This window comes from Mycobacterium sp. (assembly GCF_965229105.1).
GTDB lineage: Bacteria > Actinomycetota > Actinomycetes > Mycobacteriales > Mycobacteriaceae > Mycobacterium.
In genome coordinates, this window is record NZ_OZ245858.1 from 741763 (window position 1) to 799057 (window position 57295).

Annotated in this window: 56 protein-coding genes (1 of these 56 cut by a window edge); 37 read left to right on the top strand and 19 right to left on the bottom strand. The window is 65.8% G+C overall.

The window, feature by feature from the left end; all coding sequences use genetic code 11:
* Positions 1 to 172: 172 nt before the first annotated feature.
* Both ADBZ9O_RS03485 and ADBZ9O_RS03490 read right to left on the bottom strand, forming a co-directional pair.
* Complete coding sequence (locus ADBZ9O_RS03485) at positions 173 to 1012, bottom strand: SDR family oxidoreductase (protein ID WP_526528436.1); 840 nt, start codon at positions 1010 to 1012, stop codon at positions 173 to 175.
* A complete protein-coding gene (locus ADBZ9O_RS03490; protein WP_526528438.1) occupies positions 1009 to 1365 on the bottom strand; it encodes a nuclear transport factor 2-like protein in 357 nt (118 codons plus the stop codon). Before ADBZ9O_RS03490 ends, ADBZ9O_RS03485 begins: the two co-directional genes overlap by 4 nt.
* Before the next feature lie 140 nt (positions 1366 to 1505).
* On the opposite strand from ADBZ9O_RS03490, the gene ADBZ9O_RS03495 reads away from it, so the two are divergent.
* Both ADBZ9O_RS03495 and ADBZ9O_RS03500 read left to right on the top strand, forming a co-directional pair.
* Positions 1506 to 2333 (top strand): MerR family transcriptional regulator, encoded by an 828-nt coding sequence (locus ADBZ9O_RS03495; protein WP_526528440.1) that lies wholly within the window; start codon positions 1506 to 1508, stop codon positions 2331 to 2333.
* Positions 2330 to 3196: a TIGR03620 family F420-dependent LLM class oxidoreductase gene (locus ADBZ9O_RS03500; protein ID WP_526528442.1), complete on the top strand. Its 867-nt coding sequence runs from the start codon at positions 2330 to 2332 to the stop codon at positions 3194 to 3196. The genes ADBZ9O_RS03495 and ADBZ9O_RS03500 overlap by 4 nt, the downstream gene beginning before the upstream one ends.
* 100 nt (positions 3197 to 3296) lie before the next feature.
* Here ADBZ9O_RS03500 and ADBZ9O_RS03505 read toward each other — a convergent pair whose 3' ends face one another.
* Entirely contained in the window at positions 3297 to 3773 is a 477-nt protein-coding gene (locus ADBZ9O_RS03505; RefSeq protein ID WP_526528444.1) for a GNAT family N-acetyltransferase, read from the bottom strand.
* Positions 3774 to 3882: 109 nt separating this feature from the next.
* Between ADBZ9O_RS03505 and ADBZ9O_RS03510 the strand changes: the two genes are divergently transcribed.
* From ADBZ9O_RS03510 to ADBZ9O_RS03535, 6 genes are all read left to right on the top strand, one after another.
* Positions 3883 to 4431, top strand: a complete 549-nt coding sequence (locus ADBZ9O_RS03510) for an AAA family ATPase (protein ID WP_526528446.1) — start codon at positions 3883 to 3885, stop codon at positions 4429 to 4431.
* Entirely contained in the window at positions 4428 to 5018 is a 591-nt protein-coding gene (locus ADBZ9O_RS03515; RefSeq protein WP_526528448.1) for an AAA family ATPase, read from the top strand. Before ADBZ9O_RS03510 ends, ADBZ9O_RS03515 begins: the two co-directional genes overlap by 4 nt.
* Positions 5019 to 5241: 223 nt before the next feature.
* Complete coding sequence (locus ADBZ9O_RS03520; protein WP_526528450.1) at positions 5242 to 5616, top strand: DUF4226 domain-containing protein; 375 nt, start codon at positions 5242 to 5244, stop codon at positions 5614 to 5616.
* 64 nt (positions 5617 to 5680) lie between these two features.
* Positions 5681 to 7213, top strand: a complete 1533-nt coding sequence (locus ADBZ9O_RS03525; RefSeq protein WP_526528452.1) for a DUF4226 domain-containing protein — start codon at positions 5681 to 5683, stop codon at positions 7211 to 7213.
* A gap of 9 nt (positions 7214 to 7222) precedes the next feature.
* Positions 7223 to 7540, top strand: a complete 318-nt coding sequence (locus ADBZ9O_RS03530) for a type VII secretion target (protein WP_526528453.1) — start codon at positions 7223 to 7225, stop codon at positions 7538 to 7540.
* A gap of 7 nt (positions 7541 to 7547) precedes the next feature.
* Complete coding sequence (locus ADBZ9O_RS03535; RefSeq protein ID WP_526528455.1) at positions 7548 to 7859, top strand: DUF2694 family protein; 312 nt, start codon at positions 7548 to 7550, stop codon at positions 7857 to 7859.
* Positions 7860 to 7879: 20 nt separating this feature from the next.
* Here ADBZ9O_RS03535 and ADBZ9O_RS03540 read toward each other — a convergent pair whose 3' ends face one another.
* Positions 7880 to 10801, bottom strand: coding sequence for a C39 family peptidase (locus tag ADBZ9O_RS03540; RefSeq protein ID WP_526528457.1), 2922 nt, complete (start codon positions 10799 to 10801; stop codon positions 7880 to 7882).
* Between the two features lie 970 nt (positions 10802 to 11771).
* Entirely contained in the window at positions 11772 to 11915 is a 144-nt protein-coding gene (locus tag ADBZ9O_RS03545) for a hypothetical protein (protein ID WP_526528459.1), read from the bottom strand.
* Between ADBZ9O_RS03545 and ADBZ9O_RS03550 the strand changes: the two genes are divergently transcribed.
* From ADBZ9O_RS03550 to eccA, 15 genes are all read left to right on the top strand, one after another.
* Entirely contained in the window at positions 11914 to 12042 is a 129-nt protein-coding gene (locus ADBZ9O_RS03550; RefSeq protein ID WP_526528461.1) for a hypothetical protein, read from the top strand. The two genes, ADBZ9O_RS03545 and ADBZ9O_RS03550, sit on opposite strands and share 2 nt — an antisense overlap.
* Positions 12043 to 12046: 4 nt before the next feature.
* Positions 12047 to 13378 carry a DUF5631 domain-containing protein gene (locus ADBZ9O_RS03555; protein ID WP_526528463.1) on the top strand — a complete coding sequence of 444 codons (1332 nt, stop codon included), beginning with the start codon at positions 12047 to 12049 and terminating at the stop codon, positions 13376 to 13378.
* Positions 13379 to 13431: 53 nt separating this feature from the next.
* Positions 13432 to 13755, top strand: a complete 324-nt coding sequence (locus ADBZ9O_RS03560; protein WP_526528465.1) for a DUF2710 family protein — start codon at positions 13432 to 13434, stop codon at positions 13753 to 13755.
* A gap of 187 nt (positions 13756 to 13942) precedes the next feature.
* On the top strand, positions 13943 to 15445 hold the full coding sequence (eccB, locus tag ADBZ9O_RS03565) for a type VII secretion protein EccB (RefSeq protein WP_526528467.1): 1503 nt from the start codon (positions 13943 to 13945) through the stop codon (positions 15443 to 15445).
* 1 nt (position 15446) lies between these two features.
* Positions 15447 to 19526 carry a type VII secretion protein EccCa gene (eccCa, locus tag ADBZ9O_RS03570; protein ID WP_526528469.1) on the top strand — a complete coding sequence of 1360 codons (4080 nt, stop codon included), beginning with the start codon at positions 15447 to 15449 and terminating at the stop codon, positions 19524 to 19526.
* Positions 19527 to 19645: 119 nt separating this feature from the next.
* Positions 19646 to 19942, top strand: a complete 297-nt coding sequence (locus tag ADBZ9O_RS03575) for a PE domain-containing protein (RefSeq protein ID WP_526528471.1) — start codon at positions 19646 to 19648, stop codon at positions 19940 to 19942.
* A gap of 37 nt (positions 19943 to 19979) precedes the next feature.
* Positions 19980 to 21215 carry a PPE domain-containing protein gene (locus ADBZ9O_RS03580; protein ID WP_526528473.1) on the top strand — a complete coding sequence of 412 codons (1236 nt, stop codon included), beginning with the start codon at positions 19980 to 19982 and terminating at the stop codon, positions 21213 to 21215.
* A gap of 154 nt (positions 21216 to 21369) precedes the next feature.
* Complete coding sequence (locus ADBZ9O_RS03585) at positions 21370 to 21675, top strand: WXG100 family type VII secretion target (protein WP_526528475.1); 306 nt, start codon at positions 21370 to 21372, stop codon at positions 21673 to 21675.
* 56 nt (positions 21676 to 21731) lie between these two features.
* The gene (locus ADBZ9O_RS03590) at positions 21732 to 22025 is read left to right on the top strand and encodes a WXG100 family type VII secretion target (protein ID WP_526528477.1); all 294 of its coding nucleotides are present in this window, start codon (positions 21732 to 21734) and stop codon (positions 22023 to 22025) included.
* A gap of 87 nt (positions 22026 to 22112) precedes the next feature.
* Positions 22113 to 22952 carry an ESX secretion-associated protein EspG gene (locus tag ADBZ9O_RS03595; protein WP_526528479.1) on the top strand — a complete coding sequence of 280 codons (840 nt, stop codon included), beginning with the start codon at positions 22113 to 22115 and terminating at the stop codon, positions 22950 to 22952.
* A gap of 24 nt (positions 22953 to 22976) precedes the next feature.
* On the top strand, positions 22977 to 24005 hold the full coding sequence (locus tag ADBZ9O_RS03600) for a MinD/ParA family ATP-binding protein (RefSeq protein ID WP_526528481.1): 1029 nt from the start codon (positions 22977 to 22979) through the stop codon (positions 24003 to 24005).
* Entirely contained in the window at positions 24005 to 25498 is a 1494-nt protein-coding gene (gene eccD / locus ADBZ9O_RS03605) for a type VII secretion integral membrane protein EccD (RefSeq protein WP_526528483.1), read from the top strand. The genes ADBZ9O_RS03600 and eccD overlap by 1 nt, the downstream gene beginning before the upstream one ends.
* Complete coding sequence (gene mycP / locus ADBZ9O_RS03610) at positions 25495 to 27150, top strand: type VII secretion-associated serine protease mycosin (protein WP_526528485.1); 1656 nt, start codon at positions 25495 to 25497, stop codon at positions 27148 to 27150. The genes eccD and mycP overlap by 4 nt, the downstream gene beginning before the upstream one ends.
* The gene (eccE, locus tag ADBZ9O_RS03615; RefSeq protein ID WP_526528487.1) at positions 27147 to 28685 is read left to right on the top strand and encodes a type VII secretion protein EccE; all 1539 of its coding nucleotides are present in this window, start codon (positions 27147 to 27149) and stop codon (positions 28683 to 28685) included. The genes mycP and eccE overlap by 4 nt, the downstream gene beginning before the upstream one ends.
* Before the next feature lie 24 nt (positions 28686 to 28709).
* Positions 28710 to 30566, top strand: a complete 1857-nt coding sequence (eccA, locus tag ADBZ9O_RS03620; protein ID WP_526528489.1) for a type VII secretion AAA-ATPase EccA — start codon at positions 28710 to 28712, stop codon at positions 30564 to 30566.
* A 10-nt stretch (positions 30567 to 30576) separates the two neighbouring features.
* Here eccA and ADBZ9O_RS03625 read toward each other — a convergent pair whose 3' ends face one another.
* Positions 30577 to 31758: a MinD/ParA family ATP-binding protein gene (locus ADBZ9O_RS03625; RefSeq protein WP_526528491.1), complete on the bottom strand. Its 1182-nt coding sequence runs from the start codon at positions 31756 to 31758 to the stop codon at positions 30577 to 30579.
* A gap of 98 nt (positions 31759 to 31856) precedes the next feature.
* Here ADBZ9O_RS03625 and ADBZ9O_RS03630 point away from each other — a divergent pair, with 98 nt between their 5' ends.
* The 4 genes from ADBZ9O_RS03630 to ADBZ9O_RS03645 all read left to right on the top strand — a co-directional run bounded on the left by ADBZ9O_RS03630 (position 31857) and on the right by ADBZ9O_RS03645 (position 39171).
* Positions 31857 to 32177 carry a WhiB family transcriptional regulator gene (locus ADBZ9O_RS03630; RefSeq protein WP_526528493.1) on the top strand — a complete coding sequence of 107 codons (321 nt, stop codon included), beginning with the start codon at positions 31857 to 31859 and terminating at the stop codon, positions 32175 to 32177.
* A 689-nt stretch (positions 32178 to 32866) separates the two neighbouring features.
* Positions 32867 to 37396, top strand: a complete 4530-nt coding sequence (gene gltB / locus ADBZ9O_RS03635) for a glutamate synthase large subunit (protein ID WP_526532789.1) — start codon at positions 32867 to 32869, stop codon at positions 37394 to 37396.
* The gene (gene gltD, locus ADBZ9O_RS03640; protein ID WP_526528495.1) at positions 37389 to 38855 is read left to right on the top strand and encodes a glutamate synthase small subunit; all 1467 of its coding nucleotides are present in this window, start codon (positions 37389 to 37391) and stop codon (positions 38853 to 38855) included. Before gltB ends, gltD begins: the two co-directional genes overlap by 8 nt.
* A gap of 175 nt (positions 38856 to 39030) precedes the next feature.
* Positions 39031 to 39171 carry a hypothetical protein gene (locus ADBZ9O_RS03645; RefSeq protein WP_526528497.1) on the top strand — a complete coding sequence of 47 codons (141 nt, stop codon included), beginning with the start codon at positions 39031 to 39033 and terminating at the stop codon, positions 39169 to 39171.
* Between the two features lie 109 nt (positions 39172 to 39280).
* Here the strand turns inward: ADBZ9O_RS03645 and ADBZ9O_RS03650 are convergent, their stop codons facing one another.
* Positions 39281 to 40132, bottom strand: a complete 852-nt coding sequence (locus ADBZ9O_RS03650; protein WP_526528499.1) for an LLM class F420-dependent oxidoreductase — start codon at positions 40130 to 40132, stop codon at positions 39281 to 39283.
* A gap of 71 nt (positions 40133 to 40203) precedes the next feature.
* Here ADBZ9O_RS03650 and ADBZ9O_RS03655 point away from each other — a divergent pair, with 71 nt between their 5' ends.
* Together ADBZ9O_RS03655 and ADBZ9O_RS03660 are read left to right on the top strand one after the other, a co-directional pair.
* Complete coding sequence (locus ADBZ9O_RS03655) at positions 40204 to 40782, top strand: TIGR03086 family metal-binding protein (protein ID WP_526528501.1); 579 nt, start codon at positions 40204 to 40206, stop codon at positions 40780 to 40782.
* Between the two features lie 23 nt (positions 40783 to 40805).
* Positions 40806 to 41807, top strand: a complete 1002-nt coding sequence (locus tag ADBZ9O_RS03660) for a PHP domain-containing protein (protein WP_526532791.1) — start codon at positions 40806 to 40808, stop codon at positions 41805 to 41807.
* A 16-nt stretch (positions 41808 to 41823) separates the two neighbouring features.
* Here the strand turns inward: ADBZ9O_RS03660 and dinB are convergent, their stop codons facing one another.
* Both dinB and ADBZ9O_RS03670 read right to left on the bottom strand, forming a co-directional pair.
* On the bottom strand, positions 41824 to 43041 hold the full coding sequence (gene dinB / locus ADBZ9O_RS03665; RefSeq protein WP_526528504.1) for a DNA polymerase IV: 1218 nt from the start codon (positions 43039 to 43041) through the stop codon (positions 41824 to 41826).
* A gap of 25 nt (positions 43042 to 43066) precedes the next feature.
* Complete coding sequence (locus ADBZ9O_RS03670; protein ID WP_526528506.1) at positions 43067 to 43693, bottom strand: TetR/AcrR family transcriptional regulator; 627 nt, start codon at positions 43691 to 43693, stop codon at positions 43067 to 43069.
* Positions 43694 to 43769: 76 nt separating this feature from the next.
* Here ADBZ9O_RS03670 and ADBZ9O_RS03675 point away from each other — a divergent pair, with 76 nt between their 5' ends.
* Positions 43770 to 45245, top strand: a complete 1476-nt coding sequence (locus ADBZ9O_RS03675; protein ID WP_526528508.1) for a flavin-containing monooxygenase — start codon at positions 43770 to 43772, stop codon at positions 45243 to 45245.
* A 4-nt stretch (positions 45246 to 45249) separates the two neighbouring features.
* Here ADBZ9O_RS03675 and rraA read toward each other — a convergent pair whose 3' ends face one another.
* From rraA to ADBZ9O_RS03710, 7 genes are all read right to left on the bottom strand, one after another.
* Complete coding sequence (gene rraA, locus ADBZ9O_RS03680) at positions 45250 to 45729, bottom strand: ribonuclease E activity regulator RraA (protein WP_526528510.1); 480 nt, start codon at positions 45727 to 45729, stop codon at positions 45250 to 45252.
* The gene (locus ADBZ9O_RS03685) at positions 45726 to 46250 is read right to left on the bottom strand and encodes a hypothetical protein (protein ID WP_526528512.1); all 525 of its coding nucleotides are present in this window, start codon (positions 46248 to 46250) and stop codon (positions 45726 to 45728) included. The genes rraA and ADBZ9O_RS03685 overlap by 4 nt, the downstream gene beginning before the upstream one ends.
* Positions 46251 to 46337: 87 nt before the next feature.
* Complete coding sequence (locus tag ADBZ9O_RS03690; protein ID WP_526532793.1) at positions 46338 to 47264, bottom strand: CopD family protein; 927 nt, start codon at positions 47262 to 47264, stop codon at positions 46338 to 46340.
* On the bottom strand, positions 47264 to 47728 hold the full coding sequence (locus ADBZ9O_RS03695; RefSeq protein WP_526532795.1) for a copper resistance CopC family protein: 465 nt from the start codon (positions 47726 to 47728) through the stop codon (positions 47264 to 47266). The genes ADBZ9O_RS03690 and ADBZ9O_RS03695 overlap by 1 nt, the downstream gene beginning before the upstream one ends.
* Positions 47729 to 47772: 44 nt before the next feature.
* On the bottom strand, positions 47773 to 48489 hold the full coding sequence (locus tag ADBZ9O_RS03700; RefSeq protein WP_526528514.1) for a YcnI family protein: 717 nt from the start codon (positions 48487 to 48489) through the stop codon (positions 47773 to 47775).
* Positions 48490 to 48532: 43 nt separating this feature from the next.
* Positions 48533 to 49054, bottom strand: coding sequence for a hypothetical protein (locus ADBZ9O_RS03705; protein ID WP_526528516.1), 522 nt, complete (start codon positions 49052 to 49054; stop codon positions 48533 to 48535).
* Between the two features lie 22 nt (positions 49055 to 49076).
* A complete protein-coding gene (locus ADBZ9O_RS03710; protein ID WP_526532797.1) occupies positions 49077 to 49733 on the bottom strand; it encodes a DUF6474 family protein in 657 nt (218 codons plus the stop codon).
* 191 nt (positions 49734 to 49924) lie between these two features.
* Here ADBZ9O_RS03710 and ADBZ9O_RS03715 point away from each other — a divergent pair, with 191 nt between their 5' ends.
* From ADBZ9O_RS03715 to ADBZ9O_RS03725, 3 genes are read left to right on the top strand one after another with little or no spacing between them, the layout of a single operon-like run.
* Positions 49925 to 50902 (top strand): hypothetical protein, encoded by a 978-nt coding sequence (locus ADBZ9O_RS03715; protein WP_526528518.1) that lies wholly within the window; start codon positions 49925 to 49927, stop codon positions 50900 to 50902.
* A gap of 30 nt (positions 50903 to 50932) precedes the next feature.
* Positions 50933 to 51424: an ImmA/IrrE family metallo-endopeptidase gene (locus ADBZ9O_RS03720; RefSeq protein WP_526528520.1), complete on the top strand. Its 492-nt coding sequence runs from the start codon at positions 50933 to 50935 to the stop codon at positions 51422 to 51424.
* Positions 51421 to 52548: a hypothetical protein gene (locus tag ADBZ9O_RS03725; protein ID WP_526528522.1), complete on the top strand. Its 1128-nt coding sequence runs from the start codon at positions 51421 to 51423 to the stop codon at positions 52546 to 52548. The genes ADBZ9O_RS03720 and ADBZ9O_RS03725 overlap by 4 nt, the downstream gene beginning before the upstream one ends.
* Positions 52549 to 52610: 62 nt before the next feature.
* On the opposite strand, the gene ADBZ9O_RS03730 is transcribed toward ADBZ9O_RS03725, so the two are convergent.
* From ADBZ9O_RS03730 to sodN, 3 genes are all read right to left on the bottom strand, one after another.
* Entirely contained in the window at positions 52611 to 53009 is a 399-nt protein-coding gene (locus ADBZ9O_RS03730; RefSeq protein WP_526528524.1) for a transcriptional regulator, read from the bottom strand.
* A 463-nt stretch (positions 53010 to 53472) separates the two neighbouring features.
* Positions 53473 to 54006, bottom strand: a complete 534-nt coding sequence (locus ADBZ9O_RS03735) for a peptidase (RefSeq protein ID WP_526528526.1) — start codon at positions 54004 to 54006, stop codon at positions 53473 to 53475.
* Between the two features lie 179 nt (positions 54007 to 54185).
* A complete protein-coding gene (gene sodN / locus ADBZ9O_RS03740) occupies positions 54186 to 54608 on the bottom strand; it encodes a superoxide dismutase, Ni (RefSeq protein ID WP_526528528.1) in 423 nt (140 codons plus the stop codon).
* Between the two features lie 154 nt (positions 54609 to 54762).
* Between sodN and ADBZ9O_RS03745 the strand changes: the two genes are divergently transcribed.
* The 4 genes from ADBZ9O_RS03745 to ADBZ9O_RS03760 all read left to right on the top strand — a co-directional run.
* Positions 54763 to 55032 (top strand): S26 family signal peptidase, encoded by a 270-nt coding sequence (locus tag ADBZ9O_RS03745; RefSeq protein WP_526532799.1) that lies wholly within the window; start codon positions 54763 to 54765, stop codon positions 55030 to 55032.
* Between the two features lie 691 nt (positions 55033 to 55723).
* Positions 55724 to 56065: a rhodanese-like domain-containing protein gene (locus ADBZ9O_RS03750; RefSeq protein WP_526528530.1), complete on the top strand. Its 342-nt coding sequence runs from the start codon at positions 55724 to 55726 to the stop codon at positions 56063 to 56065.
* 35 nt (positions 56066 to 56100) lie between these two features.
* On the top strand, positions 56101 to 57162 hold the full coding sequence (locus ADBZ9O_RS03755; RefSeq protein ID WP_526528532.1) for a DUF4328 domain-containing protein: 1062 nt from the start codon (positions 56101 to 56103) through the stop codon (positions 57160 to 57162).
* Between the two features lie 4 nt (positions 57163 to 57166).
* Positions 57167 to 57295: the 5' end (the start) of a glycerophosphodiester phosphodiesterase gene (locus tag ADBZ9O_RS03760; protein WP_526528534.1), read on the top strand. 693 nt of this gene lie beyond the right edge of the window; 129 of the gene's 822 nt are visible here — the first part of the coding sequence; its start codon is at positions 57167 to 57169; the stop codon falls past the right edge of the window.

The following is a 57295-nucleotide window of genomic DNA, read 5'->3' on the forward strand; positions in this document are numbered from 1 at the left end:
AATCTTCAGCGTGTGAGACAAGAAACGAGACAGACTCCCGTTACGCGTTGATCCGCGTCGTCGAGGTGCTTCGAGGTGAACTGTCGGCTACGGGGCATCCCAGGGCTTCACTGCGGCATCGACGTCACCCCAAGCTCAGATGGACGGCCGATCGGGACCTACGGTCGGCCTCTCAGGTGGGGAAATCGGCGCTGCGAGAGAGCGTTTCGTTCGCCCGGATGTTGGCCAGATTCTTCTCCAGCGTATCGATCACGGCGTCGTATCCGCTGTTGCCCAGAACCAGCCGACGGGGCGGCGGATCTTGAGCCATCGCCGCGATCACCGCACGGGCACCGCGGCGCGGATCGCCGGGTTGCGTCCCGTCCATCTCGACGAAGGCGGCGCGGACCTGCTCCAGCATGTCGTGATACTCCGCAATCGGCTCCTCGATGGGCTCGTTCGCGAAGCCGGCGTAGGCATTCGTGCGGAACGCCCCCGGTTCGACGGTCAACACGGAGATGCCCTGAGCAGCCACCTCGTCGCGCAGCGCATCGGTGACGGCTTCGATGGCGTACTTCGTCGCGCTGTAGTAACCGAATCCGGGCGCCGCCACGAGCCCGGCCACCGACGACACGTTGACGATCCACCCGTTCCCGCGGGCACGCATCCCCGGCAGCACCGCACGCGTCACGGACAGCACGGCGAAGAAGTTCAGCTCGAACATCGCCCGCAACGAGGACTCGGCCATCCCTTCGATCGATCCGTACCAACCGCGGCCGGCGTTGTTGACCAGCACGTCGATGCCGCCGAAGTGCTCCTCTGCGGCGCGTACCGCACGCTGCACTTGGGCGGCGTCGGTGAGTTCCAGTGGCACCACGAGAACGCGGTCGCCGTATTGCTCGGCCCATGTCGCCAGCTCCTGCGAGCGCCGGGAGGTGAGTGCCACGCGGTCGCCAGCCTCGAGTGCGGCCTCGGCGAACGCCATCCCAAGGTTGCCGGGGGTGCCTCCGGTGATGAACCAGCGCCGCGTCATGGCTCGATCACCACCCGGCTGATGACAGTGCCGTCGAGGGTGAAGCGGTAGTGCAGGTCGGCGACTCCGCCCGGGAAGTTGCCCTCCAGGTGTTGCCCGACGTCGACAGTCGTACCGGTCTGCCGTTCGAGCACTGTCGCGCCGGTGAATGCGGTGGTGTAGGTGTACTCAGCGGCCGCGGTGGCCACCCAGGCGCCGATCTCGTCATGTCCCTTGTAGTCGTGGCCTTCGTCGGTCACCACGGCATCGGTGCTGAGTGTGGTCAGCGCGTGGTCTACCTCACGGGCATCGAGCGCGGTCATGAACGCTCTGACAGGTTTTGGGAGTGCATCCCAGTCTGTGGTGTTGGTCATGACCCCACGATGAGGGTTGCCCTTAGGGGAAGGTCAACCCCCGGATCGACTCGCGCCGTGATGTTGACCTTGCCCCAGGGGGAGGCTTGAGGATGGCCGTGTCCCATCACGTGGGCGATGCAAACGCAGAGGAGGACGCCATGGGCGCACAGGTCTCGATCGGAGACTTCGCAGTGATGACCAGTCTGAGTAGGAAGGCTCTACGCCACTATCACGACATCGGCATTCTCGAACCCGCCCACATCGACCCCTATACCGGCTACCGCTTCTACGACACCAGCCAGGTCGATCACGCCCACATCATCCGCCGGTTCCGATCGCTGGGCATGTCCATTCCCGACATCAAGGCGCTACTGAGCACCGAGGACGCCGGGGCCCGTACCGACATCATCACCACTCATCTCGAACAGATGGAGGCTCAGCTCCAGCAGACCCGCGACACCGTGGGTGCGCTGCGCGAACTGCTCTCCCCCGTGCGTACTCCCACCGACGTCACATCGCGCCACGAACCGGCGCTCGCCGTGTGGTCCGTCAGCGCCACCATCGATACCTCCGGGATAGACGAGTGGTTTACGGCGTCACTGCGGACACTGCACCGGGCCGTCGCCATGGCAGCAGGCGCGCCGACTGCGGTGGTGCCGGGCGGCCTCTACGACCGCGCGCTGTTTCTCGAACAGCGCGGCAGCGCAACCATGTTCGTCGCAGCACCACCATCGGCAGATCCCCCCGAGGGTATCCGCGCCGAGGTCTTACCCAGGGCCGAATTCGCGGTGCTCACCCACCCGGGCGGTCACGACGGCATCGACCGCAGTTACGCGGCCCTGGGCATCTACGTCAACGAGCATCTGATCAGCAGCCAGGGGCCCATCCGAGAGCATTACCTCGGCGGCACTCCCACAGATCCGGCCCGGTTCACCGCAACCGAGATCTGCTGGCCGATCTTCAGCACCACCGCGCCGCTGCGATGAACGACACACACGAGCGGTTCGGCACATACGGAGCATGGCTCAATCCCGCACTGGGTGATGCGCCCCGTATCGTCTACGCCTCTGAACTCGAGGACTTGGGCTATCAGACGATCTGGGTGGGAATTGGCGCAGACCCCGTCGGTGACATGGACCTGCTCGAGCAGATGATTGCCGCGACCCAGAACGCGATCATCGCGACGGCAATCATCAATATGTGGCAAGACGACGCACGCAGCATTGCCCACCACTACCACCGGATCGTCGACCGCTACGGGCCTCGCCTGCTGTTGGGCATCGGTCTCGGTCATCCTGAAAAACGAGACACCTACGAAAAGCCCTACGAGCGGATGGTCCACTACGTCGCCGCGCTCCTCGAGAGCAAGGTGCCGGCCGAAGCGATCGTGATCGGCGCCCTGGGACCCAACACGCTCAAACTGGCCGGCGAGAAAACACTGGGGGCACACCCCTATCTCACCGTGCCCGCGCACACGCGATACGCACGAGAGGCTTTGGGCAGCAACGCTTTCCTGGCTCCCGAGCACAAGGTTGTGCTGAGCCAGGACGTTGAACAAGCGCGAAGAATCGGCCGAACCGCGGTGCAGCATCCCTACCTGGGCCTGCGTAACTACACCAACAACCTGCAGCGGCACGGGTTCACCGAAGCCGATATCGCCGGAGCAGGTAGCGACGCACTCATCGACGCCCTGGTCGCGCACGGTCCCCCGGAGACCATCTACACCCAGATCGATGAGCACCTCTCGGCCGGCGCCAACCATGTCGGCATCCAGGTTCTCGCCGAGGATCCCACCGCCTCACCGGTACAGGCCTTCCGCACCCTGGCCGAACACCGACCCGCGTACTGAGACGCACCCGAAACGACTCCCTGCGACGGGCAGTGGCCCTTCTCCGAATCGGGAATGACCTGCTAAGTGACGCACGCAGGACGAAATCGGTTGCGCCACTTCATCGAAGGTCTTTGACCATTGCGAGGCCTAGCGGACCGTTGCCTTGGCCAATGATGCGAAACCCCTTGCGCTCGTAAAGGCGCTTGGCGGGATTTCGGACGTGGACGTTGGTGACCATCGTGGCGTGGCCCTTCGCTAGATCGGCGAAGAGCGCCTCCAGGAGCATGCCGCCGATGCCGGCACCGCGGCACCCTGGCGCAATAGCGATGCACAGTTCGGGCAGCGGCACACCGGCCGCATCACAGCGCAATGGCGGACTGCCGCGATAAGTCCACACCGCACCGACGGGTGTGCCGCTGTGGTCCTCGGCAATGATCGGCACCACCCCGGCAGCCGGAAGCATCTCAAGCACTTCGTCGTCGTCGGGGTCGGGGAGAGGCCAATCTTCGATGACGCAGGCGTGACGTGCCATCTCGACGACGAAGGAATCATCATCAGGCGTCGCCGCACGAAGGACGATGCGCTGCGATGTCATCGCCGGATTGTGGCAGACGCCTTGGGCTACACGCACCTCGTTTCCCAGACCGCGCAGCCCGGCCAGTATCGGACACCGAGTGGTCGACAACGGGTCCTACAGTCGGGTTGTGATTGTGTGGATTAACGGCACCCACGGCTCCGGCAAGACGACCACCAGCGCCCTGGTGCAAACGTTGCTGCCGAACTCACGGATATTCGACGCGGAGAAGGTCGGCGAGACCCTCATGGACATCACGCCGGGCCTTCCCGAAACCGACAACTTCCAGCACTGGCCACCCTGGCGCCCACTCGTCGTAGAAACCGCTCGCCGCGTCCTCGAATACGCCGGAGGAACCCTGGTCATGCCCATGACAGTGCTCGTCGAGCAGTACTGGCGAGAAATCCACTCAGGACTCACCCGCTACGGAATTCCAATACGGCACTTCGTCCTTCACGCCCAGCAGGAAACGCTCCGCAGACGCATCGAGGGCGACACCAACATGGGCCCCTCGTCGTTTCGTCTAGTCCACTTACCGCTGTACGCCGAGGCGGCCCGGACCTGGCTACATGTCGAGGCCGACGTCATCGACACCGAAGACATCACCGCCGAGCAGGCCGCCCGAAAAATCGCAGACGCTGTCACGACGGCGCACCACGAAGGTCAGTCGAATCAATGACCGTGCTGCTCGGCCCAGCGGACCCGCTTCCGCCCACGACTCGACGCATCCTCGTCACCGGGCCCTCGGGTGCGGGCAAGAGCACGCTGCGAGAGACCATCAGCACTACCCTTCACCTGCCCACCGTGGAGATCGACTCGCTTCACCACGGACCCCACTGGACGCCCCGACCCACCTTCGCCGCCGACGTCGACCACTTCACCACCGGGCCCAGCTGGGTCGTCGAATGGCAGTACGCCCAAGTGCGGGCTCTACTGCTCGACCGCGCCGACACTCTCATCTGGCTGGACCACAACCGATGGACGGTCACCCACCGGGTCGTGCGCCGTACGCTGCGACGGCGCATTCACCACGTCGAACTGTGGAATGGAAATGTCGAGCCGCCACTACGCACGATCTTCACCGACCGCGATCACATCATCCGATGGTCGTGGCGTACCCACGGCAAACGACAGCGCGAAGCACGCGAGGTAGCCCACCGAACCGTCGGCCCCCTCGTCGTGCGCCTCACCGGACAAAACCAAGTCGACACCTGGGTACAGGGGCCTCTACGAAAGCTGGCCAATCGTGACTCGAACGCAGACTGATGGGCTAGCTAAGTGGCGGTCAGTCTGCCGAGCCAACGGTGCTGAGGGATTTCCTCGCGCAGTGACTGAGTGAGCCACGTGCGACTGTCTTCGTCGAGCTTTGGCAGGCAGCGCTGCAGGTCGACAGCGTCGTTGGAACCGGGCGTGCCCGCGTTATCCGTAATGCTCGATCCGTCCCTCGAAGTGAATTGTTGGCGCAGATCAACCGCGGTACCTTGGTCGAATGGTGGACCAGCAGGGACATTCGGCGACCGCCATCGCGGCTTCGTCGTCGGCTCTGGCGATTCACCACGCCGGCGTCGCGGAGGCTGATCGCGCGCTGTCCGAAGCGTTGCTCGCCGCGCACGCTGCCACCGTTGAGGGCCTTCGGCGCCTCGACGCGATCGAGACCGATATCGAATCAGCGGTGGCACAGCAGGACACGCTGGCGTTGGACACCGCTGCCGGGGCGCTCCAGCTGCAGAGGTTCCTGCTTGCCAAACATCGCGAGATCATCGATATCGTCGAGCAGACCGCCGCGGACGCCGAGGCGAAAAGAGCTGTGCTGCAGGGGTTGTTGAGCCGGTATCCGGTCTCGCCGTCGGAATCCACAGCCTGACCGAAGGTGAATTGTCGCCACTGTGCCCCGTCGGTACAGTCCGCCTCATGCAGGGTCTTCGCCGGTGACTCAGATACGCGAGGTGCGTGATGCGATCGCCCATATCAACGACTGGACCGGCGATCCGAATGCCTGGCGCCACGGGCTGACACCGGCTGATATGGCGGTGCTGTTGCCGGCCGTCGTGATCGACGACGGCCCGCTGGCCGGTTTGCTGACCAAGATCCGCGCCAACCATCCGGCTCTGTTCGACCCGGCTACTGGCGCACCGATCACCCCTAAAGCCCCGTCCCCATCGCCCGCGCCACCAGATCAAGACCAGGGGCAGCGGGGCGAAGCCGCCGATGCCATGAAAAAGGCCGAACATGATCTGGCACAGCAGAATTCGACGGCGGCACGGCTCGATCTGCATGTCATCACGGCAATCTTGACTGCTCATGCCACCACGGTGGAAGGCGGCGACGATCTGCAGCGATTGCAGCACGATGTGGAGAATGCGGTCCGTCACCGCACCGACCTCGACACCCCCGCCGGGGCACGGGACTTCCAGCGGTACCTGATCGACAAGCTGCGCCAGATCGGTGCAGTGGTGGAAACTGCTCACCTCGATGACATGTCGAAGGCGGCGATGGCCGGCGCCTGGACGGCGCTCTACGAGTCGGCCGCCGCAGGCCCAACATCCACACCCGTACCCGCCGCGGAGAGCGCCGCCGAGGTGAGTTCGGCACCTGAGGCGGGCCTTCCGGCGTACGGCGCTGATAGCAGCTCGGCGAGTGCAGACCCGCTCCTCGATCAGCTGCTCGGCGACGACCTCGAGGCGCAGATGGCTCTGCCACCGGACGTCGGTGCGGTACCGGATGCACCACCACCGCCGGCTGCCCCGATGCCGATGATGTCTGGCCTGCCCAGTCCCGGCGGTGGAGCGCCACCGTCACCGGGCGGCGGACTCGGTGGCCTGCCCACTGCGCTCGGCGGCCCACGGATGGACGAAGGAACCTCCGACTCATCACCCACCCGGCCATCTGGCGTGACGTCGCTTGACGACCTGTTGCGGGAGGAGGGGCTGCTTGATGAACCCGAAACCGACACCGCTGACCGCACTTCCGGAGAAGGCGACGTACCCGCTGAACCGTCCCCGGACGATCCGGCGCCTGGCGAACCGACGGTACCGGCAGGACCGACCGAAGTACGCCTGCCCAATGGCGACACTGTGACCGTGTCGAATCCGAAGATCGCCAAGGTGATCGAGGCCGCGATCGGCGGCACACCGATAGGCGATGCGTTCCATCAGCAAGGAATTACCGTTCCGCCCGCGGGTACGGCCGTGGCCCACCCACTTGACCCCGGCCGGCTCGGTTCGGGCGATATCGGCATGTTCACCGACCGTCAGGCGCTCGCGCTCGACCGTGAGCGGGCACTGTTCGACGGGCAGATCCAGCCGGTCGCCAGCGTCAGCGGGCCAAGCTTCCTAGGCTGGATGCATCCGCCCGGCCAGGGCACCACACCGTCGGCGGCAGCGCCGAGCACAGCACCGGAGAGCGCAGGCTCCCCGCAACCAACCCGGCCGGCGGCGACCTCGGCCGGGCCGACAGGATAGGAGACAGCAGTGGCAGACATCATCCGCGTCGATCCGGGCAACCTGCGGGATGCCGCAGTTCACCACGGCGAGGCCGCCGACTTCTTGCAGACCGTTCCCGCGACGCATCAGGCCATCCAGGACAGCCTCGATTCGCTGGGGCCCATCTTCGGCGGGCTGCGCGAGGCCGGCCGGGAACTTCTGGAACAGCGGCGACTGTGCTACGAACAGCAGTCCCTCGACCACGCCGCCATGGCCGATAACCTCAAACGCTCCGCGGACTACTGGGAAGAGCACGAGGCGCAGGCGGCCACCGCGCTGCGCGCCGTATACGACGAAGGCCCATGATCAGACCATGACGGAAATATCGACGACGGAACCCAACCCGGAGTTCGATGCCGTCCACCCCAGTGGGCACGTCTTGTTCCGCAGTTGTCGTGGCGGCTACCTGCACAGTGTGGCGTTGAGCGAGGCGGCGATGTCCACCGACGCGAGCACCCTGGCCGAAGCGATCAAACTCACCGCCGACGTGTCGTATCTGAAAGCACTGATGGAGGTACGCGGCGAGATTCTTGCCGCGGGTCACACCCCGTCCGCCGATGTACCCACCAGCTCGGATTTCGACGCCGCAGTAGCAGCGCTCCGCGACCACCGGTTGGAACCGTAAGGCGCCCAACCTGAAAGGGATCAGGCCGCGCTGGATGCGGTCTCGTCGGACTGGGCGATCGCTGAGATGACGTTCTGGCTGTAGTCGCTGGTTTGCCAGGCCTTCATGAAGGCGCTCAGCGAGTACACTTCGCCGCCGCCCGCGCGGGCGCTGTCGTTGACCCACACCTGCCCGTTGGCGGTGTCGACCTTGATCACCTGAATGGCGTGATTGGACGTGGTGAAATCCGGATTTGCTGACGATGCCTGCCATCCCGGCAATGACGAATACAGGGAGAGGTTGTTGATGCTGACCGTGACGGCTTTACCTTGCGCCAGAGCGGCAGCCATGTCGTTGACGGCGCGCTGCCCGTCCCGGGCTGTCGCCGCCACGTAGTTTCCGTTGGCGTCGAGGGTTGAGTACGTCTTGTTGTAGGCCGTGACCGCAAAGTGCTTCTCCACCAGCACCACGTTGTCGCCGGCGTAGGTGCCTATCTCGATGTTCTCGCTGAGATACATTTTCCGGCCCGGAATGACGACGCTGTCGAGTTCCTTGGCCCATTGCACCATCGTGTTCTCGTCCACCGGTTCTGTGCCGGTGACCTGGGCTACTGCCATCGCCGACGCCACCAGTGCGCAGTTGAAGTAGCTCTGCTTCTGCCACAGTTGCTTGTTGATGTCGACATCGCCGCCGTATTGGCCGTTTCCCGTGACGGTGACTGTTATCTGCCGATCGATGGTGTCGGGCTTCGCGATTCCCAAGGCAATGGCGAAGTTGTGCGCCAGTCCCTGCATGAAGCCCGCGATTCCCGGCAACGCAGCGGAGACTCCGTTGTCCACGGTGATGGTGAAGGTATCGGTAATTCCCGGCCCGACGAACACGGAATCAGGGGTGTAGGTGTAGATCCCGGTCTTCTCGTTGAGCGCGACGGTTCCGTACTTCGGCGCCGTCTTCACCGAGTACGTCACGGGGAACCCGTTGTTGCTGTGCGCGTTGAGGTCGACGTTGATCGTCTTATTCGGCCCCCACTGACCCCACACGCTCGGTGCCACACTTGGCGCCTGGTTGAAGAAAATGTAGGACAGCCGATAGGCCAACTCGCTCCACAGCGACTGGAGTGTCACCGGGGACTCGACAGCACCTGCCGCTGCGCTTTCGCTCACCGCCGTCAGCGCCGACGCGGTGTCCACGCTGCTGGCACTGCCTGGGGTACCGCGGTTGCCGACCACTCCGTATTTGCCGCCGTCGCCGGGCGTGCCGCGTTTGCTGATCCCGCCCGTGCCGTAGCCGCCGCCGTCGCCGCCGCCTCCGCCGTCGCTGGCGAGCGGACCGCCCCCCTCGCCGCCGTTTCCGCCGTTTCCGCCGTTTCCGCCATCGCCGCCGTCACCACTGACGCCGGACACGCCCTGCCCGCCTTGGCCGCCGGATCCTCCTGGACCGCCGGTGCCGCCGTCGCCGGCAGTCCGGCCCTCGGTTCCGTTGCCGCCGTTCCCGCCATGACCGCCGTCGCCGCCTCGGCCCCCTGTGCCGCCGGTGCCGCCCCACCCGGCCTGACCGCCGACTCCGCCCCAGCCGCCCCTACCGCCGTCGGCGTTCTCGCCGCCGTCACCGCCTACGCCGCCCGCTCCGGCCCGGCCGCCGTTGCCGCCACGCCCATCCTTGTCTCTGGTGAGGCCGCCCCCGCCGCCGTTGCCGCCTTTCCCGCCCTGGCCCCCGGTGCCGCTGAAGCCAGTTCTACCGGCTGCTGAGATCACGAAGAGATAAGCGCCCGTACCAGCGGTTCCACCGCGTGCACCGCCGGGTCCGCCGTCGCCGCCGGTACCACCGGCACCACCGTTGGGGGCGTTGCCCTCCGTGACTACGTCTGCCTCTGCCCAGAAGCTGTAGCCGCGGCCGCCTTCACCGCCCCAGCCGCCCTTGCCGCCGTCGCCACCGTCGCCGCCGCTGCCGAACAGCATGCTGCCGTTGCCGCCGTTTCCGCCGCTGCCGCCCTTGCCGCCGGCGAAGCCTTCCAGGCCGTTGGGTGCGGTCGCGGATCCGACCTCGCCGGGGCGGCCCTGCTGACCGATTCCGCCGGCACCGCCGTTGCCGCCGCGACCGACCAACGACAGCAGCCCGACGTTGCCGCCGTTGCCGCCGTCACCGCCGCCATAACCGCCGACCCCTCCGGTGCCGCCGTTGCCCATCCATAGTCCGCCGGATCCGCCGGTGCCACCGTCGCCGCCGTGGTCGCCTTCATTACCTTCGGTCGGGCTGATTCCGCCCGCGCCGCCGTTGCCGCCCGTCGAGAACAAGGACATGGCGCCGCCGTTGCCGCCGTTGCCGCCCTTACCGCCGTCGCCGCCTCTGCCGCCTGCTCCACCGTTTCCGGCGATCCCGCCCAGCGACAGCATTCCGGCGTCACCGCCGCTTCCGCCGGAACCCGCGGTGCCGAAATGTTCGATCGCGTTACCGCCGACCCCGCCGTTGCCGCCGTTGCCGCTGAACGCACCGCCCCGCCCGCCGTTGCCCCCGTTCGCGCCGACGAGACCCAAAGTGACGCCGCCGTTTCCGCCATTTCCGCCGTTGCCGAACAGACCGGCCGAGCCGCCGTGGCCTCCTTCGGCACCCTCCTGAGTCTGGGCGCCGTTGGCACCCACTCCACCGTTGCCGGCGATCAGGCCGCCGTTACCGCCGTCACCGCCATGGCCTGAGTTGGTCCCGGCCAGACCGGTGGCGCCGTTTCCGCCATTCCCGAACCAGCCGGCGCCGCCGCCGTTGCCGCCGTTGAATCCGCCTCCGCCGTTACCGAAAAGCCCGCCGTTGCCGCCGTCGCACAAGGATGCGCCCGTGCACGTCTCGACGGTGTAGGTGAAGCCGTTACCGATGATGATGCCGGCGTCGGGGTGTGCAGCGGTTCCGTTGCTGAAGAAGAGGCCGATGACGTCTTCCGGTGTGGCGGTGAAAACGACTGGTTGTGACACGTTCGGGGCCGCGGTCGTGCTCGCCGCTGTGGGTTGCGGCGCAGCGGCGCTGCGAACGGCCGTAGCGGTGTTTTTGGCCGCGGCGCCCTGGCGGGTTGATGCTGCTGCGAATCCGCCCGATGATGAAGCCTCGCTTGAGGATCGGACCTGCTTGCCGGACCGCGACGGGGCTGGGTGGGTCGACTTGGATGGGCCGGCGGGCGAGGAACTGTTAGAGGCGGATGGCCCCTTCGACCCGTGCGCGCCGGTCGTGTCGGCAGCAGCCACCGCCGGCAGCGCGGCGATAGCAGCGCCAACACCCAAGGCCACCGCCGATGCGCCCACCCAGGTCAGGACGCCGGAATGGCCTAACGCGGCAAGCCCGAATTCGACCCGATTCAACCGTAATCCGCCGCTGTTGGCACGATGGCGGCCAGCAGTTTTGGAGGAGCGCCCACGATCGTGAGCGGTTGCGGCCACGGCAGTATTCATCGTAATTCCCCCTGTTTGAGATTTTGGGCACGGCAGACACGCTCCAGCGGTCGCGACCCGGCTACCCCGCAGCAAAAAAAGCGTAAAGCTAATTGACGCTGATGTCTATATTCGAGGGCAAATACTTCCGCGGGGCCCATCCGTCAACGCGGCCATCGAGAGACAAGTGCGTGGAGTGGGTGAATGCGGAGTTGCGCAAAGATTAAGCGGAGATAGCTGCGAGCGAGCCAGCAAGCCCGGCGGCGGGTAGCGGAGCCGTAAGCCGGCGCTTGATGGCGTCCGCCTGCAATTTTCCTTTGAACTGTTCCGTTAATTTGCGCCAGTCTTGCAGAGCGCTGTTAGGGCGGCGGATCCCAGACCCTGGTTCGGGATACAGGACTCGCACCGGCTTCCGGTCGTCGGCGCCCAACGCGATCTGCTCCGTGGCGGCGGTGCACTTCATTGGGCGGAAATCAGGCAGAGAAGATAAGGGAGACAGGGTATTTGCGATTCGGCGGCGTCAGCGCACCCAGTGCTGCACGGTGTCTTCCGGTGGGACGATATCGGCCGGCGGAGCTACCGGGTTCGCGCCGAACAATTCCCGGGCCCGCGCCAGGGCCGCACGCACATCATCCAGCTGCTGTTGAAGCAGCGAATCTGACATGTCCGCGACGGTACTCACCCCCGCAGCGGTGCACAATTCACCCCACCTGAGCCCGCTTCTCGCCGCCATCGGTCGTGAAGCCGCCATCGGTCGTGAATATGCGAACCCGGTCCGGCCGGTAGGCTGAGCCGGTGGCGATCTTTGGTCGAGGGACCGCGCGTCAGCGCATGAAGAGGGCCACCCAACAGGCCCTCTCCGTTCCGACCTTTCGCACGCCCAAGGACTGCACACCGGAGGTCCTCGGCGGCCTCTGGCCAGCCGAACTGCAGCACGTGACCCACGAAAATGCCAGTGTCGCAGAGCATCTCAACAGAGACCTGCAGCGCATCGCGGGATCTGCCAACGAGAAACTGCGGGCCATCAGCGAGGCCGGTCTGCCCGCGCCGGTCCGTGAAGCCGAAGAGGCCCGGGTCATCAACGTGGCCAGGGCATTTGCGGTGTTGCGGGTGGAATCGACGGTTCGCCAACTTCGCAGGGAACCGTTGGGATTCTCACCGGAATATCTCAGTCTGGGGATGGCCGCCAATGCGCCTACCCGAGCGGCGTCGCCCGCGGAAACCACCCAGGTCGTCCCACGATACGAGGACCCGCCGCCTCGCACGCCCGAGGTCGCTCATGATGGGGACGAAATCCCCTTGCGCGCTGCGCAATCCGGACCGGGTAGGCACAGTGCGAGTGGCGAACCCGACGAACGCCCCGACATCCACGCCCCCGAGGACGAGGAGCCGGAGGTCATCGCGGTGGATGCGCCCCGTCCGGCCGCCAAGCCCGAACCGGTTCTCATCGAGTCCGTCAGCGAGGTCGTGGTGCCCCAGCCGCCACGGGAGTCCGACGAACAGCGGCTTCGTCGGTTGGCCCTCTATGTCGCCAGGCAGGAACCGGGACTCAAGTGGGCGGTGGGGCAGCGCGAGGACCGCACCACTGTGCTTGTCACCGACCTCGCCCACGGGTGGATCCCGCCGGGAATCGAGCTGCCGGCCGGTCTGACCCTGCTGGAGCCGGGCCGGCGACGCGGTAATGCGTTGGCGCTGCTCGGTCCGACCGCGTTGTCGACCACCTACACCCCCGGTGATCCCTTCGGTTTCGCGTCGCAGTTCAACACGACGACATCCAACGCCGTGCGCCGCACCGAGCCCGTCGATGACCTCGGGTGGCAGCTCACCGAAGCGACGCACTGGCGCGACGGATTGCCCAGGATGGCGCACACCATGGCCAAAGCGGGTGCGGCCGGGACCGGTGTCCTGGAAGCCGAACTCGATGTTCTTCGGGTCCACCTGGACACCGCTCGCTACCAACTACTGGCCCGCTACCCCGATGCGGAATCCGCGGTATTGCTGAACTGCCTGCTCCTGGCCGCTACCGAGGCTATTGCGCGTGCTGACCAGACGTCGGCCAATTACCACTTCGCCTGGTTCAAGGCACTGAGCGCACCCCCGCCCAGCGGGTGGACCCCCGCGCCCTGATGCGATGTTGCTGACCGAATGAATTGACGCTCGCAGAAGAGGGTCGACATACTGTGGTGGTGTCGGGGGGTGCCGTTGACGAGGGGCGCAGTGATAGGGCCCTTGTGGACGACATTCTGCGCGAATTACGAGACGCCGCCAACAAATGGGAAGAGCTGGTCGCGCAGGCCGAGCGAATTACCTACAGCGTCGATCTCGGGGATATTCACGCGACCGCTAATTCCGACGGTAAATTGGTCGAATTGGTACTGGATCCGCGGGTGATGTCGCATTACACCCACGGTGAGCTCGCCGACCGGCTCAATATGGCGTTCGGTGCGCTGCGGCAGGAGGCCGAGACCGATAACGCGGTCCGGTACGGAGGACCCCTGCACTGATGGCCGCTGAACTGGACTTTCGCCATAACGGAGCAGGCCGTGACGCCTGTGGCACGTGGGTCTGCAGTGACCACCGGTCCGCCTCACAGGGGACGGCCGACAAACTTCTGTCACCGGGTGCCGCAGCCGCCCCTTATCGTGGATATACCGATGCCCCCGGATATTGTCCGCCGAAAGGAAATCGAGCGTGCCGCTGAATCTGTCGAACCGTGACCAGAATTCCGGTCATCTGTTCTACAACAGGCGGCTCAAAGCTGCGATTACCCGGTTCTCGGTGCGCATGAAGCATGACGATCGCAAACAGCAGGCGGCCGTCGTGTTGTCGATCGTGTTCATGCTCATCGGCGTCGGCTGGATGGCGTTGCTGCACGTCATGAAGCCGGCCGGGCTCGTCGGTGATTCGAACATCATCGGCGATCGTGCCACGGGCGCGGTCTACGCCAAGATGAACGGCCGCCTCTACCCGGCGCTGAACCTGACCTCGGCGCGGCTGGCCACCGGCACCGCAGGCACGCCGACGTGGGTGAACGCCGCGGAGATCGCCAAGTATCCGACCGGTCCGATGATCGGGATCCCCGGCGTGCCAAACGATCTGACCATCAACGGTGGTGGAGCCTCGGCGTGGGCGGTCTGCGATACTGCGCCCGCCAACGGCACCAGCGCGCCGCCGATGGTCACCTCGATCGCCGGCCCGCTCTCCGCGTTCGGCCGTGCCTCGGCGATGGATCCCGCTCAGGCCATCCTCGCCACCCACGGGGACCGGACCTACGTGATCTGGGGCGGACAGCGCTCGCTGATCGACCCCGCCGACCGGTCGTTGACCTTCAACCTCGGCCTCGACCCCGGAGCGACCCAGCCGATCGAGCTCTCCAACGCCCTATTCGACGCGATGCCAGCCACCGAACCCATTGTGGTGCCCGATGTTCCAGGTCTGGGCACGCCGTCACAGTTCCTACCCGGGACCGCCGTCGGCACCGTACTGGAATCTCGCGATGCGTCAGGAACGGTCAGCGGTTTCTACGTGCTGCTGCCCGGCGGAGTGCAGAAGATCACCGCGTTCGTGGCAGATCTGCTGCGGACCTCGGTCAGCCAGACCTCCAACGCGCCGCAGTTGATCTCGCCGAACAAACTCGTCGACATCCCCGATATCGACGTCCTCAACGTCGGGTTCTATCCCGGGGGCAAGCTGACTTTCGTTGACACCGAAGCCAATCCGGTGACCTGTGTGGGCTGGGAGAAATTGTCGACCGACCGGCAGGCCAGCATCGCGGTACTCAGCGGTAAGGGTCTGCCCGTGTCGCCGGCGATGGACACGCACCTGGTGCGGCTGGTTCGTGACGACCGGGACCCGGATTCCGTCGAGGCCGACCAGACATTGGTGCTGCCGGGCGCGGCGAACTTCGTGGCGACCACCAGTGGGGTCGCCACGTCAGACACCAGAGAAAGCCTCTACTGGGTGTCCCCGCAGGGTGTCCGGTATGGAATCGATTGGGATGAAAAGACTCTCAAGGCACTTGGTCTGGACCCGGCCAGGGCAGTGCAGGCGCCGTGGCCGATTGTCCGTACTTTTGCGGCCGGCCTGGCGGTGAGTCGTAGCGCCGCGCTGCTGGCGCGTGACACTCTGCCCGGTGGAGGAACCGCCGCACTGATACCGGGTGTGGACCAGAACTCAGTCCAGCAGGGAGGTTAGCGTGTCGAAACGAGGCTTTGTCCGAGGCTTGCGTAAACCCCCGCCGTCTGTACCCCCGGCCCGCGTCGCGGTGGCCGCACCCTTGGCGCTGCCCGAGCGAGAGCCGCGGAACATCCTGCTGATGATCGCGATTCCCGCGCTCCTGGTGGGGATCATCGGCACGCTGGTGGTGATGTACACCTCGGGGATCCGGTCATTGCAGTCCGGCTTTTTCCCGATGATCGGCCTGATCGGTTTCGGCGCGATGATGTTCAGCGGACGGATGGGGCGCGGCCGCAAAATCAGTTGGGGTGAACAGGAAAAGCAGCGCCGGGTATACCTGCGCCAGCTCGACGAGGACCGCGACGAGGTTCAGCGGGCCGCCCAGGATCAGCGTCGCAGCCAGCTGTTCGTGCACGGTGACCCGCAGAGCCTCGACAACGTCATCGGCGGCCCACGGATGTGGGAACGCAGACCGGCCGATCACGATTTCCTCGATGCACGTCTGGGGATCGGCGTCCAGCAAGCCAGCGAATCGGCGGTCAGCCTGCAGTGGCCCGAGGTACCCGTCGGTGAGGAACTGGAGCCGGTCACCGGCCGCGCGCTGCGGGATTTCATCCTGGAGCAGAGCAAGATTCGCGGTATCGGCAAGGTGCTGAATCTGCGGTCGAAGCCCGGATTCAGTTTCACCGGTGAGGATATCGGCGAACTACATGCGTTCATCAGAGCCGTGCTGTGCTCGCTGGCCGTGTACCACAGCCCCAGTGATGTCAAGCTGATGGTGGTGACCCGGCACCCGGAAAAGTGGTCTTGGTTGGTGTGGCTGCCGCATAATCAGCATGACGAAATGTTCGACGCGTGCGGTCTGCGCCGGCTGGTGTTCACCTCGCCCACCGAGTTGGAAGAGGCCCTGGACGCGGAACTGCATCGCAAGGGCCGCGGCCCATGGGCACCGCCGACGGGCAGCAGCCCGCTGTCGATGCCCTCGCCGGTGGAGGCGATGGCCGCGTCGGCGCTGGGACCGCACTGGGTGATCATCGACGATAACGTCGGTACACCGGAGCAATGGGAAGGCGTCACCGGCCAGAAGGGCATGGCGGGAATCACGGTGTTGCGGTTGGCAACCCGACAAGGCTCGGGAGTCGGCTTCTCCGACGAAGACGAGCGCTACGAGCTTCGCGAGGGCAGGCTGCGGCATCGCGGTGCCTTCTTCGCGGTGGCCGATATGCTGGCCGAAAGCACCGCCGATCGGTATGCGCGCGCGATCGCCCGCTGGTCACCGATGAGTGCGGGCGAGCTGTCCGGGATGGATAGCCAGGGCGGGGAGTTGTTGCGCGCGTTGGGTATCAACGACCCTCGTAACCTCGACGTCGACAAGCTGTGGGCGGAGAGCCGCGGTCGTGGCGACGGAAAGTGGGCCATGGTGCCCGTCGGGGTCAAGCCAGGTGGTGAACTGCAGTACGTCATCCTGCGCGCCAAGGACTTCGGCGGGTTCGGCTTCCACTCCGTCGTGATCGGAACGTCCGGATCGGGTAAATCCGAATACTTCCTGTCGTTGTGCAACGGGATCGCGCTGACGCATTCTCCGGAGACGTTCATCGTGATCTTCGTCGACATGAAGTTCGAGTCGGCGGCCCAGGACCTGGAAGGGCTACCGCACGTCGCCGGTTCGCTGTCCAACCTGGGCAAGGATGATCGGCACCTGGCTGATCGCATGCGCAAGGCCGTCGACGGCGAAATCGCCAGGCGCTATCGGTTGTTCAAGGACGCCGGGGCCCGTGACGCCAACGAGTACGAGGAGATGCGGCTGGCCGGCCGCGATCTGGAGCCCGTGCCGATCCTGCTGGTGATCATCGACGAATACCTCGAGCTGTTCCACCATCACCCGGAATGGATCGACCTCGTCATCCACATCGGGCAGGAGGGTCGCGGCTGTAACGTCTTCTTCACCTTGGGCGGTCAGCGTCTGGACCTTTCGTCATTGAGCAAGGCCAAGAGCAACATCGCCTTCCGGGTAGCGCTTCGTGCGGAAACCGCTGAGGACTCCCGCGACGTGATCAGTAGTGATGCGGCGCTGCACCTGCCGTCGAAAGAGGCGGGCTACGCGTTGCTCAAGGTCGGTCCGCGCGATCTGGAGCAGTTCCGGTGCTTCTATGTCTCCGCACCGTTTGTGCTGCCGAAGAAGGCCGTCAACCTCAACAAGACCGTCGATGTCAGCTTCACCCAGCCGAAGTCCCTGACCTGGGAGTACCAGCCGCTCAGTGACGCCGACAACGCCGCGCTGGCCGTTGCCGACGAGCCCGATGAACCTGACGAATTCCTTTATCACGCAGATGGTTTCAAGAAGAAGAAGCTGCTGGATGTGATCAGGGAGTCACTGCTGGCCACTCAGATCAGGGCGCCGCACCAGATCTGGCTGCCACCGCTGGAGGTCAGTGAGCGCGCCGATGACCTGGTCTACCGCTGGCGCGGTAAGCCCTGGCATGTCGATTACGGTCAGAACCCCGGCCTGATTTTCCCGCTGGCCATCGAAGACATTCCGGAAGATCACGCGCAGCGGGTGCACGTCGTCGACGCCGAGATGGACAACATCATGGTGGTCGCCACCGCGCAGCGCGGGAAGTCGACGACGCTGATGACCTTGATGACATCCGCGGCGCTGATGTACCGGCCCGATCGCGTCACGTTCTTCTGTATCGGAGCCTCGCTGTTCCCCATCGAGGAATTGCCGCACGTCGCCGGTGTCGTCAGCCTGTCCGACAGCGAAGGGGTCTCACGAACCATCGCCACCCTCGAAGGGATCATCCGGGCCAGGGAGGCGGCGTTCAAGCAGTATCAGATCGACATCTCGGATTTCCGGGAGCGGCGCTTCGGGCCTGCGGGCGGAGCGGGAACCGATCCGAACGACAAGTTCGGCGACGTCTTCCTCGTCGTCGACAACTTCGGTGACCTCTACGACAAGGACTACGGACTGGGTGACCGCGCCATCTCGGTCGCCCGGCAGGGCCTGTCCTACGGCGTACACGTCATGACCAGTTCGAACGCCTGGCTGGTCGGGCAGAAGCAGGCGCTGCTCAACGTGTCCAACGCCCGCATCCAGCTCCGGTTGAGCAACCCCGACGAAACCCAGATGGGCACGGGAATCGAACACCGCAAGGCGGCCCGACACACCCTGGACCGGCCGGGATTCGGCGTGAGCAGGCAGGGTCACGAGCTCCTGATGGGTGTTCCTGAGATCTCCGGACCCAAGGGCGAACGGATCACCGTCCGGCAGGTGGGCGCTGTTATCGCGGCGAATACCGGTCTGGAACGGGTCGAAGCGCTGGCGCGGCTGCCCGAGCGCATCGCACTGCGCCAGATCATCGACACGTTCGCTGCGAGCCCGGCAGCGGCGGACCCGTTGAATTTGCCGTTCGCGATCGGTGAGGCCGGCCTGGCGCCAGTCGCCCTGACACTGCGCACCACGCCCAATCTGTCGGTGATCGGCAGGCAGGGCTGCGGTAAGACGTCGACCCTTGCGGCCATCGGGCAGGCGATCATGAACAGATATACGCCTGAACAGGCCCAGATCACGGTCATCGACCCGAAGACCGCGCTGATCGGCCGGATGCAGGGCCCGCATGTGCGCGCCTACGGCTACACCGTCGAGGATATCGATCAGGCGATCGGTGAGCTGGCCGCATTGCTGCAGCAACGCCTACCCCCGTCAGGGTTGAGCCAGGAAGAACTGTTGAAACGCGCCGCCTGGGAAGGTCCGCACCATTTTGTGCTCATCGACGATGAGCAGGAACTGCGTCCCAACGGTGTCCTGGGTAAACAGGCGGCCACCGCACCCCTGTGGGGACTGATCGAACGCAGCCGCGAAATCGGCCTGCACGTGATCATGTCCCGCCTGCCGGGAAACTGGGCGGGTGTCTCGGTGATGAATCCGTTCCTTCAGCGGATGACGAGTTCACGTTCACCAACGTTGTTCATGGATAACGACCCCGCCGCGGTAAAGGTGTTCGGCCGCACCAGTGCCCAGCAACTTGCGCCAGGTCGAGGCCTGTTGGTCAGCACCGATGGCGTCATCGACGGCGTGCTGGCGGGCGCACCGGAATGACCTCACAGCAAGCGTTCGCTGGCGCAGCGGGAAATCAGTGTCGACAGCCCGTTTCAGCACACTCTAGAATTGGGTAATACCACAGCCGCGAAGCTGTGCTTCAAACAGGGAGGACCACCATGGAGGTTGTGCCAAGCGCCGTTGATCTCTCGTCGGCGACAGAGGTCGGTATCAGCGCCGAGATGGGTGCCAGCGCATCCGCGGCGTCAGCTGCCCTGCTCGGAGTCACCCCGATGGGCCTGGACGCAGACTCGGCGGCGTTCGCCGCGGCCTTGAGCGCCGCAGGTGGGCAATACCTCGGTATGACGGCCGAACACGTGGGCTCACGGCTGGGGCTTGCGAGCACCCAATCCATCTCGTCGCTCACCTACCAGGCGACGGACGCCATCAACGCAGTCTCCGGACTCTCCATCTAAGGGCCCCGACAGCGAAGGGCGAACAGCGAGTATTCCGATGGCAACCGACCCACTCTGGCCGATCAGCACCCCTGAGGCCAACCACACTCGGTTGATCTCGGGTACCGGCCCCGCGACCACACTGGCCAGCATGGCGGCGTGGCTTACCCAACTGGCCACCCACGAGCTGTCCTTCGGCGCATCCACGATGAACACCGCCGCCACCGGCGCGAGTTTCATCGGGCTCGGTGGAACGGCGTCGGCGGCGGCAAGCACCCAGCTCAACGGCGCGCTGCAGCTGCTCACCGGATGGGTGGTAGAGAAGCCGCCGCTGGCCGAAGCGGCTGTTACAGCCTATGAATCAGCGTGTTCGACGATGATCCCGGCTCCGGTCTGTGAGGCCAACCGGATGGAGGAATACGCCGACAACATGATCAATCCGTCGGTGTGGGGTGCGCTGACACCGCGGATCGCCGATCTGAACCTCGAGTACTTCGGTGAACACTGGCCGCATAACGCCAGCGCCGGCGCTGCCTACGGCGCCGTGCTCTCGGGATTGACCGCGCTGCTGGCCGTTCCTGCGCCGGTCGCGCCGATGTCGAACCCCGCGGCCGCGGCAGCGGGCTCAGCCTCCTCCATCGCCCAGGCCACGGCCCAGGCGACTGGGACCCAGGCGATGCAGGCCGGCTCCAAGGCCGCCGAAACCGCGGGTCAGGGTGCCACCAGTGCCGGCGGTGACGCGAGTAGCCAGATGAGCTCGATGGTCGGCCAAATGGGTCAGATGCTGCAGCCACTGGGCCAGGTGTTCCAGATGCCGATGCAGATGGGTCAGCAGGTGATGCAGGCGGCGCCGCAAGCTGTTCAGCAGTTGACCGGCATGTTCGGCCAGGGCATGAAGGGCGGGGAAGTGGCCGCCGAGGCGGCCAACTTCAAGGCAGCCGGCGGCCCGGCCGGCCTCGGCGTCAGCCCCGCGTCGCTTGGCGGTGGCGGCGGCGGAGCCAGTGGGCTCGGCGGTATGGGCGGTGGCGCGAGCCCAGGAATGACCAGCTACACCCGCCCGACCAGCAGTTTCGGGGAGGGCCCCGGCCGAGCTACCGGTCTGCGCACCGGTTTGCTCGAAACCGCGGAGATGCGGCCGCCTGCCACAGGCACCGGCGTCGGCGGCGGGGGCGGCATGCCGATGTCGCCCGCCAGCATGCTGAACCGCGGTGGCGAGGGCAGCCAGAAGGCCGACGAGGTCGCACGAGCCCGGGTGGTTGTCGATCGTGACCGCGATACCCGTCGGGATATCTGAGGAAAAACTGAACATTGCGCGCATCCAGCTAACCCTGGGCAGGCGGCGCAGCCTGCACATTCTGTTTGCTAATTGGTGAAGTGACAGTGCGCACAGAGCGCATACAATCAACAAGAAGCCCCTGCTCGGGGATGGAAAAGCAAGGGAGAAGCAAATGTCGGACCTACTCGTAACTCCGGACCAGATGCGAACGGTCTCCAACAGCATCCACAGCGCACTCGAACAGGCGATCGCCGTGGCGACTCAATACGTCAACACCCATCAAGACCAGATGGGCGCGACCTGGGGAGGTATGGGCGCGACGTCATCGATGACCACAGCGGCCCGAATCCAGGAAGACATCAACAAGATCGTCACCGGCGGCCAGCACCTGGCGGACGGCCTCAACAACGCCGCCGCGCTCATGGAGGCCCATGAGGAAGAGCAGGCTCACACGTTCAACGGATTCGCCGGCCACTGATCACTGCTCGCCCGCTCCACCTCCACACACTCGACTGACCATGCAAGGAGAACGACATGTCCGAATCCATTCTTTATAACCACGGCGAGGTAGACGGCCTGGCCAACACCGTTGGCCAATCCGCGTCGACCCTGCACGGGCTGCACGACGAGGTCAAGAACCAGACGGACGCCATCGCCGAGTTCTTCACCGGCCTGGCGGCGTCAGCGTTCCGGGAGAACCAGCTGCTGATGCTCAGCGGGTTCCAGGACCTCATCCAGGTGATGTCGAGCCACGGCCAGGCGATCGGCAGCGCCAACATGTCATCGATCAGCACCGATCACCAGATGGCCCAGGGCTTCGGCATGTAAACCTAGGTTTGGCCGGGGCGCACGCGGCGCGTGCGCCCCGTTCGCTGCCCTAGTGCTGGAACTGATTTCTGTTCGGGGGTTCTATACGTGTTGACGACGACGCTCGACGGTCTCTGGGCGCTGCAGGTGCTGACCGGAATCGAAGTGTTGGCACCCGAGCTGGGCCTGCGGCCCGTGCTGCCGAGTGTCGAAACCAAACAGTCGGCACTGGATCACCCGATTGCGGCCGAACTGCACGAAGCCGGGGTGATCGATGAGCACGGCGACGTCGACCCCGCAGTGGTGGAGTGGCTGACAGTGCTCTCCCGCCGCGACGTGGCGCTGTACATGCAGGCCCGGACCCCCGCGGGCGGCGCGACTCCGGCGATGGTGACCCTCGCACGTTTCGCACAGTGGTGGGTGACCCTGGAGCGCACCGACTATCTGGTGCGGCTCAGCGGCGCCGGAACGGCCAGCGCAGAAAGTGCGGCCAGCCAGGTGATCACCAATCAGGTGGATCGGCTCTGCGGCACGAGCAAACCAGCCCCCCTCAAGCCCGTGACGATCCCGGTCGACAAGCTGCTGGCGACCGTCAAGGACAAAGACAGTCTGCGAAAGTTCCTGATGACCGGAGTCCAGCTGGACCCCGATCAGATGCAGCTGCTGCTGGTGGCCGCCGACCCGGACCAATCTGCACAGGCCTCCATCGTCGCGCTCCAGACGGGCGTGAACAGCGGCGGCCCGGCCCGGGTGCATCTGGAGAAATCAGTCGTCACGATCATCGACACCCCTGAAGGGCGAATCGTCGCCGAGCACGTTCCCCAGCAGGGAAAGATGTGGATGATCATGTCCCCCGGTTCGCCCGGAAATATCGCCACTGCCGTCAACCAGATGGTTCGTCGATTACCTGCGCAGCAGGAATGGTTTTCCCACCGAAAGGTTGTGTAGGGCGCGCATGTTAGCATCGAAATTGTGACAAATCCATGGAATGATCCCGCCAATTCTGCTGAACACCAGGCGGCGCTGCGGCGGGAATCCGCGGGCGGACGTCATCAGCACCAGGATTCTGTTTCGGGGACATTGCGTATTTCCGATATGGTCGCGCCCCGCAAAATTCCGCCCGGCTCCGGTTGGCGGAAATTCATTTACAACGCCACATTTCACAGCATCAATCTCGGTGAGTCGCCGGCCGAGCGGCATTATCGCGAACTGCGTGACCGCATCCGCAGGCATATCCGCAAGCAGTACGTCATCGCCGTGATCTCCGGTAAAGGCGGCGTCGGCAAGACGACCATGACGGCGTCCATCGGTGCGGTGTTCAGGGAATGCCGCCCGGAGAATGTGGTGGCCATCGACGCGGCGCCGGGCTTCGGTACCTTGGCCGGCCGGATCGACGAAGCGCCGCCGGGGGACTACTCGGCGGTACTGAACGACACCGATGTGCAGGGTTACGCAGATATCCGGGAACACTTGGGGCAGAACGTGCTTGGCCTGGATGTGCTGGCCGGCAATCGTGCCTCCGACCAGCCGCGGCCGCTGGTTCCGTCGATGTTCACCGGGGTGCTGTCCCGCTTGCGTCGCACCCACAATGTGATCGTGGTGGATACCTCGGACGATCTCGAGCACCCGGTGATGAAAGCGGTCTTCGACGCCGCCGACACGCTGGTGTTCGTCTCCGGCCTGACGGCCGACACGTCGCTTCCGGTGACGCGCTCGATCGACCTGCTGCGGGCGATGGGTTACCACGAGTTGGTATCGCGGAGCATGGTGGTGCTCAATGACAGCCGCAATTCACATGACAAAGAAGCGCGGGCGTATTTGACCGAACGTTTCGGGCAGTCGGGTGCAACGGTGGAATTCATGCCATATGACCCGCATCTTGCGAAGGGCGGCATCATCGATACGCAACACGAGTTGCACAAGAAAACGCGCCTGCGGCTATTCGAGATCACCGCCGCCCTTGCCGATAAATACACACCGGATGCCGATAGGCCACAGTAATGGCTAAGGTTTCCTTCCCGGCTCGCTGCGCCGTTGCAGTTGTTTGTGGCGAACACTTGGTATCGCAGGTTTACCCGGCCTCGGTACCGATCGAAGTGTTTATCGACGATATCGTCGAATTGCTCAATGAAGAGCTCCGGCGCCGCGGCCTGACCGGGCTGGAATCGAGCGTCGGTTATGAATTGCAGCGGGCCAACGGCGTGCGGCTCGATGTCACCAGAACCTTGGACGAACTCGGCGTCGAGGATGGCGCCACCCTGGTCCTCAGTCCCGCCATCGAAGGTGATTCCTTCGAACCGCAGTACGAGTCCCTCTCGACCGGGCTGGCCAGGATCGGCAAGAAGCTCTTCGAACCTGTCACACCGGAGACCGCTGCCCACACGGCGTTGGCGATTCTGGCCTTGGCGGTGGCTTCGGTGCTGGGGATGGCGCTGCGGACCCGATTGGCCACCGACTCGCTGGCACCGACGCTGGCCACCGGTGTCGTGGGTCTGCTGGCCGCAGGCGGGGCGGTCACCATCTGGCGTGGGTGGCCGCAACGCACCGATCTGCTCAGCGGCTTCGGTTGGCTGGCCATCCCGATGCTCGCGGTCAGTGCTGGAGCTGGTGCACCCGGCGCCATCGGTGCCGCGCATCTGTTCATCACCGCGCTCGCGATCACCGTCCTGACCTGTGGGCTGGCCTCGGTCACGGGACGTCACATCACCGTTGCCGCCACCGTCGTGACGTTGTGCGGACTTGGCGGTGCGGTCGCGGCGACCCGGATGTGGCAGCCGATCCCACCGCAGTGGCTCGGGATGTGCACCCTGGTGGCTCTGCTGCTTCTGGTGACCCTGGCGCCGACCATAGCGCTGTGGGCGGCGCGGATCAGACCGCCGTATTTCGGCTCCATCACCGGTCGAGATGTGTTCCGCCGCAGCGATGGTCTGCCAGTCGACGCGGTCGCGCCGGTTGACGACGAGGCAGGCGACGACGAGCTGAGTGAGCCCAATCCGGACACCACGCCGCGTGGTGAGGAGATCGCCAACGCCGCCAGGCGCGCCAACAGTGTGCTCACCGGCATCTGCATCGGCGCGGCGGCGACACTGCCTGTCGCGGTGTGGGCGACGCTGATGCCAGGCCTCGCGAAGAGCAACGCCGCCGCGGTCCTGGCCGGGTTGTTCGTGCTCATCTTCATCAGCCGCGGAAGAACTTTCGCCGATAAACGCCAAGCCGTTGCCCTGGTGTGCGGAGCAGCGGTCGCCGTTTGCGCGGCTGTGCTCAAGTACGTTCTGCACGAGCCGAGCGGTTCTGGGGAAGCGCTGCTGTGGGGCACGCTCGCACTGGCCGGATTCACCGCAGCCGGGCTGATCGCTGCACTGCTGGTGCCGGTCACCCGTTTCACCCCCCTGGTGCGGATGCTTGCCGAGTGGCTCGAGTTACTGGCGATCGTCGCCGCGCTGCCTCTGGCGGCGTGGATCGGTGGCCTCTACACATGGGTGCGAATGCGATGACCCCAGCGGGTCGTGCACGACAGTTCGGAGCGGCACTGACTGTGCTGACACTGGTCGGTCTGAGCACCAATTTTCCAGTCGCACAGGCTATTCCGCCACCGAAGGTAGACCCGGGCGCGGTCCCCCCTGACGGGCCGCCCGGCCCCGATCAACCCATGCGGCAGAGCAATATCTGTGCGCAGACCATGACGGTGGCAGACCCAGACGTCACGGTGACGGCCCCCGGCTTCACCATGCTCAACATCAGCAAGGCGTGGCAGTACTCGACAGGCAACGGTGTACCCGTCGCGGTGATCGACACGGGTGTCAACCCCAGCCCGCGCCTACCGGTGGTCCCCGGCGGGGATTACATCATGGGCGGCGACGGGCTGATGGACTGCGATGCACACGGCACCATCGTCGCGTCGCTGATCGGTGCAGCCCCGCTGGGTACCCCCGCACCGGCTCCGATGCCGCCGACGCCTGCGTTCCCGCCGCCGGCAGGCCCACCGCCGAGTATCGCCGCACCGCCACCGCCGGGGGGAGCACCTCCGCCGGTCGCACCACCGCCGCCACCAGTCCCGGTGACCATCACCGAGACCAAGCCGGCTCCGCCTCCGCCGCCTCCGCCGCCCCCACCACCGGACCAGCCCTCGGCCGGGCCCGGAAATCCCATCCCGGGCGCCCCTGATGACCCCGAGGTGCCGCCACCGCCGCCCGGAGCGCCCGACGGCGTCGCCGGTGTCGCCCCGAATGCGGTGCTGATCTCGATCCGCCAGTCCTCGCGGGCTTATGAGTTTGTCGACCCGCAACCCGGGGACAATGAGGCGCGCCGCAAGGCGGGCACCATTGCCTCGCTGGCACAGGCCATCGTGCACGCGGCGAATATGGGCGCCAAGGTCATCAACATCAGTGTGACGTCCTGTGTTTCGGCCGCCGACCCGCTCGACCAGCGGGCCCTCGGCGCGGCCGTCTGGTACGCCGCGACGGTCAAGGATGCGGTGGTCGTGGCAGCGGCCGGCAATGAGGGGGAGGACAACTGCGCGCAGAACCCCCTGTTCGATCCGCTCAACACCTCCGACCCGCGCGACTGGCACCAGGTCAAGACGGTGTCATCGCCATCCTGGTACTCCGATTACGTGCTGTCCGTCGGAGCCGTTGATAACGCGGGTGCCCCGCTGGCCAAGAGCCTGGCCGGCCCATGGGTGGCTGCCGCAGCACCAGGTGTGGGCATCATGGGCCTCTCACCGCAGACCGGCGGCCCGGTGAATGCGTACCCGCCCGTCAAACCGGGTGACCCGAACACCCCGTTCTGGGGTACCAGCTTCTCGGCCGCCTATGTCAGCGGTGTCGCAGCGCTGGTGCGCGCCAAATTCCCCGACCTGTCCGCGCATCAGGTGATCAACCGGATCCTGCAGACTGCTCACAACCCGCCGCGCGGTGTCGATAATCAGGTCGGCTACGGGGTCGTCGATCCCGTTGCGGCGCTGACGTTCAACGTCCCACCCGGAGCACGGTTGGCGCCGGACTCACAGACCCGGGTGATCCTGCCCCCGCCGCCCGTCGCTCCGCCGGATCATCGCGCGCGCAATGTGGCCCTGGCCTTCGCCGGGGTGGTGGTGGCAGCCGTACTGATCTCGTCACTGGTGGCCAGAGCCAGGCGGGCCCGATGAGTGCGACGGTCCGACTCACCGTCGTCATCGGCATCCTGTTGACCGGCCTCCTTGGCTGGGCCGTCGGCGGATTCCCCGGCGCCGCAATCGGGTTGGTGCTCGCTTTGCTGTTGGGCGCGGTCCGCTGGTGGCAGCAGCCAGTGTGGTCGTGGACCCGGTTGTATCTGCGGCGGAAGCGGCCGATCATCTGGAGCGAGCCTGTCACCGTGGCCAACGACCGAGCCGGCGGCGGTGTCCGCTATCAGGACGGGGTGGCCGTGGTTGCGGTGCAGGTGCTCGGAAAGGCGCACGCACCAACGCTGTTCACCGGATCGACCGCGACAAGCACCGATAACACCATCGACATCGCCGAGCTGACCCGGCTCCTGCATCAGAGCCTCGGGCTGACGGTCGAATCCCTGAGCATCGTCAGCACCGGCAGCCGTCGTCGCAATACCGGTGACTATCCGCGGGTCTACGACACGCTGATCGGAACTCCGCCGTACGCAGGCCAGCGGGAAACCTGGCTGATCGCTCGGGTGCCTGCCTTTGCCAATGCCGATGCGATGCAGTGGCGGCTGACCGCGGGCACCGCTGCACTGGCCGCCGCGCAGCGCATCAGCGCAGCATTGCGCTGCAACGGTATTCGAGCCAAGGTCGCCACAGCGACCGATATCGTCGAGATGGAGCGCCGACTCGGTCACTCCGCGCTGGACCCCAGCCGCCAGCGGTGGCGATCGGTCCGCAGCGACGCGGGCTGGCTGACCACCTACCGGTACCGGCCAACGGATATCACGGCCGAAGGGCTGGCACAGGCCTGGTCATGGCGCGCCGACGGGATCACACAGAACATCACGTTGTTCCCGAATGGGACCGCTACCGCGACGGTGACCATCCGGACCGCCAAACCGCCGACCGCCTCACCCAGTGTGTCGCTGCGGACCTTGCCCGGTGAGCAGGCCGCCGCGGTCGCGGCCAGTCTGTGCGGTCCGACCACCAGGTTACGCAGCCTGCGTCCGTCGGTTGCGCCACGCACGCTGGTGCTCCCGGTCGGACCGTCGGGTGTGCTGATCGGAAAGTTCGGTGCCGGCGACCGGTTGATGTTGCCCATCGGGGACCCCGGTGAATTCAGCCGAGTGCACATCGCCGCCGATGACACGCTGGCCAAGCGCATCGTGATCCGCGCGGCGGGCGCGGGTGATCGCATCACCGTCCACACCCGAAACCCGCAGCGCTGGACCAGTGTTCGGATGCCCGATATCGCGGTCACCGACCGCACGCGGCCCGTCGCAGGTACCACGGTCAGCGTGACCGACGGCTCGTTGGCGCCAGCCCCGAGGCCGAACACCGTCATCTCGGTGGGGCGTCCTGGTGAGTCCTACCGCGGGACGGCAGATGTGGTGATCACGCAGATTGGCCCCGCCACCGTCGAGGTGACTGCGGCGGGCAAGATGTATCTGGTCGAGGTGGAACTGTTCCGCGCCGAGAACCGCTACATCTCGTCCGAGCCGACCAGCTTGGCAGCCGAACGTGAATTCGCAGACGAGAGACGATGACTCCACAACGATGACGTCAAAAAGATGACCACCAGCAGCAGCCAAACAGCGGCCGCGCGGCGGCAATTCGACCAGGGCATGTCGCTCCTGGAGACCGACGCGCCAGCCGCGTTGGCGCGCTTTCGCGACGCCACCGAAACCGATCCGGCGATGGCCGATGCCTGGCTGGGACGGATCGCGGCAGGTGACGAGGCCCTGACGACGTTGCAACAGCTCTACACCTACGGGGTCCGGCTACACCGCGAGACGAACCGACTCGGCGGTACGCTTTCGGCCCACATCAAGGCCGGCCCGTATCTGGCCATCACCGTCACCGAATCATCGCACGCCGGAATGGCATTGGCGTCGGCACTGATCGACAGCGGCGAATACGAGAAGGCCCAGGGCCTGCTCAAAGACCCGGCTCTCCTGGACACCTGGGAGAACCACCAATGGCAGCAGTACCTTGAGTCGTACCTGATGTACGCCACGCAGCGCTGGCCGGATGTCATTTCAGTGGCGGCAAGAATCCTTCCGCCGCAAGCGATCATCATGTCCGCGGTAACAGCCGCGACGAATGCGCTGGCCGCGCACGCCGCCGCGCACCTCGGGCAGGCGCGGGTGGCGCTGGACTGGGCGGACCGCGTCGAGTTGCGTTCCGCCCGCGGAGCCGCAGGAGAGGCGCGACGGCGCGATCTCACCGATGTGATGGTGGCGGCCATCGACCCCGTCGACTTCCCTTTGATAGCAGCCGATATCGCCTACGTGCGCGGTATGGCCCATCGCCAGCTGGGTGAAGAGGACAAAGCGCAGATCGCCCTGTCGAAGGCCACACTGAACGGCGCATTGATTCCCGCCGCCCAGCAGGCGCTCAACGATCCGACACTGCAACTGGTGATCACCGATGAGGAGACTATCGAGAGCCGGACCAACCGGTGGGATGTCAGCACCGGCCAATCCTCGGAGGACCGTCAGCAGGAGGAGAACGAGGGCCGTCGCACCGAGCTGCTCACCGAGGGTCGCGAGCTTCTCAACCACCAGGTCGGTCTGGCCGAGGTCAAGGGTGCCGTCGCCGAGCTCGAAGACCAAATCGAAGTCCGCGCACTACGATTGGCGCACGGCCTGCCCGTCAATAATCAGACGAATCACATGCTCCTGGTTGGTCCGCCCGGCACTGGTAAGACCACCACGGCCGAGGCGTTGGGCAAGATCTATGCGGGGCTGGGCATCGTCCGTCACCCGGAGATCATCGAGGTCAAGCGGGCGGATTTCTGCGGCGAACACATCGGGGCATCCGGGCCGAAGACCAACGAACTGATCAGCCGGTCCCTGGGCCGCATCCTCTTCATGGACGAGTTCTACTCCCTGGTCGAGCGACATCACGATGGCCGACCGGACATGATCGGCATGGAGGCGGTCAACCAGCTACTGGTGGCGTTGGAGGTGCACCGCTTCGACTTCTGTTTCATCGGCGCGGGTTATGAGAAGGAAGTCGACGAATTCCTGACCGTCAACCCAGGTTTGGCCGGCCGTTTCAACCGCAAACTGCGGTTCGAGTCATACAGTCCCGACGAGTTGGTCGAGATTGCCATCCGCTACGGCGGGCCGCGGGCCACGGTGATCGAACCGGCTGCGCAGGAGGCGATGAACGCGGCGTGCCGGGTGTTGCGGGCCTATACCGCACCCAACGGCAGCCACGGCGTCGACGTCATGCAGAACGGTCGCTTCGCCCGCAACGTCGTGGAACGTGCGGAGCGGCTGCGTGATTCCCGGGTGGCCGCACAGAACCGCACCGAACGTGGTTCGGTCACCATCAGCGACCTGGAGACCATCCGAACCCAGGACGTGATGGCCGCCATCATCGATGCCTGCGCAGAAAAGCATGTGCCGCTGAACCTTTGAGGTCTCCCGCTCAGCGACGGTCCCGCACAGCATCTGGCGCGGCGGCAAAATGTTGCGCGATGGCCGCGGCGATCTCCAGGAAACGGCGGCGCGTCCGACGATCCATTTCGCTGGAGACGTCGATCACCCCGCCTGGCCGCAGGTGCGGGTCGAACGGGACCTCGACCACCACTTGACCGCGGCTGGTGAACTGCTGCGCGAGCACCGATCGGGTCTTCTTATCGGCGTGGCCGTCAGAATCGTTGAGCACGACCACTGTTCGTCGCAGCAGGTCGGTTTTGTCATGGTTGGCAAGCCATTCCATGGTTTGTGCGGCGGCGGATGCCCCGTCGGCCCACGGTGAGGACACCACGATCAGGGCGTCGACATCGCGCAGCGCCTCCTGGGTGACCGGGGCATCCATCGTGGAGCCGCAGTCCACGATCGAGATGGTGAAGTGACGGTCGAGGCGCATGATGGCCTCGCGGTAGAGCGCGGGGTCAAGGACTCGACGCCGACTGGTGGCCGGTTCTCCGGCCAGGACGTAAAGACCGGACGCGTTGTTGCCCACCCTGGTGCGCAGGTCGGCGAACGTCTGGAGGTTCTTATCCCCGGCCAGCTCCCAGTACGAGCCGTGGGTCGTGGGATCGATGCGACTGCCGAGGCGGCCGAAGGCGGTATCGGCGTCGACAGCAACCACCCGGTCGGCGGGACGCAACTCGGCGAACACCGAGCCGACGCTGGCGGCCACCGACGTCTTGCCGACACCGCCCTTTCCGAGCACGCCGACCTTGTAATAACCGCGCAGGGCGGACTGGATGACGGCCTCCAACTGGGCGTCGCGCCGTTCGTCGCGGGACGGACCGAGATTCACCAGGCCGAAGGTGGCGGCATAAACGGCCTTACGCCAGCCGCCAGCCGGCCGGGGCTTGCGACCGGTGGGAAGCGTCCTGCCGGGATGGGTGGCCTCCGGCCACGGCATCTGCGGCGGCATCGAGCCTGGTGGAGGCGGTGGTGGCGGGGCGGCCAGCGGGGGCGGCTGCCGCGGGTGCGGCGGCGGCCCGCCCTGGTACCCGGACGGGCCCGGCCACGGGCCGGGCTTGTGCGGTGGTGGACCCTGCGGTGGTGGACCCTGCGGTGGCGGACCCTGGGGCGGCGGGACCGGCTGGCCTTGGGCCTGCCGATCACGTAGGAAGTCGTCGCGATCGCTCACCGCTGACCTCCTCGGGGTGACTTGCGGCAGGTGGGGAACACGGGTTGCCTGTGGACTATGGCGGACCGAACGGGCATCTATTCAGTATCGGCCACTCCGTGACCGGCGCCGCCTGGGAGTCGCCCCAGGAGATCGTCGGAGCGTGCACCCGAGACCCCGAACGCTGGATGACGGCCACCGACGACGCCACCAAGGCGGTCTGCCGAACCTGCCCGCGCCGGTGGTTGTGTGCCCGCGAGGCGGTCGAGTCGCCGGGTGCCGAAGGGCTCTGGGCCGGGATCGTCATTCCCGATTCGGCCAGGGGCCGCAACTTCGCCCTTCGGCAGCTGCGGTCGCTCGCGGAACGGGGTGGGTGTCCGCCGCGTACTCCGCGACGTATCAGCTCACCTACCGTCGATGACGAGAACACCGAAAAGTGAACTCTGGTAGTCGACTACGCGTGTGCGCGATGAGGGACCCGGCGAGGATGAAACAGGGAGTCGGTGCAGGGAACAGATCGCCGAGGGGCCGCCACGGTTCCGATGAAGCCATCCCAGGCCCGAAGGGCGCTCTCTAAGAATCCGCCTAACTTTTCGCAAACTCGAAAAAGATGCCTAAGTGCCAGTGGCCTGCGGCTGGCGACCAAGACTGAGGCTTCCAGCTAATTGCCTAAGCAAACGCTGTGGCGACCGGCCGCCGGTTGGGTAGGGATCGCGGACCCCGGTGCTGCCTCAAAATAGGCGTGCCGCAATATGTTTGGCGTATCTCGCGTTCAGTCGGGCCCCGCCGCCGAGCTCGGTCGCCAACCACAGCTTAGGATTGACTAAGTTGGCATGTCAGGCGGTGTTTGACATATCGTTTTACGACTTGTCATGACCCGGTAACAGGGGCCGCCGTTCAACGCTGCACGGATGCCACGGGTCGCACGTCGGACAGATCCACAAATAGATCCACGGGGCGCAGCCCGCTGCCTCAGGGTGCGGCAGCGAAAGATGGACGCTCGGCCTTGTCAAAGGCCCAGGCCAATCGCAACGAACAGACTTCACGAAGGGTCAGGTGGGTTCCGGTGGGAATTGCGCCCAGCGGTCTATACAACCCCGCGTACGAGCACGACGCGTGTGGTGTGGCCATGGTGGTGGACATGCACGGTCGGCGCAGCCGCGACATCGTCGACAAGGCGATCACCGCGCTGCTGAACCTGGAGCACCGCGGTGCCCAGGGAGCCGAACCGAACACCGGCGACGGTGCGGGCATTCTGCTCCAGGTCCCCGATGAGTTTCTGCGTGCGGTTGCCGAGTTCGAGCTGCCTCCGCTCGGTAGCTACGCCACCGGTATCGCCTTCCTGCCCCAATCGGCCAAGGATGCGAAACTCGCCTGCGAGGCCGTCGAGAAGATCGTCGAGGCCGAAGGCCTGCAGGTGCTGGGCTGGCGGGATGTGCCCACCGACGATTCCTCTCTGGGCGCGCTCGCGCGTGACGCGATGCCCACCTTCCGGCAGGTGTTCATCGCCGGTGCATCGGGGATGGAGCTCGAGCGCCGCGCCTATGTGATCCGCAAGCGCTCCGAGCACGAGCTCGGCAACAAAGGCCCAGGTCAGGACGGACCAGGCCGTGAGACCGTCTACTTCCCAAGCCTTTCCGGCGAGACCTTTGTCTACAAGGGCATGCTGACCACCCCGCAGTTGCGCGCGTTCTACCTGGATCTGCAGGACCAGCGGCTGACCAGCGCGCTGGGCATCGTGCATTCCCGGTTCTCGACCAACACGTTCCCGTCGTGGCCGCTGGCTCACCCGTTCCGGCGGGTGGCGCACAACGGTGAGATCAACACCGTCACCGGCAACGAGAACTGGATGCGGGCCCGCGAGGCGCTCATCCATACCGACGTCTTCGGCTACCACAACGACCTGAACAAGATCTTCCCGGTCTGCACGCCCGGCGCCTCGGACACGGCCCGGTTCGACGAAGTCCTCGAGCTGCTGCATCTGTCCGGCCGCAATATCGCCCACGCGGTGCTGATGATGATCCCCGAGGCCTGGGAGCGCAACGAGTCGATGGACCCGGCGCGGCGGGCGTTCTACCAGTACCACGCGTCGCTGATGGAACCGTGGGACGGACCGGCCTCGGTCTGCTTCACCGACGGCACCCTGGTGGGTGCGGTGCTGGACCGCAACGGTCTACGACCGTCGCGGATCTGGATCACCGACGACGGCCTGGTGGTGATGGCTTCGGAGGCAGGCGTCCTCGACCTGGATCCGGCCAAGGTCGTCCGCCGGTTGCGGTTGCAGCCGGGTCGGATGTTCCTGGTGGACACCGCCCAAGGCCGCATCGTCTCCGACGAAGAGGTCAAGGCCGAGCTCGCCGCGGAGCACCCGTACCAGGAATGGCTCGACGCCGGCCTGTTCCACGTCGACGATCTGCCCCAGGGCGATTACGTCCGGATGCCGCACCATCGAGTTGTGTTGCGTCAGCAGACATTCGGCTATACCTCCGAAGAGCTGAGCATGCTCTTGGCACCGATGGCCAAAACCGGCGGCGAGGCCCTGGGCTCGATGGGGACCGACACGCCGATCGCGGTGCTGTCCCAACGGCCGCGGATGCTGTTCGACTATTTCCAGCAGCTGTTCGCCCAGGTGACGAACCCGCCGCTGGACGCCATCCGCGAGGAAGTGGTGACCAGCCTCTCGGGCACCGTCGGCCCCGAAGGCGACCTGCTGAACCCGGGCGCCGACTCCTGTCGCCAGATCGTGCTGCCCCAGCCGATTCTGCGAAATGCCGAGCTGTCCAAGCTGATCAACGTCGACCCCGACCATGAGATCCGCGGCCGCAAGCACGGAATGCGGGCCGCTGTCGTCAGCTGCCTGTTCCCCGTGGCCGACGGTGGACCCGGACTGCGCCGGGCGCTCGAGGACGTCCGCAAAAAGGTCTCGCAGGCGATCCGCAACGGTGCGCGCATCATCGTGCTGTCTGATCGTGAGTCCAACGAATGGCTGGCGCCCATCCCGTCGCTGCTGGCCGTCGCCGCCGTGCACCACCACCTGGTGCGCGAACGCACCCGTACGCAGGTCGGCCTTGTGGTCGAGAGCGGCGACGCCCGTGAGGTGCACCATATGGCCGCGCTCTGCGGGTTCGGTGCCGCGGCGATCAACCCGTACATGGCGTTCGAATCGATCGAAGACATGTGCGATCGCGGCATCATCACCGGGATGAGCAGTGACACGGCCAAGGCGAACTTCGTCAAGGCCGCAGGCAAGGGCGTGCTGAAAGTGATGTCCAAGATGGGCATCTCGACGCTGGCGTCCTATACCGGGGCTCAACTGTTCCAGGCCGTCGGCATCAGCCAGCGCGTGCTCGACGAATACTTCACCGGTCTGCACTGCCCGACCGGTGGTATCGATCTCGACGATATCGCTGATGACGTGGCCACCAGGCACAACCTGGCCTACCTCGATCGTCCCGACGAGCGCGCGCACCGTGAGCTCGAGGTCGGCGGTGAATACCAGTGGCGCCGCGAAGGTGAATACCACCTGTTCAACCCCGACACGGTCTTCAAACTGCAGCACTCCACCCGCACCGGTCAGTACTCGGTGTTCAAGGAGTACACCAAGCTGGTCGACGACCAGAGCGAGCGAATGGCGTCGCTGCGTGGGCTGCTGAAGTTCAAAGATGGTGTCCGGAAGCCGATTTCGATCGATGAGGTGGAGCCCGCCAGCGAGATCGTCAAACGGTTCTCCACCGGTGCCATGAGCTACGGCTCGATTTCTGCCGAAGCCCACGAGACACTCGCCATTGCGATGAACCGTCTTGGCGGACGGTCGAATTCAGGTGAGGGCGGCGAGGACGTCGACCGCTTCGAGCCCGACGCGAACGGTGACTGGCGGCGGAGCGCCATCAAGCAGGTGGCCTCGGCGCGCTTCGGGGTGACCTCGCACTACCTGACCAACTGCACTGACATCCAGATCAAGATGGCTCAGGGCGCCAAACCCGGTGAGGGCGGTCAGCTTCCGGGTCACAAGGTGTACCCGTGGGTCGCCGAGGTCAGGCATTCGACGCCCGGTGTCGGATTGATCTCGCCGCCGCCGCACCACGACATCTACTCGATCGAGGATCTGGCCCAGCTGATCCACGACCTGAAGAATGCCAACCCCGCGGCACGCGTGCACGTCAAGCTCGTTTCCGAGAACGGCGTAGGGACCGTCGCGGCGGGAGTGTCCAAGGCGCACGCTGACGTCGTCCTCATCTCCGGGCACGACGGTGGTACCGGCGCGACGCCGCTCACCTCGCAGAAGCACGCCGGCGCTCCATGGGAACTCGGCTTGGCGGAGACGCAGCAGACGTTGTTGCTCAACGGTCTTCGTGACCGCATCGTCGTGCAGGTTGACGGCCAACTCAAGACCGGGCGTGACGTGATGGTCGCGGCCCTGCTCGGCGCCGAGGAGTTCGGCTTTGCCACCGCCCCACTGGTGGTATCGGGCTGCATCATGATGCGGGTCTGTCACCTCGACACCTGCCCGGTGGGTGTCGCGACGCAGAACCCGATCCTGCGCGAGCGGTTCAACGGCAAACCCGAGTTCGTCGAGAACTTCTTCATGTTCATCGCAGAAGAGGTGCGGGAACTGATGGCGGAGTTGGGCTTCCGCACCCTCAACGAGGCGGTCGGGCAGGTTGGCGCGCTGGACACCACCAAGGCCGCCGAGCACTGGAAGGCACACAAGCTCGATCTGTCGCCGATCCTGCACGAGCCGGAGTCGGCGTTCATGAACCAGGATCTGTACTGCAGCTCGCGCCAGGACCACGGTTTGGACAAGGCGCTCGACCAGCAGTTGATCGCCCAGAGCCGGGAGGCCATCGACTCCGGCACCCCGGTCCGGTTCTCCACCACAATTGCCAACGTCAACCGCACTGTCGGCACGATGCTCGGTCACGAGGTGACCAAAGCCTATGGCGGCCAGGGTCTCCCGGACGGCACCATCGACATCACCTTTACCGGTTCGGCAGGCAACAGCTTCGGGGCGTTTGTGCCCAAGGGCATCACGTTGCGGGTCTACGGGGACGCCAACGACTACGTCGGCAAGGGACTCTCCGGCGGACGACTGGTGGTCCGACCGTCGGACGGCGTGCCGGCGGACTACATCGCCGAGGAGAACATCATCGGCGGCAACGTGATCCTGTTCGGTGCCACCAGCGGCGAGGCCTTCCTGCGAGGTGTCGTCGGTGAACGGTTCGCGGTGCGCAACTCCGGTGCTCACGCGGTCGTCGAAGGTGTGGGCGATCACGGTTGCGAATACATGACCGGCGGCAAGGTCGTCATCCTGGGCCAGACCGGGCGGAACTTCGCCGCGGGGATGTCCGGTGGGGTGGCCTACGTCTACGACCCGGACGGCGTGCTGCCGGACAATCTGAACGGAGACATGGTTGATCTCGACGCGTTGGACGATGCGGATGTCGATTGGCTGCACGGCATGATCACTGCGCATGTTGATGCGACAGAATCGGCTGTAGGACAGCACATCCTGGCTGACTGGTCCGTGGAATCGCAGAAGTTCGGCAAAGTGATGCCCCGCGATTACAAGAAGGTGCTGGTGGCGATTGCCGACGCGGAACGCAGGGGCGCCGATAAGAACGAAGTGACCGAGGCGATCATGGCGGCCGCTCGTGGCTGATCCCAGCGGTTTCCTCAAGCACGTCCATCGTGAGACGCCGCCGCGGCGGCCGGTATCGCTGCGCCTTCGGGACTGGAAAGAGGTCTACGAGGATTTCCAGCACGACGTACTGCAGGATCAGGCGTCGCGCTGCATGGATTGCGGCATTCCGTTCTGCCACAACGGTTGTCCGCTCGGGAACCTGATCCCGGACTGGAACGACCTGGTGTACAAGGATCGGTGGCGCGATGCCATCGAGCGACTGCACGCCACCAACAACTTTCCGGAGTTCACCGGCCGGCTGTGCCCGGCACCGTGTGAGGCGTCCTGTGTGCTGGGGATCAACCAGGAACCGGTGACCATCAAGCAGGTCGAGGTCGAGATCATCGACAACGCCTTCAACGAGGGGTGGGTCACCCCGCTGCCGCCAGATGTGCTGACCGGTATGAAGGTGGCCGTGGTGGGTTCGGGGCCGGCCGGATTGGCTGCCGCCCAACAACTCACGCGCGCCGGCCACCAGGTCACCGTTTTCGAGCGGGCGGACCGCATCGGCGGCCTGCTGCGCTACGGCATCCCTGAGTTCAAGATGGAAAAGCGCCACATCGACCGTCGGCTGGAGCAGATGGCGGCCGAGGGCACCCAGTTCCGGACCGGGGTCAACGTCGGTGTCGACATCACCGCCGAGCAGCTGCAGGAAGAGTTCGACGCCGTGGTCCTCAGCGGCGGTGCGACCGCCGCCCGTGACCTGCCCGTGCCGGGCCGCGAATTCGACGGTATTCATCAGGCCATGGAGTACCTGCCGTGGGCCAACCGGGTACAGAATGGCGACCCCGTGCTCGGTGACGACGGCGAGCCGCCGATCACCGCCAAGGGCAAGAAGGTCGTCATCATCGGCGGCGGCGACACCGGCGCGGACTGCCTCGGCACCGCTCACCGCCAGGGTGCGGCCTCGGTCCACCAGTTCGAGATCATGCCGCGGCCGCCGGAAGAGCGTGCCGACTCCACCCCGTGGCCGACGTACCCGTTGATGTTCCGGGTGGCCTCAGCGCACGAAGAGGGTGGCGAGCGGGTCTTCTCGGTCAACACCCAGGAGTTCGTCGGATCCGATGGCAGGGTCTCGGCGCTGAAGGTGCACGAAGTCGAGATGAAGGCCGGCAGATTCGAGAAGGTCGACGGCAGCGATTTCGAGCTGGAGGCCGACCTGGTCCTGTTGGCGATGGGCTTCGTCGGACCGGAGAAACCCGGTCTGCTGGCCGATCTCGGGGTCGAGCTGACCGATCGCGGCAACGTTGCGCGCGGCGATGACTTTCAGACCACGGTGCCAGGCGTGTTCGTCGCCGGTGACATGGGCCGCGGACAGTCGTTGATCGTCTGGGCGATCGCCGAAGGGCGCGCGGCCGCCGCGGGTGTCGATCGGTTCCTGACCGGTGAAACGGCCCTGCCTGCTCCGATCAAGCCGACGGCCGCGCCTCAACGCTGATAGCAGCGAGTGGAAATCGAGTCTCAGTAGTCACACGCGCCACATCAGAATCATCAGATGTTTGAGCGGCGCGCCTCGCATTCTTTGCCACCTTGTCGTATTAAATGTGTGACGGGGGGCACTGCGGTAGGGTAGGGCCCCGGTCCAGCAATCCCCGACCGCAGGAGTGATCGCAATGCACATCAACCCGATGGCGCGCACCCGGGTGGCGCGTATCGCCTGGTCACTGTTCCGGCACCCCGTCCGGAGCCGTGAATTCCCGGCCAAGTTGGAGCGGCTGGTAACCGCCGACGAGCTTATGCGCTACGGCGTCTGACAACTCGCACCACCCCGACGCCGCTGACGGCGGCGTTACTTTGCTTGATGTTATTGAATTGTGATCTGTAGCCGCGGGGCCTGATTGACCCGCATCCGGCGCCCGTCAGCTATTTCACCGACTGCAGACCGGAATCCCGAATTGCCTCCGCGAGAGGTTCCAGCACCGCCGGGTCATATGGCGGCGGCAGATAGATGATTGCCAGATCCAGACCCTCTGCGCCGAGTGCGATGCAGTCCTCGACCACCTTGCGATAGTTACGATCCTCGAGTCGGACGTGGGCCGACAGGGTGATCTCCTTGGGGTCGCGCCCGATGTCCTTGCAGCGGGCCGCCAGCACGTCCCGCTTCTGCGCGAACTCCGCGGGTGTACCGCCGACGAAGTTCCAATGGTCGGCGTACTTGGCGGTGATGGGCAGCGTGCGCTTCTCGCCGCTGCCACCGATGCAGATCGGCGGGTGCGGCTGCTGGGGGCCCTTCGGCTCGTTGCGCGCGTCCTTGAGCTGGTAGTACTTGCCGTCGAAGGTTGTCGAGTCGTTGGTGAGCAGGCTCGTCAACACCTCGCAGGCTTCCTCGAAGCGGTCGAAGCGCTCCTTGATGGTGCCGAGTTCGATGCCGTAGGCGCCGGACTCCTCTTCGTTCCAGCCTGCGCCGATACCCAGTTCGAGCCTGCCGTTGGAGATCACGTCGAGGGCCGCAGCCATATTGGCCAGCACCGCCGGGTGGCGGTAGTGGATGCCGGTGACCAGCACCCCGACCCGCAACCGCTTCGTGGCCTGGGCCAACGCAGTCAGCGTGATCCAGCCCTCCAGACACGGACCGGAGGAGTCGGAGAAGATCGGATAGAAGTGGTCGAAGGTCCAGCCGGACTCGTAGACGTCGATATCATCGGCCGCCTGCCAGATGGGGAGCATCTCGGCCCAGGTGGTGTTCTGCGGGGAGGTTTTGAAGGCGAATCGCACTCCGTCGAGATTAGTCCTCCTAACTGAGTTGTGGCAGATGAGTTTCCCAGCTTCGCCGGGTCTACCCCGTCATGGACACCACTGATCTGACCGCAGCCTGCCAGCGGACCATCGACGTGTTGGCGGGGGTGAGCGATGAGCAACTCGACGCCGCGACGCCGTGTACCGACTATCGCGTCGGCGACCTGGTGGCGCATGTGGGTGGCTTGGCGATGGCCTTCGCCGCCGCTGCCCGCAAGGACATTGGCGAGCTGACCGATACGGCGCCGGATCCGGACGCCGCAGCGCTGGAACCGAACTGGCGTGATACCTACCCCCGGCAGCTGTCAGGGATGGCCCGCGCGTGGCAGTCGCCGGAGGCCTGGCAGGGGATGACTCGGGTCGGCGGTATCGACCTTCCTGGTGAGGTCGCTGGGTCGGTTGCGTTGGCCGAGGTCGTGATCCACGGGTGGGATCTGGCCAGGGCCACCGGTCAATCCTTCGACTGCGACCCGGCGGCCGCCGATGCGTGCTTGTCCCACCTGAGCCAGTTCGACACCAGCGGGACCGAGGGCTTGTTCGGCCCAGCGGTGCCGGTCGCCGCCGATGCGCCCGTGATGGACCGGATCGTGGCGCTCAGCGGCCGCGACCCGGCCTGGTCGCGCGACTGAGCCACACTGGAGTCATGGAACCGCTGGACCCCGTCGAGACGCTGCGCCAGATCGCGTACTTCAAGGACCGCGCCCGCGAGGAATCGCGCCGTGTGATGGCGTACCGCAAGGCGGCAGACGTCGTGGACGGCCTCAGCGCGGATGACCTGCAGCGGCACGGCAAGGCCAACAGCTGGCAGTCGCTGCCAGGGATCGGCCCGAAGACAGCTGCCGTGATCGCCCAGGCATGGGCGGGGCGCGAACCAGACGCATTGGTCCAATTACGCTCAGCAGCACAGGATCTCGGCGGCGGTGCCATTCGCGCGGCGCTACGCGGCGATCTGCATCTGCATTCGAACTGGTCGGATGGTTCGGCGCCGATCGCAGAGATGATGGCCGCGGCCAAGGCCCTGGGTCACGACTACTGCGCGTTGACCGACCATTCGCCACGCCTGCGCGTCGCCAATGGTCTTTCCGCGGATCGGTTGCGCGAGCAGCTCGACGTCATCGACGAACTCCGGGACCGGTTCGCCCCGATGATCATCCTGACCGGTATCGAGGTGGACATCCTCGACGACGGCACGCTGGATCAAGAGCCGGAACTGCTGGAACGCCTCGACATCGTGGTGGCCAGCGTGCACTCCAAGCTGTCGATGGACGCCCCGTCGATGACCCGCAGGATGGTCCGCGCGGTATCCGAAGGGTATGCCGACGTACTGGGCCACTGCACCGGCCGACTGGTGGAAGGCAACCGTGGGATCCGGGCCGAATCGACCTTCGACGCGGAGAAGGTCTTCACCGCCTGCCGGGACCACGGCACCGCGGTCGAGATCAACTCGCGCCCGGAGCGACGTGACCCACCGACCCGGCTGTTGACCATGGCGCTGGAGATCGGATGCGTTTTCTCCATCGACACCGATGCCCACGCGCCGGGGCAGCTGGACTTCCTCGGCTACGGCGCGCAGCGCGCACTCGACAGCGACGTCCCTGTCGACCGGATCATCAATACGTGGCCCGTCGACAGACTGCTGAGCTGGGCTTCCTGATTATTCGGGCAGCTGATTATTCGGGAAACAGCGGCATCTCCAATCCCGGGTCGCGGCCGACCAGCACCCCGCGGGTGAGTGCGCCGTTGCCGTAACGCCGGCGGACGTCGTCCATGGCCAGATCCACGGCAGTCAGATCGACCCGAGCGTTGAAAGGGAGTTCCAGTTGTTGTGCGCCGTCGCGGTCGATATTCGAGATCGCGAACCCGATCAGGGTCAGCCCGCGTTCGGCGAACAATGGCGCGGCGGCGGCGATCAGTTCCCGTGCCGCGGCGAGAATCGGTTCGGTGGAACCGGTGGCCCGCGCCATCGTGTGGCTGCGGGTCACCCTGGTGAAATCACTGAACCGCAGCCGTAGCGTCACCGTGCGACCCGTGCGACCCGTGCGGTCCGCATTGCGCATGCGACGGGTGATCCGGTCGACCAGGTTGATGACCACGGCGTCGATCTCGGCGGCCGACATCCGGTTGCCGGCCCGCCCGAGGGCGCGCTGCGCACCGACCGAGCGGCGGCGCACACCGGTGACGACCCGGCGCCGGTCGATATTGCGCGACAGCGCGTAGAGCTGCCTGCCCATCGCGCCACCGACCATCGACGACAGCGTGCTTTCACTTAGTTCGGCGACCTGCGCGACGGTCTCGATACCGTGGATCTGTAGCTTCTCCGCGGTCTTGGCGCCCACCCCCCACAGCCGGCGGACTGGCAGGGGGTGCAAGAAGGCCAGCTCCCGATTGGGCGGGACGAGCAGCAGGCCGTCGGGTTTCGCCTCCTGGCTGGCGACCTTGGCCAGGAACTTCGTCCGCGCCACACCGACGGTGATCGGGAGGCCGACCTGATCGCGGACCTGTTCACGCAGCCGTGCCGCGATCTGCACCGGCTCGCCGGAGACCCGTCGTAGACCGCTGACATCGAGAAAGGCTTCGTCGATCGAGATCGGCTCGACCAGCGGCGAGGTGTCGTGGAACACCTCGAAGACATCGCTACTGGCTTGTGAATAGGCCGACATCCGGGGTGGCACCACGATGGCGTTGGGGCATAACTGCAGCGCCTGCCGCCCGCCCATCGCGGTGCGCACCCCGTACGCCTTGGCCTCGTAGCTGGCCGCGAGCACTACCCCGCCACCGACGATGACGGGCCGACCCCGCAACGTCGGGTCATCGCGCTGCTCGACGGAGGCATAGAACGAGTCCAGGTCCGCGTGCAATATCGAGGCCCCAACACTTGACACGAACATATGTTCGCATCGGGTACCGACGAAATCAGCCGGACTGGCCGTAGATGCTGCTGATCCAGACGTGCACAAGGGTGTCGAGCACCCGATCCTCGGGAACGCCGGGCGTCTCGGCGGCGAACGCCGCCTGGAGCGCGCGTTCGTTCATCAGGTTCAGCGCGGCGGCGAGGTCGTGGGAGGGCAGCGTTATCGGGGCCGCGCCGCGCTTACGTTCGGCGTCGATGGTTGCCGCGGTGAAGTCGGTCCATTTCTGCATGAACGTGGTGAAGACATCCCGCACTTCACAGTTGGCGGACGCGGCGGCTGCCACCGTCACGCCGCGGTGGGCGCCGAACGTCTCGAAGAAGACGGTGACGGCGGGCCGCCAGATCGCCGAGGGGTCGGTGATGGAGAGTGCCTCGAGTGCAGCGTCTGCCTCGGTGATGACGCGTTCCCACAGCGTGAGCAGGACGGCGTCTTTGGAGGGGAAATAGAAGTAGAACGTCGGACGGGACAGGCCGGCACCCTTGGCGAGGTCATCGACGGAGATCTCGGCGTAGGACCGCTCGGCCAGCAGGCGTTCTGCCGTCGCCAGAATCGCATGCTCTCGATCGTCACCGGACGGTCGTGCTGAGCGGCGGCCACGCGGCGCACCGGCCTGGCTGAGCGTTGTCACCTGCGCTACTTTACAGTCTGTTGAAGTTCTCAACACACTGTTGACCTATTCAACACCGTGTTGATAGCTTTACATCATGACCGAACATGTCGATGTTGTGATCGTCGGAGCCGGCATCTCCGGCATCAGCGCCGCCTGGCATCTGCAGGACCGATGCCCGTCAAAGAGCTACCTGATTTTGGAACGCCGCGACAACCTCGGCGGCACCTGGGACCTGTTCAAGTACCCGGGCATCCGGTCGGACTCGGATATGTACACCCTCGGCTTTCGGTTCAAGCCGTGGACCAATGAGAAGGCCATCGCCGACGGGCGGTCGATCTGGCAGTACGTGCACGATGCAGCCACGGAAAACGGCATCGACAAGCAGATCCGCTACGGACATCGGGTGCTGTCGGCAGACTGGTCCGACGAAGATAACCAGTGGACCGTCCAGGTCGAACGCGACGGCGAAACCGTCGAGATCTCAGCGTCATTCGTCATGGTCTGCAGCGGTTACTACAACTACGACCAGGGCTACTCGCCGGAGTTTGCCGGGTCGGAAGACTTCGGTGGCACCATCATCCACCCGCAGCACTGGCCCGAAGACCTCGATTACACCGGCAAGAAGATCGTCGTGATCGGCAGTGGTGCGACGGCGGTGACCCTCATTCCCGCGCTCGTCGATTCAGGTGCCGGCCACGTGACGATGCTGCAGCGGTCACCGACCTATATCGGGTCACTGCCCGACGTCGATCCGTTCGCGGCCAAGACCAACAAATATCTGCCCACCAAGGTCGCCTTCGTGGCGAACCGGTGGAAGGCGATCCTCTTCGCCACCGCCCAGTACCAGCTGGCGCGCAATTTCCCCGCCTTCATGAAGAAGACGCTCAAGACGATGGCGACCCGGCGGCTGCCTGCGGATTTCGACGTCGACAAGCACTTCACCCCCACGTACAACCCGTGGGACGAGCGACTGTGCCTGGCGCCCAACGGTGATCTGTTCCGCGTCATCCGCCACGGCAAGGCCGATGTCGTCACCGACACCATCGAGCGTTTCACCGAGACCGGCATCAAGCTCAACTCCGGCGAGGAGTTGGCGGCCGACATCATCGTCACCGCAACCGGGCTGAACATGCAGTTGTTCGGTGGGGCGTCCATCACGATGAACGGCCAGCCGGTAGACCTCACGAAAACAATGACGTACAAGGGTCTGATGCTCTCCGGCGTGCCGAATGCCTCCATCACGTTCGGTTACACCAACGCCTCCTGGACATTGAAGGCCGATCTGGTATCCGAATTCGTCTGCAGGGTAATCAATTACATGGACGCTAACGGTTTCGACACGGTCGTCGCCGAGCATCCGGGTGACTCGATCGACGAGATGCCGTTCATGGACTTCACGCCCGGCTACTTCCAGCGGGCGATGGATCAGTTACCCAAGTCGGGCTCGAAGGCACCGTGGCGGCTCAAGCAGAATTACCTGCTCGACCTGCGGCTGATCCGGCAGGGCAAGGTCGATGACGACGCCCTGCACTTCACCAAACACCGTGCAGTGAAACCGGTTAGCGCCTAAAGCGCTAAGGAGTCACCACGACGATGCCGTCATCGTCGCTGTAGGCGATATCGTCGGGCAAGAATGTCACCCCGCCGAAGGTGACCGCCACATCGCGTTGGCCCGCACTGGTCTTCGTACTCTTGCGAGGGTTGGTGCCCAGCGCCTTGATGCCGATATCGAGGGTGCGCAGCGTCGAGGCATCGCGCACCGCACCGTTGACGATGAGCCCGGCCCACCCGTTGGACCGGCCCAGTTCAGCGATGAGGTCGCCGACGAGTGCGGTATGCAGTGACGCCTCGCCGTCGATCACCAGGACCCGGCCGTTTCCCGGTTCCGACAACACCGATTTGAGTAAGGCGTTGTCCTGGAAGCACCGAACGGTGCTGATCGGTCCGGCGAAGATGGGCCGGCCACCGTACTGGCCGAGTTGTAGATCGCAGCTGCGGACATCGGGGCCGATCTCGTCGACCAGATCTGCCGTCGCGCGGGGGCTGACCGTCACTCGTCGTCCTGGCTGCGCAGCCGTCGCACCAGGTAGATGGCAAGCAGTGCGACGGCGAATGCCACGGCAAGGGGCGTCGGCGAAACGCGTGGTCCGGTGACCGGGACCGGAACGGGGCGTGCGACGGTATTGCTGGCCTGTTCGACCGTGGACTTCGCCTGTGCGGCAGCCGCTTTCGCACCCTCGGTGAGACCGCCAGCGCCGTTGGTATCGGCCAGCGGAGCAGGAGCAGGAGCAGGAGTCGGCGGTGGCGCCAGCTGCGGCTCCGGCGGTGGGGCGGCCGGGGCGACCGTCTCCGGAGGAGACGGCGTCGCTGCAGCCGGGGTGGCCTTGGTCGCCTTCTTCGCCGGCGCTTTTCTCGGCTCGGCCTTCTTGACGGCTTTCTTCACGGCCTTGGCCGGTGTCTTCTTGGCGGGAACCTTGTTGGCTGCCGGAGCGGGTGTGGCGGGTCCCGGCGGCTGCGCAGGCGTCGCTGGTGCGCCTTCTGGGCGCTCGGCGGGCTGATCCTGCTGGTCGGCCATGGGGCTGCTCCTTCGCAGTTCGTCGTCACGTCTTCACCGACAGTGGAAACCATCATGCCAGCTGGGGAGTGGGCGGCCGTCGGCCCCTCAGCCCGTCACGGTCAATCCGGCCGCCAGCGTCAACGCCAGTGCCATTAGGGCGAGCTCGGCCAGCGATCTCGCCCGTGAGCGTTCGGCGGTGATGCGATGGGCGCGGGCCGCAGGCACCCAGGACGACCGGTTTCGCCAGGCCATCGCCAGTAATGCCACGGTGACCACGATCTTGGCCAGCAGCACCCGGCCATAGTCTTGCGCGTACAGGTCACGTACCGACTCGATGGTGATCAGCGCACCGGCAACCCCGCCGACCAGTAGCACGGTCACGCAGTACAGGGACAGCTGCGAGAAACGGGGCAGCACCCGGGCCCACTGACCACGCGCGGTGAGGGTCGCCGCGAGTGCGGCGAGGGTTCCGCACCACAGCGCGGCAGCCAGCGCATGCCCGGCGACGGCGACGGCGCCGACGGTGCTGTCGGCCAGGTGTCCGATCACCGCGCGCGCCGCGATGCCGCTGGCGGCGATCCCGGCCGTCGCCACCCCGAGCGATTCGCCAGGGGTGATCGTCGCGGCCAATGCGCAGATCAGCAGCGCGGCGGCCAGACTGAACAACCCTGACCGACCCGGCGTGGTGTTGGCCGCGAACTCCATGGCCGTGCGCAACGACAGCCGCGCCAGCGGGATCGCGGCGGCCTGCGCAGCTGAGAGCGCCAACCTGAGCAGTTCGGCGAGCGACCAGACCGCGCTGGCGGCGATCTGCCACCGCGCGGCCCGGCCGGCCAACTCACCCCGATAGCGCGGATCCTCCAACCGCGGTGCCACGGCCAGACCGAGGCTCAGTACCGCCGCGCAATCGGCGACTGCGCGGACAGCGGTCATCGCCGGCGACAGCTGCGGGTGGGCCAACGCCCACGCCAACGCCGTCGCCAGCGCGAGAACCGCTGCCGCGCAACCCCATGGCCGAACCCGGCCGGCCATCACGACCGGCGAGCCGCCCACAGCGCCCCGCCGGCGATGAGCACCGTCGCCCCGACCACGAATGGCCAGACTGGCAGTCCGGATTCTGATGGCGCGGCTGCGGCTGCCGACGGCCCCGGCGTACCGTTGCCGGGCGTCGTCAGCTCGAAGGACCACGAGCCCGACACCACATGCCCGTCGGCGGAGGTGGCGCGGTAGTTGACGGTGTAGGTACCGGTGGGGCCGAGGGGTAGTACGGCGACGCTGACGACCGCCCCTTCGACCGTCGGTGCGCCGGTGGACCAGAGGTTGCCGTCGGGTCCGACCACCGTCATCGCCGCAAACGACGGTTGCATCTTCTCGTTGAACGTGGCGCTGACGCGTGCCGGTCCCGTTGCCAGAGAAGCACTTTCGGCTGGATCCGTGGCGACCCGGACGGCGTGCGCCGAGGCCACCGCGGTACCGGCGAAGAACAACAGCGTCATCAGTGCCGCCAAGACACCCGCTGCGCCCCCGGTGCGGCGCACCGTCACCCTCGCCGCCTGACCAGTGCGATGCCGACGCCGGCCGCCGCGACGAGCAGCGCGCCCCCGGCCAGTGCCCGCGCGACGTTATCGGGTCCCGCTTTGACCGGTTCCGGGGCGGCCTGCGCCGGCTGGGCTGGTTCGGCGGATGCCGACGCAGGTGCGGGCGCGCTGGACGGCGTCATGTGATGGTCATCGTCGCCGGCCTCTGCGGCGGTGAGCGTCAGTGTGGGCGCGGGATATTCGGGCTCGGCGCCACCGGCCAACGGCTGCTGATCCCACTGCACGACCGTGCCATCGGCATAGGTCTGCGTGGCGGGGAAACTGGCGGTATCGGCGTCGGGCAGCGTCACTTGCACCGGGAAGAGCTCGAACTGGTCGGCGGGAATGCCGGCACCGGGAAGTGCTGTCCATGTCACGCCCCGGACGGTGCCTGCCGCCGGATCCTTATCGAAGGTGACCGTCCAGCCAGGCAGTACATCAGCCCGTGCGGACGCGACGTTGGGTAGGGCCACCGTGAGCTTCGTTGTGAGCGAACCCTTCTCGGATTCGTTGGGCACCTGGAAGGTGACGATGGTGGTCCCGCCGCGCGCCGGGTCATCGGCATTGACGTGGACATGTGCCTGCGCTGCTGCCATACCGACGCAGGACATCAGATAGAAGGTGGTGGCCACCGCGGTCGTGGTGAGGGCGCGCGGAATCACCCTGGTATTGCTCGTCATTGGATCAACTTTCGGATTGCAGGGGGTCAAGCAGAGATGTCGGTCAGCGCACTGCGCTGACCGGCGGACCCCGGTGCGATATCGATGCGGCCATCAACAGGACACGCTGTTGTGGCGGGTCGGAGCGGACCGCGCCCGCTGGTGCGGACGGCGCTGTCGGCGCGGTCGGGACCGTGGTGCACCGGCCGATCACCGATGACAGGGTGAGGTAGAGCCGCTCGGCCGTCGTCACCAGCACCGCGGCCGCGAGCACGGCGGCAAGGTGCGCCGCCAGCATCAGCGGCGCCGATTGGGTGCCGGGCATGGCGCCGCCCGCGCTCAACGCGAGATGGCCGACCAGCTGGCCGAGAGCCAGCACGCCGATCAGAACGTGCGGTTGTGCGGTCTGCTGCCATGTGGTGACGGCGGCGCCGAACGCGGCCGATATCACCGCCAACAGCGCCAGCATCCCGCCCGAGGGCACCATGTGGTCGGCGAAGCCGTGTGCCGCCATCGCCAGAGCGCCGGTGAACAGCCCGACGATCACCCCGCGCACATGGGTCGCGGTGGCAGTGGCGGCGGTCACGGCGGAACGGGCGTCGGCGGGCTCAGAGCACGCCGAGGCGTGCCATCAGGTCGGCGTCGATACCGTCGAGCTGCTCGGCGATGGCGGCGTGCGCGGCCCGCCTGCGCGTCGGGGGCATGCTCTCGGAGGCTGTGACGGCGGCCGCGAGGTCGGTCAGGCGCTCGGTGATGGCAGCCACGAACTGCTTTGTCTCGGCATCTTTGGGTTTCTTCTCGATGACGCTGCGCAGCGAGCGTTCGGCGCCGGCGATGCGCGCCGACAGCTGTCCGCCGTGCCCGGAGAACTGACCGACCTGGCTCAGCGGCACGCCCAGGTTCTCGGCGCGGCGTTCGTCGAGCATCCCGCGAGCTGTCGTTGCAGCGCGGTAGATGATGGGGACCAGGATCGGGGCCAGCAAGCGCGAGACGGTCAAGGTCCGTCGGATCCGGGCCGGAGACAGAAGTTTGCCGTCCTGGACAGCCTTGAGCTGGGTCTGGGCCACCTTCAATGCGGCCTTGTCACTATCCCGCAGCGCCTTGACATGAGCCTTGACCGCCTTGGTTTCGGCGCGTTGCGCGGACTTGATCCGACGCTTCTCATTCTTGGCGCCGAGCCTCGCCTCGAGCTTCGCCTTGGCCTTGATGGCCTTTGCCTCGGCACGACGAGTCGCGCGGCTCTTGCGCTTGGTGAACAGGCCCATCCCGGCCGCCTTCCGCTGCTTTTGTCGACTCACGCGAGGTCAGTCCGCGATCGGTAGGCCAACCCTATCGCCTGCCCCGACGGCCGAAATCGCCACCTGGGGATATGCGAGAATGGGCCGACACAAGCGAGGCGGACGCCGCAATCTGATGTCTGACTGCCGGTGACGCCGCGAAACGAAACAGGTCAACAGTGGACGGCTCGCGGATCCGGAGCGCGGCGATCAGCGGTGTGATCGCCTGCGGTTTGCTGGTCGGCGGTGCTGGTGGCCTGGGTGTCTCGGTGGCCACCGCTGGTCCTGATGGCAACGGCGGCCGCGGTGGGGGCCGCGACGGCGGCTCTGAGCAGCACGGTCCCAAACACGATGGCGGTGACCGGCCCGGCGGTGGTGGACGTGGCAATGGCGGCGACCGCCCCGGGCACGGCAACGGCAACGGGCATGGCCCCCGGCCCGGTGGCGGTGGGGGTGAACACGGCGGCGGTGAACACGGTGGCGGTGGCGCTGAACACGGTGGCGGTGACGACGATCCGTGCGGCGGCGGTGACGGCGGCGGCGGAGACGGGCCCGGCGGGCCGGGTGCGCCCGGCGGCGGAAGTGGCTCGGGGGGCAGCGGTGGTGGAAGTGGAACTCCGCCGAGTGCCCCCGCCCCTGGCGGCGGGAACGGTGGTGGCGGTCGGCCGCCCGCAGGAACCCACGGACTGACGCCGCCGGCCAATTCCCCCGGAGTATCCGCAGAACCCACCGAGCCGGTCGTCTCTGTCGCGGGCGGCGGACTCGGGGCGTTGGCAGGAGGCATCGGCCTTGTTCCGGTCCCGGTCGCGCTGCCGGTGATTCTGCTCGCGCCACCTGCGGTCAACATCCCGGTCCGGCCCGTTGCGCCGCCACCGGCGGCGCCGCAATCCGGGCCGCGGGCGCCTGTGCAGGAGTCGCCGGTGGGTCGGGAGACGCTGCCGGCTGCCCCGGCCGGTCGGGGCGGTCTGCCAGAGACATTCCGGGCCGGGTATCCCGAATACCTTCGATCGGCGAGAATGGTCGAAGTCGCGGGCTTGGCAGTGCCAGGTGTCGTTGGCATTTTGGCACTTACGGCCGCGGGGGGCTTAGTAGGGTATCGCCAGGCCAAAGCTGGTCTTGCGGTGCGCGCCGGTGGAACCTCACGGTTCCTTCACTGATCGGGTTCGTCGAACAGAGCAGGGGGTGACATGCCAGCCAGCCGAAGCGTGACGCGGGCGGTGAGCGATGTGCTGGAAATGGCGCCCCGCCGAGGCGAAGTGACCCTGCACCGGTTGTTGACCGCCGTCAGCGAGAGCCGCGGCCGGCCGATCGAGCTTGCCACGGCCGATCTCCCCCCGGGCGTGTGTGGGCAGTGGCGGCAGTACGCCGACCGCGACGTTTTCCTGATTCAACAAGGACTGCCCACGTGGGAGCGGACGCTCGCCCATGAACTGGGCCACCTGGTGCTCGGCCACGAAGGTATGCCGGTTGCCCAGGCGGCAAGGGACACTGCGGAACTGGCCAGCGATGACCTCATCGGTTACATGCTCAATCAGCGGACCGGCTGCATGGGGCCCAGCGGTGAAGACGCTGAACAGGAGGCCGAGGATTTCGCGGCCCTGCTGATCTATCGCCTCGGGCGGATGCCGTCGGATCGGGCGTCGATCGTTCAGGTGCGACTTGGAGAGGCATTTGGTTGACGGTCTGGGTGATCGCCGGCCTTCTCGGTATGGCGACCGGCGTGCGCATCGGGTGGGCACTGGTCAATAAGCAATCTTTGGTCAGTGCCGCGATGATCATCGCGCTCGGCAGCCTGGCCTTGGTCGCCGCGTTGAACTGGCAGCCGCTATCGCTGCTGCTGGACACCGCTCTGCACTGGCCCAATGTGTCGGTGGGACTGTGCCAAGTGGCGTTGGTGGCCTGCGCTGCGGGCAGTTGCGTGATGATCACCAGCGTCGCGTCGGTCCGCACACCCGCTGTGATACGCCGAATTGCGATGGTGCAGTACGGCATTGCCATCGTGATCGCCGGTGTCAGCCTGGCGCTGTTCTTCGCAGGCGGTAAGCAGCCGGAGATGTCGGCTGAAAAATATCTGGCGCACAACCTGGGTACGTCGAAAACGTCGCTGCCGTGGCTTCTGCCGCTGTTGTATGTGCTGCTGGCGCTGACCCTGGTCAGTTGGGCCGGTATGCGGCATTCGAATCGCAGCAGGCGCGGCCGTGCGTTGTTCGTGTTCACCATCGGCATCGTGCTGATCCTGCTCGCCAGCGCGTTCTTCTTGATTCGGGCCACCGGCACCACGCACCTCGTCGGCGTCGGTACCGCGGCCGCACTCCTGGGGTGTGCGATGGCGGTGGTGGCGGCGGGTTCTCTCTTGCCAACCGTGGAGGACTGGTTCACCGGCAGACACGAATTGCAGCTCATCGAACCGCTACTGGCCGAACTGGAAACGCGCCAGCCGGATATCGGGATCGGTGTGCGGCCCCGCGGTCCGCTGGTTTTCCGGGTGGCCGAGCGTCTTTCGCTGATCTCCGATGCGCTGTTCCTCGAGGCGACCGCCATCCAAGGCGCGCACCGCAGCCGGGGTAGCGGTCTGGCGGATCTTGATGTCTCGGACACGTTGACCGATGTGGAACGGCCGGCGGTGCCGCCGAAGGAGCAGGCGCGGGCCATCGCGGAATGGATCTATGCGGGGCGCGCAGGTGCGCAGCACGCAGAAGGGGACACCTTCCCCGGTCTGGGGTGGCTGCGCCAGCCGGACAGCTACTCCGACCGCGAATGGATCATCGAGATCGCACGGCAATACCGAGCGTTGGTGCGATAGCGCCTACGGGGCGTTGGGAGGTCACTGCCGGTTTACCGGCCGAAGCGGCCGGTAACAGCGGGCTAATCGTCGAGGTGTTCCCGACGACGCAACTCTTCGGCCTTTTGGACCAGGTCCTGCTGGGCCTCGGCGGACAGTCCGACGGTTCGCGCCGCAATGCGACGAACGCCCTCATCGCGCATGTTGGCCAACCACGTCAGCTCCTTGTCGAGCTTCTCGTAGTACTCGTCATCGGTGAAGTACGCCGGCTTGATCCGGAAGAAGTTGGCAAGCGCGGCCATCGTGGTGACCGATGGGTTGGTCCGGTTGCCCGATCGCAGCTGCGACAGGTACGGAGCCGACATGGTGACGCCCTCTGATTTCAGTGCGGCGATCACCTCGGCAGACGTATGCGGCCCACGTCCGGGCGGGTACACGGTGTCGAACAGGCGATTCAATCGCGCAGAGAACGTCGTGCTCATGATTTGACCTCCACTTGCTGGCAGAGCGAACTAACCCGTAGGCGTATTTGCTGATTATCGTAGCGACAGTTATCGCAACAACCAAGTGCAAACGCCTGAGAAATTGACGCATGCTGAGAATCGGAGGCTCAGGAGGGGGTGCTGGTTGGCCGCCCTACGGATTCCGCAGTATGCAGGCACGGTGCACCAAGGCAAATGTCGGCGGCGTCAGCAGGGGTGCCAAAACAGCCCGACGGCGGAGGGCGGTTAGCGCGAAACAACCCTGTAACCGGGCAACGACGGCTCGGTAGCCATCCGGCAATGGCGAGCTTTGCTGCCAGTGGAGTGCCACCACGGATTCCGAAGCCTGAGCCGGTCATCAATCCTTGAGTTGCGAGGTTCATGCCGGAGCCGGCCGGCAATGTTCTCGTCGATAATTCGATTTAAGCCGGTAGCGAAACAGCCAGGTGATGCTCGGCGGCCCTTAGGCGGCGAGCAGCATGGCCAAGATCGCGGTGTCGGGGTGACTGATCGGATCGACGCCGACGCGACTGACCATCGACGTGATGGTTCCGTCCGACTCCGCCTCGACCCAGGCTGCGCGGTGTTCCAACCCCAGGTGCGGTATGCCGGGGAGCAATACACATCCCGACGCAGCGCCGCTGCACTCCGGTAGGGACGGTGTGGTCTCCGACGGCGGGTGCAGCATCAGCAGGGCGGGCGGCTGATGGGCGGCGAAATGCCCTGGGGGTATTGCGGACTTCCCGACGACGGTGCCTTCGGCGAGAACCAGGCCTACCGTGCCGGGCTCCGGTGTGTCAGGCAGTTCTTCACGGACACCGAATATTGTTGTGGTGGAGAGCAATCCAGGCAGTGATGCGACGCGAACCGCCACCATCAGCAGCTGCGCCCATTCTTTGGTGGAGTCCGGCCACCGCCCGGAGACCACGAATCCCTTCAAGGCGCCGCGAGAGTGAAAGGGAGCGAGTCCGATTGACCGCCCTGACCCTGTTTCCATGTGCCCTCCGCGACTGCTCGGTTCGGACTTGCGTGCGACACGCCTGCGGGTCGTTCGCTCAGGATGCGGCACAACACCCTTGGCACGCAATAGGACACGAGTGCCAGATCGTGACATAGAGCGGGGCGCCGTGCAGATAGCACGACGCCCCGGTATCCGGTCGATCAAACTTTAGGAGCTCAGGCAGGCGGGTAAACGCCCATGCCCTTGGCCTTCTCGGTCTGCCAGAAGATGTCGGAGATCTGGTCGATGGTCGCCAGCAACTTCTCGGCGACGGCCACGTCGAGAGACTTCTTGGCGTCACCCGCGCCGTGCACGCCGTCCCAGAACAGCTGGTGCAGGTTGGGGAACTGCTCGAAGTGCTCCTTGGTGAAGAAGTCGGCCCACAGCACGGTCAGGTGATGCTTGACCTCCTCGGCGCGCTGCTCCTTGATGATGATGGCGCGGGTCTTGAAGTGCTCGTCATCGGAGTCGTGGTACTTCTGAAGCGTCTTCAGAACCGAGAGTGCCTCGATCTTGGCCTGCGCGGGGTCGTAGACACCGCAGTACAGGTCGCAGTGGGCGTGGGCGGGGGTGGCGTTGGCGAAGAGTCGATGCAGCATGGCCCTAAACTACCCCGCCACGTGCGAGGGGAAAACAGACACTTCCCCGTTGTTTGAGAGCCCGTTCTTTTGAGAGCCGTTGTTGGAGGACTGTGTGCACGACCGTTCGCCGCGACGCTGGCCGATGCGTCGATTCGCCGTCGTCGAGGATTCGATGCGTCCGACGCTGAGACCCGGTGACGGCCTTCTTGCGTTGCGTTGCGGCGGAGTCCGGCGCGGTCAGTTGCGCGTGTTCCCAGATCCGACGCTGCCGTCGCGCTGGCTCATCAAACGGGTGGGTGATGTGCGGGGCGCGGGGCGAACGGCGGCATTCGAGGCGTGCTCGGACAATCCGCACGCCGCAGGGGTGATCGATTCACGGCAGTTCGGTTGGGTTCCGGCGTCGGGTTCCTACCGGGTGATCTGGACTGTGCGAAAACGCTAGGTCAACACGATGAACGCGAGGATCCCCAAGAGCACCAGGGCGATGACGACAGCGCGCAGGCCGGCCAGCAGATAAGACCTGTTGCAGGTCGATGACGTCACGTACCAGTTCGAAGACGAGGTCGCAGAGGATGGCAGCGGAAAGGAACTAGCCGCCCGTGGACCTGTTGGTTGGGTGGTCATCACTCGCTCCCCATCTGCACGTAGTTCGCCCGCCCCCGGTGAGATGTATCACAGCATGCCGCTGTGACGCCGATCATAACCGCTGACGTACCCCGAGGAAAATCGAGCCCACGAGTAGGTTCCGCCGCCGGGCGGATCGACTTCTCCTGCTGCCGTCGCCGGGAATTCTCAGGGCCGACTGTGGGGTTGGACACCAAAACGGGTACAGACCGTTGACCGTGAGCGCGGGTCGTGCACATGGCCATTGGCCGGTGGCACGATTCGCTCCGCTGGTCGTTGGCTTGTTGATTGCACCCCCGACGGCCGTCGTATTTATCCACAGTCGGGTCTGTCTGCATGCCCTTCGTGCTCGGCTTAAGAGGTTGATGGCAATCGCGGGCCCTGTGGATAAACCTGTGGAAACTGTGGATAGCCCGAGGATTGCTGTAGCGCGCAACTCCTACGTCATCGTCGCGTTTCCGACCGTTCATAGTGGAGCGAGAGGTCGTGGCCGTGACAAGATCGGCGGTATGGATGACGCAGCTGTGCCAGAGCAGCAGGTAGCGGGGATCCCCGCCGAGTTCGGCGCATCAGCGGTACTTCTGGATGTGCGTGAAGACGACGAGTGGCAGCGCGGTCATGCGCCCGATGCCCAGCACATCCCGATGGGTGACGTGCCTGCCCGACTGAGCGAGATCGACACGGAAAAGCCGCTCTACGTGGTCTGCCACGCCGGTGGACGCTCGATGCGCGTCGCGCAGTATCTCCAGCGCAACGGCTACGAGCCCGTCAACGTCAGCGGGGGCATGTTGGCGTGGGCCGCCGCAGGCCGTCCCGTGATCACCGATGATGGGTCGCCGGGGACGGTCTGACCGGTCCGCGCCCGGTGCCTCGCTAGGCTGGTCGCGTGATCCAGGTGTGTTCGGCGTGCGGCACGCGATGGAACGTGCGCGACAAACAGCGTGCGTGGTGTCCGCGATGCCACGGCACCCTGTTACCCCCGTCGGCGGAGGCGCGCGCCACCCCAGATCCACATTGGGGCCGTCCGGGTGGCCTGCCGCCGACGCCAGGCGGGCAATCGGGCAGGCAACGGCCTCCCGACGTGCGGCTGCCGCCGGGTTACCGGTGGATCGCTGTGCGCCCCGGCGCCGCCCCCGTGCCGCGCCACCGGCGCCGCCAACTGGGACCGACACCCCGCTATGACGTCATCCCGCGGTGGGGGTTACGCGACTACATCGATCCCGGTGCCGGAAGTGCACCCGAGGCGCCCCGGCGTGGCCCGTCGTCCGGCGCCGTTCGGCTGACGCTGGTCGTGGCGGCCGCCCTGCTGGGTTTCGCCGCGTTGGTGCACGTGCTGCGCTATGTCCTGCTGATCATCAATCGGACCACGCTGCTGAATCCTCTTCTGGCCGCAGGCGCCCTATGGCTTGGGGTGCTGGCCAGTGTGCTCGCGATCTTCGCGGTCATCGGTTGTGCGTTGGTGCTGATCAGCTGGCTGATCGCCCGTCGGGCAGCGGTGTTCAACCACCACCTCCTCAGCGAGCCGCGACCCACCTGGTCTTTGTGGGTCGGCTCTCTGGTGCCGGTGGTCAACCTGTTCTGGGCGCCGGTCTACGTCATCGAGATGGCGACGACCGAGGGGGTCTACTCCCGGTTGCGCAGGCCGATCATCGTCTGGTGGGTGCTGTGGACGTTGAGTACCGCGGTGTCGATCTGGGCCTTGGCGTCCAGTTTCTCCACCGACGCGCAGGGCATCGCCGATAACACCGTGATCATGACGTTGGCGTATCTGCTCGGTGTGGCGGCAGTGGTGACGCTCGCCCGGGTCTACTTCGGCTTCGAACGCAAACCAGTGGAACGGCCCGCTCACCGCTGGGTGGTTGTTGGTGTTGACGTTGCCGCTGACCAGCGCGACACACCCCAATCTGGCGCAGCAGTTGAGCGCGAAGGCCAGGAACCGGCAGCATAGCGATATGAACTCGGCCGACGGGCACCCATTCGTCGTCGCCCATCGTGGGGCCTCGGCTGAGCTTCCCGAGCACACGTTGGCCGCGTATCAACTGGCGCTCGAGGAAGGTGCCGACGGCGTCGAGTGCGATGTC

Coding starts and splice junctions, on each gene's coding strand:
- ADBZ9O_RS03685 (WP_526528512.1), bottom strand. CDS start 46,250: ATGGCCGACCAGCAGGATCAGCCCGCCGAGCGCCCAGAAGGCGCACCA.
- mycP (WP_526528485.1), top strand. CDS start 25,495: ATGACCCCAGCGGGTCGTGCACGACAGTTCGGAGCGGCACTGACTGTG.
- ADBZ9O_RS03700 (WP_526528514.1), bottom strand. CDS start 48,489: ATGACGAGCAATACCAGGGTGATTCCGCGCGCCCTCACCACGACCGCG.
- ADBZ9O_RS03750 (WP_526528530.1), top strand. CDS start 55,724: ATGGATGACGCAGCTGTGCCAGAGCAGCAGGTAGCGGGGATCCCCGCC.
- ADBZ9O_RS03745 (WP_526532799.1), top strand. CDS start 54,763: ATGCGTCCGACGCTGAGACCCGGTGACGGCCTTCTTGCGTTGCGTTGC.
- eccA (WP_526528489.1), top strand. CDS start 28,710: ATGACCACCAGCAGCAGCCAAACAGCGGCCGCGCGGCGGCAATTCGAC.
- gltB (WP_526532789.1), top strand. CDS start 32,867: ATGGTGGTGGACATGCACGGTCGGCGCAGCCGCGACATCGTCGACAAG.
- ADBZ9O_RS03545 (WP_526528459.1), bottom strand. CDS start 11,915: ATGTCAGATTCGCTGCTTCAACAGCAGCTGGATGATGTGCGTGCGGCC.
- sodN (WP_526528528.1), bottom strand. CDS start 54,608: ATGCTGCATCGACTCTTCGCCAACGCCACCCCCGCCCACGCCCACTGC.
- ADBZ9O_RS03675 (WP_526528508.1), top strand. CDS start 43,770: ATGACCGAACATGTCGATGTTGTGATCGTCGGAGCCGGCATCTCCGGC.
- ADBZ9O_RS03495 (WP_526528440.1), top strand. CDS start 1,506: ATGGGCGCACAGGTCTCGATCGGAGACTTCGCAGTGATGACCAGTCTG.
- ADBZ9O_RS03500 (WP_526528442.1), top strand. CDS start 2,330: ATGAACGACACACACGAGCGGTTCGGCACATACGGAGCATGGCTCAAT.
- ADBZ9O_RS03550 (WP_526528461.1), top strand. CDS start 11,914: ATGTCCGCGACGGTACTCACCCCCGCAGCGGTGCACAATTCACCCCAC.
- ADBZ9O_RS03710 (WP_526532797.1), bottom strand. CDS start 49,733: ATGGGCCTGTTCACCAAGCGCAAGAGCCGCGCGACTCGTCGTGCCGAG.
- ADBZ9O_RS03575 (WP_526528471.1), top strand. CDS start 19,646: ATGGAGGTTGTGCCAAGCGCCGTTGATCTCTCGTCGGCGACAGAGGTC.
- ADBZ9O_RS03505 (WP_526528444.1), bottom strand. CDS start 3,773: ATGACATCGCAGCGCATCGTCCTTCGTGCGGCGACGCCTGATGATGAT.
- ADBZ9O_RS03585 (WP_526528475.1), top strand. CDS start 21,370: ATGTCGGACCTACTCGTAACTCCGGACCAGATGCGAACGGTCTCCAAC.
- ADBZ9O_RS03655 (WP_526528501.1), top strand. CDS start 40,204: ATGGACACCACTGATCTGACCGCAGCCTGCCAGCGGACCATCGACGTG.
- eccE (WP_526528487.1), top strand. CDS start 27,147: ATGAGTGCGACGGTCCGACTCACCGTCGTCATCGGCATCCTGTTGACC.
- ADBZ9O_RS03590 (WP_526528477.1), top strand. CDS start 21,732: ATGTCCGAATCCATTCTTTATAACCACGGCGAGGTAGACGGCCTGGCC.
- ADBZ9O_RS03490 (WP_526528438.1), bottom strand. CDS start 1,365: ATGACCAACACCACAGACTGGGATGCACTCCCAAAACCTGTCAGAGCG.
- ADBZ9O_RS03730 (WP_526528524.1), bottom strand. CDS start 53,009: ATGAGCACGACGTTCTCTGCGCGATTGAATCGCCTGTTCGACACCGTG.
- ADBZ9O_RS03695 (WP_526532795.1), bottom strand. CDS start 47,728: ATGACGCTGTTGTTCTTCGCCGGTACCGCGGTGGCCTCGGCGCACGCC.
- ADBZ9O_RS03645 (WP_526528497.1), top strand. CDS start 39,031: ATGCACATCAACCCGATGGCGCGCACCCGGGTGGCGCGTATCGCCTGG.
- eccD (WP_526528483.1), top strand. CDS start 24,005: ATGGCTAAGGTTTCCTTCCCGGCTCGCTGCGCCGTTGCAGTTGTTTGT.
- ADBZ9O_RS03515 (WP_526528448.1), top strand. CDS start 4,428: ATGACCGTGCTGCTCGGCCCAGCGGACCCGCTTCCGCCCACGACTCGA.
- ADBZ9O_RS03580 (WP_526528473.1), top strand. CDS start 19,980: ATGGCAACCGACCCACTCTGGCCGATCAGCACCCCTGAGGCCAACCAC.
- ADBZ9O_RS03735 (WP_526528526.1), bottom strand. CDS start 54,006: ATGGAAACAGGGTCAGGGCGGTCAATCGGACTCGCTCCCTTTCACTCT.
- dinB (WP_526528504.1), bottom strand. CDS start 43,041: ATGTTCGTGTCAAGTGTTGGGGCCTCGATATTGCACGCGGACCTGGAC.
- ADBZ9O_RS03720 (WP_526528520.1), top strand. CDS start 50,933: ATGCCAGCCAGCCGAAGCGTGACGCGGGCGGTGAGCGATGTGCTGGAA.
- ADBZ9O_RS03485 (WP_526528436.1), bottom strand. CDS start 1,012: ATGACGCGGCGCTGGTTCATCACCGGAGGCACCCCCGGCAACCTTGGG.
- ADBZ9O_RS03535 (WP_526528455.1), top strand. CDS start 7,548: ATGACGGAAATATCGACGACGGAACCCAACCCGGAGTTCGATGCCGTC.
- ADBZ9O_RS03520 (WP_526528450.1), top strand. CDS start 5,242: ATGGTGGACCAGCAGGGACATTCGGCGACCGCCATCGCGGCTTCGTCG.
- ADBZ9O_RS03690 (WP_526532793.1), bottom strand. CDS start 47,264: ATGGCCGGCCGGGTTCGGCCATGGGGTTGCGCGGCAGCGGTTCTCGCG.